At 57.2% G+C, this 57,671-nt stretch carries 48 protein-coding genes, 1 tRNA gene and 4 pseudogenes (2 of these 53 only partly in view); 31 read left to right on the top strand and 22 right to left on the bottom strand.

Features of this window, described 5'->3' with window-relative positions:
- On the top strand, window positions 1-208 hold the 3' portion of the coding sequence (locus CMN55_RS14810; protein WP_293950669.1) for a patatin-like phospholipase family protein. The gene continues 857 nt to the left of window position 1, outside the view; the window shows 208 of its 1,065 coding nt (coding positions 858-1,065); its start codon lies off the left edge, out of view; the stop codon is at window positions 206-208.
- Window positions 205-1,665: a GntP family permease gene (locus tag CMN55_RS14805; protein ID WP_293950667.1), complete on the top strand. Its 1,461-nt coding sequence runs from the start codon at window positions 205-207 to the stop codon at window positions 1,663-1,665. The genes CMN55_RS14810 and CMN55_RS14805 overlap by 4 nt, the downstream gene beginning before the upstream one ends.
- Before the next feature lie 259 nt (window positions 1,666-1,924).
- On the opposite strand, the pseudogene CMN55_RS17335 reads toward CMN55_RS14805, so the two are convergent.
- Window positions 1,925-2,421 (bottom strand): annotated as a pseudogene (locus CMN55_RS17335) (IS6 family transposase).
- A 37-nt stretch (window positions 2,422-2,458) separates the two neighbouring features.
- Window positions 2,459-3,597: pseudogene (locus tag CMN55_RS14795) on the bottom strand (IS3 family transposase).
- 179 nt (window positions 3,598-3,776) lie between these two features.
- On the opposite strand from CMN55_RS14795, the gene CMN55_RS17330 reads away from it, so the two are divergent.
- Both CMN55_RS17330 and CMN55_RS14790 read left to right on the top strand, forming a co-directional pair.
- Window positions 3,777-3,917 carry an integrase core domain-containing protein gene (locus CMN55_RS17330; RefSeq protein WP_366932081.1) on the top strand — a complete coding sequence of 47 codons (141 nt, stop codon included), beginning with the start codon at window positions 3,777-3,779 and terminating at the stop codon, window positions 3,915-3,917.
- Window positions 3,918-4,275: 358 nt separating this feature from the next.
- A complete protein-coding gene (locus CMN55_RS14790; RefSeq protein WP_293950663.1) occupies window positions 4,276-5,175 on the top strand; it encodes a bacteriophage abortive infection AbiH family protein in 900 nt (299 codons plus the stop codon).
- A 176-nt stretch (window positions 5,176-5,351) separates the two neighbouring features.
- On the opposite strand, the gene CMN55_RS14785 is transcribed toward CMN55_RS14790, so the two are convergent.
- Both CMN55_RS14785 and CMN55_RS14780 read right to left on the bottom strand, forming a co-directional pair.
- A complete protein-coding gene (locus tag CMN55_RS14785) occupies window positions 5,352-6,239 on the bottom strand; it encodes a hypothetical protein (RefSeq protein ID WP_293950661.1) in 888 nt (295 codons plus the stop codon).
- Window positions 6,240-6,295: 56 nt separating this feature from the next.
- Window positions 6,296-6,520: a DUF2188 domain-containing protein gene (locus tag CMN55_RS14780; protein ID WP_293950659.1), complete on the bottom strand. Its 225-nt coding sequence runs from the start codon at window positions 6,518-6,520 to the stop codon at window positions 6,296-6,298.
- Between the two features lie 108 nt (window positions 6,521-6,628).
- Between CMN55_RS14780 and CMN55_RS14775 the strand changes: the two genes are divergently transcribed.
- The 3 genes from CMN55_RS14775 (at window position 6,629) to CMN55_RS14765 (ending at window position 8,217) form a co-directional block, all read left to right on the top strand.
- Window positions 6,629-6,982: a helix-turn-helix domain-containing protein gene (locus tag CMN55_RS14775; protein ID WP_293950657.1), complete on the top strand. Its 354-nt coding sequence runs from the start codon at window positions 6,629-6,631 to the stop codon at window positions 6,980-6,982.
- A complete protein-coding gene (locus CMN55_RS14770) occupies window positions 6,983-7,561 on the top strand; it encodes an ImmA/IrrE family metallo-endopeptidase (RefSeq protein WP_293950655.1) in 579 nt (192 codons plus the stop codon).
- Between the two features lie 149 nt (window positions 7,562-7,710).
- Window positions 7,711-8,217: a DDE-type integrase/transposase/recombinase gene (locus CMN55_RS14765; RefSeq protein ID WP_293950698.1), complete on the top strand. Its 507-nt coding sequence runs from the start codon at window positions 7,711-7,713 to the stop codon at window positions 8,215-8,217.
- Window positions 8,218-8,531: 314 nt separating this feature from the next.
- Here the strand turns inward: CMN55_RS14765 and CMN55_RS14760 are convergent, their stop codons facing one another.
- Window positions 8,532-10,598, bottom strand: a complete 2,067-nt coding sequence (locus CMN55_RS14760) for a UvrD-helicase domain-containing protein (RefSeq protein WP_293950653.1) — start codon at window positions 10,596-10,598, stop codon at window positions 8,532-8,534.
- Window positions 10,580-12,610: an ATP-dependent nuclease gene (locus CMN55_RS14755; protein WP_293950651.1), complete on the bottom strand. Its 2,031-nt coding sequence runs from the start codon at window positions 12,608-12,610 to the stop codon at window positions 10,580-10,582. Before CMN55_RS14755 ends, CMN55_RS14760 begins: the two co-directional genes overlap by 19 nt.
- A 1,101-nt stretch (window positions 12,611-13,711) precedes the next feature.
- Here CMN55_RS14755 and CMN55_RS14750 point away from each other — a divergent pair.
- The 7 genes from CMN55_RS14750 (at window position 13,712) to CMN55_RS14720 (ending at window position 19,809) form a co-directional block, all read left to right on the top strand.
- Window positions 13,712-15,073, top strand: coding sequence for a site-specific DNA-methyltransferase (locus tag CMN55_RS14750; RefSeq protein ID WP_293950649.1), 1,362 nt, complete (start codon window positions 13,712-13,714; stop codon window positions 15,071-15,073).
- Complete coding sequence (locus tag CMN55_RS14745; protein WP_293950647.1) at window positions 15,070-15,474, top strand: DUF5681 domain-containing protein; 405 nt, start codon at window positions 15,070-15,072, stop codon at window positions 15,472-15,474. The genes CMN55_RS14750 and CMN55_RS14745 overlap by 4 nt, the downstream gene beginning before the upstream one ends.
- Before the next feature lie 137 nt (window positions 15,475-15,611).
- Window positions 15,612-15,911, top strand: a complete 300-nt coding sequence (locus CMN55_RS14740; RefSeq protein ID WP_293950645.1) for a hypothetical protein — start codon at window positions 15,612-15,614, stop codon at window positions 15,909-15,911.
- 319 nt (window positions 15,912-16,230) lie between these two features.
- Window positions 16,231-17,169, top strand: a complete 939-nt coding sequence (locus tag CMN55_RS14735; protein WP_293950643.1) for a PDDEXK family nuclease — start codon at window positions 16,231-16,233, stop codon at window positions 17,167-17,169.
- Window positions 17,170-17,357: 188 nt separating this feature from the next.
- Entirely contained in the window at window positions 17,358-17,702 is a 345-nt protein-coding gene (locus CMN55_RS14730) for a DUF3489 domain-containing protein (RefSeq protein WP_293950641.1), read from the top strand.
- Window positions 17,703-17,706: 4 nt separating this feature from the next.
- On the top strand, window positions 17,707-18,120 hold the full coding sequence (locus CMN55_RS14725) for a DUF2924 domain-containing protein (protein WP_293950639.1): 414 nt from the start codon (window positions 17,707-17,709) through the stop codon (window positions 18,118-18,120).
- A gap of 6 nt (window positions 18,121-18,126) precedes the next feature.
- Window positions 18,127-19,809 (top strand): recombinase family protein, encoded by a 1,683-nt coding sequence (locus tag CMN55_RS14720; protein ID WP_293950637.1) that lies wholly within the window; start codon window positions 18,127-18,129, stop codon window positions 19,807-19,809.
- Window positions 19,810-20,211: 402 nt separating this feature from the next.
- Here the strand turns inward: CMN55_RS14720 and CMN55_RS14715 are convergent.
- The 4 genes from CMN55_RS14715 to CMN55_RS14700 all read right to left on the bottom strand — a co-directional run bounded on the left by CMN55_RS14715 (window position 20,212) and on the right by CMN55_RS14700 (window position 24,954).
- Window positions 20,212-20,288 (bottom strand) — tRNA-Ile (locus CMN55_RS14715).
- 126 nt (window positions 20,289-20,414) lie between these two features.
- The gene (gene rpoD, locus CMN55_RS14710; protein ID WP_293950635.1) at window positions 20,415-22,475 is read right to left on the bottom strand and encodes an RNA polymerase sigma factor RpoD; all 2,061 of its coding nucleotides are present in this window, start codon (window positions 22,473-22,475) and stop codon (window positions 20,415-20,417) included.
- A 68-nt stretch (window positions 22,476-22,543) separates the two neighbouring features.
- Window positions 22,544-24,436: a DNA primase gene (gene dnaG, locus CMN55_RS14705; protein ID WP_293950633.1), complete on the bottom strand. Its 1,893-nt coding sequence runs from the start codon at window positions 24,434-24,436 to the stop codon at window positions 22,544-22,546.
- A 59-nt stretch (window positions 24,437-24,495) separates the two neighbouring features.
- On the bottom strand, window positions 24,496-24,954 hold the full coding sequence (locus CMN55_RS14700) for a GatB/YqeY domain-containing protein (RefSeq protein WP_293950631.1): 459 nt from the start codon (window positions 24,952-24,954) through the stop codon (window positions 24,496-24,498).
- A gap of 231 nt (window positions 24,955-25,185) precedes the next feature.
- Between CMN55_RS14700 and carA the strand changes: the two genes are divergently transcribed.
- The 3 genes from carA to greA all read left to right on the top strand — a co-directional run bounded on the left by carA (window position 25,186) and on the right by greA (window position 30,174).
- The gene (gene carA, locus CMN55_RS14695; protein WP_293950629.1) at window positions 25,186-26,370 is read left to right on the top strand and encodes a glutamine-hydrolyzing carbamoyl-phosphate synthase small subunit; all 1,185 of its coding nucleotides are present in this window, start codon (window positions 25,186-25,188) and stop codon (window positions 26,368-26,370) included.
- Window positions 26,363-29,605, top strand: coding sequence for a carbamoyl-phosphate synthase large subunit (carB, locus tag CMN55_RS14690; protein WP_293950628.1), 3,243 nt, complete (start codon window positions 26,363-26,365; stop codon window positions 29,603-29,605). The genes carA and carB overlap by 8 nt, the downstream gene beginning before the upstream one ends.
- Window positions 29,606-29,697: 92 nt before the next feature.
- Window positions 29,698-30,174 (top strand): transcription elongation factor GreA, encoded by a 477-nt coding sequence (gene greA / locus CMN55_RS14685; RefSeq protein WP_293950627.1) that lies wholly within the window; start codon window positions 29,698-29,700, stop codon window positions 30,172-30,174.
- A 76-nt stretch (window positions 30,175-30,250) separates the two neighbouring features.
- Here the strand turns inward: greA and CMN55_RS14680 are convergent, their stop codons facing one another.
- The 4 genes from CMN55_RS14680 to CMN55_RS14665 all read right to left on the bottom strand — a co-directional run bounded on the left by CMN55_RS14680 (window position 30,251) and on the right by CMN55_RS14665 (window position 36,243).
- Window positions 30,251-32,224 (bottom strand): AMP-binding protein, encoded by a 1,974-nt coding sequence (locus tag CMN55_RS14680; protein WP_293950625.1) that lies wholly within the window; start codon window positions 32,222-32,224, stop codon window positions 30,251-30,253.
- 659 nt (window positions 32,225-32,883) lie between these two features.
- Entirely contained in the window at window positions 32,884-33,693 is an 810-nt protein-coding gene (locus CMN55_RS14675; RefSeq protein WP_293950623.1) for an enoyl-CoA hydratase/isomerase family protein, read from the bottom strand.
- Window positions 33,694-34,002: 309 nt separating this feature from the next.
- Window positions 34,003-34,788: an SDR family oxidoreductase gene (locus CMN55_RS14670; protein WP_293950621.1), complete on the bottom strand. Its 786-nt coding sequence runs from the start codon at window positions 34,786-34,788 to the stop codon at window positions 34,003-34,005.
- A gap of 42 nt (window positions 34,789-34,830) precedes the next feature.
- Window positions 34,831-36,243 (bottom strand): phenylacetate--CoA ligase family protein, encoded by a 1,413-nt coding sequence (locus CMN55_RS14665; protein ID WP_293950619.1) that lies wholly within the window; start codon window positions 36,241-36,243, stop codon window positions 34,831-34,833.
- 885 nt (window positions 36,244-37,128) lie between these two features.
- Between CMN55_RS14665 and CMN55_RS14660 the strand changes: the two genes are divergently transcribed.
- The 8 genes from CMN55_RS14660 (at window position 37,129) to CMN55_RS14625 (ending at window position 45,788) form a co-directional block, all read left to right on the top strand.
- Complete coding sequence (locus CMN55_RS14660) at window positions 37,129-38,445, top strand: TetR/AcrR family transcriptional regulator (RefSeq protein ID WP_293950617.1); 1,317 nt, start codon at window positions 37,129-37,131, stop codon at window positions 38,443-38,445.
- Window positions 38,446-38,797: 352 nt separating this feature from the next.
- Window positions 38,798-40,348 (top strand): class I adenylate-forming enzyme family protein, encoded by a 1,551-nt coding sequence (locus tag CMN55_RS14655; protein ID WP_293950615.1) that lies wholly within the window; start codon window positions 38,798-38,800, stop codon window positions 40,346-40,348.
- Window positions 40,348-41,139, top strand: coding sequence for an SDR family NAD(P)-dependent oxidoreductase (locus CMN55_RS14650; RefSeq protein ID WP_293950613.1), 792 nt, complete (start codon window positions 40,348-40,350; stop codon window positions 41,137-41,139). Before CMN55_RS14655 ends, CMN55_RS14650 begins: the two co-directional genes overlap by 1 nt.
- Window positions 41,140-41,214: 75 nt before the next feature.
- Window positions 41,215-42,408 (top strand): ABC transporter substrate-binding protein, encoded by a 1,194-nt coding sequence (locus CMN55_RS14645; RefSeq protein WP_293950611.1) that lies wholly within the window; start codon window positions 41,215-41,217, stop codon window positions 42,406-42,408.
- A gap of 84 nt (window positions 42,409-42,492) precedes the next feature.
- Window positions 42,493-43,377, top strand: a complete 885-nt coding sequence (locus CMN55_RS14640) for a branched-chain amino acid ABC transporter permease (protein ID WP_293950609.1) — start codon at window positions 42,493-42,495, stop codon at window positions 43,375-43,377.
- Window positions 43,364-44,299 carry a branched-chain amino acid ABC transporter permease gene (locus CMN55_RS14635; protein WP_293950607.1) on the top strand — a complete coding sequence of 312 codons (936 nt, stop codon included), beginning with the start codon at window positions 43,364-43,366 and terminating at the stop codon, window positions 44,297-44,299. The genes CMN55_RS14640 and CMN55_RS14635 overlap by 14 nt, the downstream gene beginning before the upstream one ends.
- A gap of 17 nt (window positions 44,300-44,316) precedes the next feature.
- Window positions 44,317-45,069, top strand: a complete 753-nt coding sequence (locus CMN55_RS14630; protein ID WP_366932087.1) for an ABC transporter ATP-binding protein — start codon at window positions 44,317-44,319, stop codon at window positions 45,067-45,069.
- Window positions 45,066-45,788, top strand: a complete 723-nt coding sequence (locus CMN55_RS14625; protein WP_293950603.1) for an ABC transporter ATP-binding protein — start codon at window positions 45,066-45,068, stop codon at window positions 45,786-45,788. Before CMN55_RS14630 ends, CMN55_RS14625 begins: the two co-directional genes overlap by 4 nt.
- Before the next feature lie 15 nt (window positions 45,789-45,803).
- Here the strand turns inward: CMN55_RS14625 and CMN55_RS14620 are convergent, their stop codons facing one another.
- Complete coding sequence (locus tag CMN55_RS14620) at window positions 45,804-46,193, bottom strand: cupin domain-containing protein (protein ID WP_293950601.1); 390 nt, start codon at window positions 46,191-46,193, stop codon at window positions 45,804-45,806.
- Between the two features lie 151 nt (window positions 46,194-46,344).
- Between CMN55_RS14620 and CMN55_RS14615 the strand changes: the two genes are divergently transcribed.
- Window positions 46,345-46,830 (top strand): response regulator, encoded by a 486-nt coding sequence (locus tag CMN55_RS14615; RefSeq protein WP_293950599.1) that lies wholly within the window; start codon window positions 46,345-46,347, stop codon window positions 46,828-46,830.
- A 48-nt stretch (window positions 46,831-46,878) separates the two neighbouring features.
- On the top strand, window positions 46,879-47,367 hold the full coding sequence (locus tag CMN55_RS14610; protein ID WP_293950597.1) for a hypothetical protein: 489 nt from the start codon (window positions 46,879-46,881) through the stop codon (window positions 47,365-47,367).
- 30 nt (window positions 47,368-47,397) lie between these two features.
- Here CMN55_RS14610 and CMN55_RS14605 read toward each other — a convergent pair whose 3' ends face one another.
- The 4 genes and pseudogenes from CMN55_RS14605 to CMN55_RS14590 all read right to left on the bottom strand — a co-directional run bounded on the left by CMN55_RS14605 (window position 47,398) and on the right by CMN55_RS14590 (window position 51,288).
- Window positions 47,398-49,302: a propionyl-CoA synthetase gene (locus CMN55_RS14605; RefSeq protein ID WP_293950595.1), complete on the bottom strand. Its 1,905-nt coding sequence runs from the start codon at window positions 49,300-49,302 to the stop codon at window positions 47,398-47,400.
- 125 nt (window positions 49,303-49,427) lie between these two features.
- Entirely contained in the window at window positions 49,428-49,700 is a 273-nt protein-coding gene (locus tag CMN55_RS14600) for a hypothetical protein (protein WP_293950593.1), read from the bottom strand.
- Between the two features lie 21 nt (window positions 49,701-49,721).
- Window positions 49,722-50,198: pseudogene (locus CMN55_RS14595) on the bottom strand (DUF1013 domain-containing protein); the annotation flags it as partial.
- A gap of 91 nt (window positions 50,199-50,289) precedes the next feature.
- Window positions 50,290-51,288: an NAD(P)H-quinone oxidoreductase gene (locus CMN55_RS14590; protein WP_293950589.1), complete on the bottom strand. Its 999-nt coding sequence runs from the start codon at window positions 51,286-51,288 to the stop codon at window positions 50,290-50,292.
- Window positions 51,289-51,402: 114 nt separating this feature from the next.
- On the opposite strand from CMN55_RS14590, the gene CMN55_RS14585 reads away from it, so the two are divergent.
- Window positions 51,403-51,585 (top strand): DUF1192 domain-containing protein, encoded by a 183-nt coding sequence (locus tag CMN55_RS14585; RefSeq protein ID WP_293950587.1) that lies wholly within the window; start codon window positions 51,403-51,405, stop codon window positions 51,583-51,585.
- 461 nt (window positions 51,586-52,046) lie between these two features.
- Here the strand turns inward: CMN55_RS14585 and CMN55_RS14580 are convergent, their stop codons facing one another.
- From CMN55_RS14580 to CMN55_RS14570, 3 genes and pseudogenes are all read right to left on the bottom strand, one after another.
- Window positions 52,047-52,319, bottom strand: coding sequence for a histidine kinase (locus tag CMN55_RS14580; RefSeq protein ID WP_366932080.1), 273 nt, complete (start codon window positions 52,317-52,319; stop codon window positions 52,047-52,049).
- Between the two features lie 81 nt (window positions 52,320-52,400).
- Window positions 52,401-54,027: pseudogene (locus tag CMN55_RS14575) on the bottom strand (acyl-CoA synthetase).
- Between the two features lie 59 nt (window positions 54,028-54,086).
- Window positions 54,087-54,584 carry an Lrp/AsnC family transcriptional regulator gene (locus CMN55_RS14570; protein ID WP_293950581.1) on the bottom strand — a complete coding sequence of 166 codons (498 nt, stop codon included), beginning with the start codon at window positions 54,582-54,584 and terminating at the stop codon, window positions 54,087-54,089.
- Window positions 54,585-54,660: 76 nt separating this feature from the next.
- On the opposite strand from CMN55_RS14570, the gene CMN55_RS14565 reads away from it, so the two are divergent.
- From CMN55_RS14565 to CMN55_RS14555, 3 genes are all read left to right on the top strand, one after another.
- The gene (locus CMN55_RS14565) at window positions 54,661-55,725 is read left to right on the top strand and encodes a mitochondrial fission ELM1 family protein (protein ID WP_293950579.1); all 1,065 of its coding nucleotides are present in this window, start codon (window positions 54,661-54,663) and stop codon (window positions 55,723-55,725) included.
- Window positions 55,726-55,838: 113 nt separating this feature from the next.
- Window positions 55,839-56,807: a thioredoxin-disulfide reductase gene (trxB, locus tag CMN55_RS14560; RefSeq protein ID WP_293950577.1), complete on the top strand. Its 969-nt coding sequence runs from the start codon at window positions 55,839-55,841 to the stop codon at window positions 56,805-56,807.
- 50 nt (window positions 56,808-56,857) lie between these two features.
- Window positions 56,858-57,671: the 5' portion of a LysR family transcriptional regulator gene (locus tag CMN55_RS14555; protein ID WP_293950575.1), read on the top strand. It continues 77 nt past the right edge of the window; 814 of the gene's 891 nt are visible here — the first part of the coding sequence; its start codon is at window positions 56,858-56,860; its stop codon lies beyond the right edge, outside the window.

Below are 57,671 nucleotides of genomic sequence, written 5' to 3'. Positions count from 1 at the left end.
TGAGCATTTATCGTCTTCTTCCAAGATGAACTCCCGGTTGGATTTCCTGCTGCAATTGCGTGATTTGGGACGTAATTCTGCTGAAACTTGGATCAAGACCAACTTCGCGGCGTTGGGAGAGCGGTCAACCTTCGATCCTGAAACGCTCTTCGAGGGATCTCTTCGCCTTCCTGAAGCCTCCGAATGTAAAGACAAAGGTACCTCATGACCGGGTTTGCTGGTATTCTTCTGGCTCTGGGATTGTTGATTTTTCTGGCCTATCGCGGCGTTTCGGTATTGCTCCTGGCGCCGTTGCTGGCGATGGTCGCCGCCAGCTTTGCCGCCGCTCCCCTGCTGGGGCTGTACACCCAGGTCTTTATGACTTCGGCAGGCGGCTTTGTCATCTCGTTCTTTCCGCTGTTCTTGCTGGGCGCGATCTTTGGCCGGTTGATGGACGATAGCGGCGCAGCAAAGTCCATCGCTGCGGGTTTGGTCGCGCGGTTTGGGGACAGGCAGGCGATCCTGGCCGTGGTGTTGGCCTGCGCGATCCTGACGTATGGCGGTGTATCCTTGTTTGTCGTGGCCTTTGCGATCTACCCGATCGCCGCCTCGTTGTTTCGCGAGGCCGACATCCCCAAGCGGTTGATCCCGGCAGCGATTGCGCTGGGAGCATTCACATTTACCATGACCGCATTACCAGGAACACCGGCTATCCAAAACGCGATCCCGATGCCCTATTTCGGTACGACTCCCTTTGCCGCCCCAGGCATCGGAATTCTGGCCGCTCTGGTCATGTTCGGAGCGGGTCAGTGGTGGCTGATGCACCGCGCGGCGCGGGCGCGGGTACGCGGCGAAGGTTATGGGGCGCATGACGAAGCGACCTCGGAACCGGATGACGCGATGCGGCAACGCTCGGCTGGCGAAGGCTATGATCTTGGGGAAATCAACACCACTAACACGACGGCTGTACCGGTCACTGCTCTGCCGGGATTTTCGCTTGCAGTGCTGCCTGTCTTCGTCGTGATCACCGCCAACTATGTGTTCTCAGGCATCGTGATCCCGTCCTGGCACGTCGAATATCTGTCCGAGCCGCTTTACGGCGCCGTCGGCCTGCCGGATGTACTCGGGCTGTGGTCGATCATTCTGGCGCTTTGTACGGCCATACTGGTACTGATTGTCCTGAACTGGAAGCGTCTAGCATCCTTACGAAAATCGCTGGATGCCGGGGCCAACGCCTCGGTTCTCCCGATCTTCAACACCGCGTCGCTGGTCGGCTTCGGAGCCGTCGTGGCCGCTTTGCCCGCCTTTGCGACGCTGCGCGAGGTTGTTTTGGGCATGGGCGGCGATAATCCTTTGATCTCACTGGCGGTCGCGGTCAACATTCTTGCCGGGGTCACCGGGTCGGCTTCGGGCGGCATGAGCATCGCGCTGTCCACCCTGGGCGATACCTACCTTGAGATGGGGCAAGTGGCGGGCATTGCGCCCGAAGCCCTGCACCGGATAACTGCGATTGCCACAGGTGGGCTGGATGCCTTGCCGCATAATGGCGCGGTGGTGACGCTACTGGCAATATGCGGGCTAGCCCACCGCGACTCTTACGGCGATCTTGCGATGGTCGCGGTCATATTCCCGCTGGTCTCGTTGGTCGTGGCCATCGCCGCAGCGACTATATTCGGCGCCTTCTGAAAAAAGGGCGGGCTCTTCGGTTTCCCATCCGGCCGAAGGCCAAGCATCTGAATGTCTGCCCGGACTCGTATCATTCGCCCACTAGGCCGGGTACTTACGAGCGCTGGGCGGCAGCATAGAGCCGAGCACGTTTTCTATCTCACTGAGGGTCATTTTCAGCGGGGTTTTCCCCGATGTAATCAAAAACTCTGCCCGCGGTGCTGTCAGACAAATGCGGCCTCGTCTCTGTTTGGCGCAAAATGGCATGAAAGCTCTTCTGTTATGCCGCGCTAAGTTGCTGCCACTCGGCTAGTGCGGCATTTTGTTGAAGCTTGAATGTTTCTCGGTTGTTTAGGTGACGTTCATGGTTGAAGTAGTTATGGACTGATGCGTAAATAGAAACAAATTTCTGCAAACTTCACAAGCGTCTAAACTTTAGCATTGCGTATTCTCGTCGCCGGAATGGCAGGTGAGAATTTTCACAGCGATTGTTCTTCCAACAGCCAGTTTCTTGCGATGCCTCATTTCCAATCATCGTCATTGCGGCACGATATGAACGTAATCTGTCCGTTACTATTTCTTGCGGTTTTCCATACCGTTTCATAAGTTTCTTAAGAAAAATCAGCGGACTGTTTCATGGCTGATATCAATGCCGCGCTCATGAAGAAAATCTTCGATGTTGCGAAGCGAAAGGGGAAATCTGACATACATCATCACCGCCAGGCGGATGATCTCAGGCAATGTATTGAAATAGCGGAATGGATTATAATTTTTCATTCCAGGATTCTATGGAATTTGAGATGCCCCTAGTTTGTTAGACACCACTGTTCATCAAATTGTACTGTTCTTCGTAGTTTACAGGTGACAGCATCCCGTTGTTAGTATGTTTGCATGTTGGATTGCAGAACATCTCAATGTAATCGAACACATCTGATCGTGCCTCAGCACGTGTTGCATAGGTTTTCCGCCGTATCCTTTCTCTTTTGAGTAGTTGGAAGAAGCTCTCAGCTACAGCATTGTCATGGCAATTGCCGCGCCGGCTCATGCTGGCCTCAAGGTTATGTGTTTGCAGGAAAGTTTGCCATTCCTGACTGGTGAATTGGCTGCCTTGATCAGAATGAATGATTACTTTCTGCGTTGGCTTGCGCCGCCAGACCGCCATCAACAGGGCCTGCAAGGCAAGATCTGTCGTCATCCCTGATTGCATTGACCAGCCGATAACACGGCGGGAAAACAGATCTATCACAACCGCTAGATAGCTCTACCCTTCATGGGTCCGAATAGTAGGTAATATCTGTGACCCGCACCTGGTCCGGAGTGTTTGTCTCAAACTTCTGTGCAACCTTGTTGTCTGCAATAATGGCAGGCCTGCCACTGTATCTTCCTGGCCGCCGCTTATAGCCAAGTTGTGCTTTGATCCCTGCAAGGCTTGCCAGACGCGCCACACGATTTGCTGAACATTCTTCGCCCTGATCTCGCAAGTCATGATGCAGTTTGCGATACCCATAGACTTTGCCACTGGCAAGCCAAGCCTTCTTGATAAGCTCCGTCTGCCGTGCGTCCTCACGGGCACGACTGCTGATCGGGCGCCTGAGCCAGGCGTAAAAACCACTGGGGTGAATATGGAGTAGTTTACAAATCGTGCGAACCGGAAAACTGTAACGATGCCTGGCAATAAACGCGTACTTCATTTTGCATCCCGAGCGAAGTACGCCGTGGCCTTTTTTAGGATATCGCGCGCCTCTGTGACACGCTCCAATTCGCGCTTCAGACGCCTGATCTCTGTGTCTTTATCATCCCCTCTGGGGCATCAGAAAACTTCTTCTTCCACGCATATAACGAATGCGAACTGACCCCCAAACGCTTCGACACCTCGGAAACAGGATACCCGCGCTCCGTTATCTGACGCACAGCATCACGCTTGAATTCATCACTGAAATTAACTTTGACCATAACAATCTCCTTGTCTCATAATTAGCCAAAAAGATGTCTACAAATCTAGGGGCATCTCAATTGCCAAGATACGGTCAAAGCCCGATTTTCCTCTGATGGTGTGGACGGCTCCCCCCTTCGGCATCATTTGTGCCATGCTGGAGTTGTTTTGAGCCAACAATGAGAACGAGCCATCTATTATGCATGTTACAACAATCGGGATTGATCAGGCCAAAACTGTCATCAACAAATGGCGCAGGCAGTATAATCACATCAGACCTCATCAGGCCCTCAATATGAGACCACCCGTTCCCGAAATTTTATCAAATAATGGTACATAACAAGGGGGCTTTACAGCTTAAGTCCATACCGCACTACGTCCTCTCGCTTTAGAATAAAAAAATCATTTGCGGCCGTGACAATGCCTGCTGAGCTGTCGCAGTAATCCAAAACCGATTTCAATTTGGTGTGAAGCTAATGGAGAAGCTCGGTCGTTTCCGCGTCGATAAGAAATGACTTGAGGTCGATAGAGAGATCTTCTGTTTTTGAAATATCAACAGCTTTAAAAGACACCGGTTCCAAATCACTGAGGCTCTTAACTAGATCAGCATTAATTTCCTTGCCATAAAGGTAATGTAGCAACGCTAGCGGACGCCTCCCTAAATATTCACTATTATTCATAGATTAAAGGGAAAAATATTGACAAATAAGCTGTACATCATTGGCAATGGATTTGATCGCCATCACGGGATTCCTTCCGACTACAAGGACTTTGGGGCATATCTGGAAAAAACAGATTATGAGACCTATCAAATTATCGAACGGTATTTCCCGGTCAACGACCAGTCTTGGTGGCAGTTTGAAGAAATGCTGGCCTTTTTCGATACGGACACGCTAATTGATGATGCCAGTAATTTTTTGGTCTCATACGGAGCAGATGATTGGAGCGATTCCTATCACCACGATTATCAATTTGAATTAGATAGTACGGTTGACGCTATTTCATCAACGATGCGACGACATTTCGCGTCATGGATCAGGCAACTCCCGATACCTAAGACCCAACAGCTAACAAATGCAATTCGGGTTAGGATCGACCCGGCAGCGCAATTCCTCAATTTCAATTACACTCATACGCTTCAAAAAACCTACTGTATTGACGACGCCCATATTCTGCATATTCATGGGAAAGCCGATCAGCCAGATAGTGACATCATAATTGGTCATGGCTGGGAACGAGAGCCAGAGGAATCATTAAATCACCACATCAACCAAGAAGAAGCAGACACACGAGTGATTGAAGGCAATCGGATTGTTGACGATTATTTTTCACAGACATTTAAACCCTGTGAGAAAATCATAGCAAAAAACAGCCTCTTTTTTGCAGGTTTGAACACAGTTCAGGAGATCCTCATCATGGGGCATTCTTTGGCAGATGTTGACGCGCCATATTTCCAAGAAATTATCAATAATATTAACCATGCGACCGTCAAATGGACGGTTAGCTATCATAAAGATTCCACGGAAGCTGAGGAGCGGATCTGCGCACTTGGCATTGACCAAAAGCACGTTGAATATAAAAGACTGTTACAGTTCTAATTTTGACAGGTCCGTACCTTTTGTAACTGGACCGCAGCGCCAGCAGATTCCAGTGCATAATCAGCGACCTGTAGGCAAGCCTGATCACTTAGCAAAAATCGGCGATCCTTCGGAGTTTGACCTTCGAATTTTACGTGAAGCCGACATTTCCCCAATGGTTAGGTCAGGACCGGATTTTAGAAAGATGGGTAACAAATTACGGGCAACGGACCACTTCCCTCAACAAAATTCTTGATGACTTTTGGAACGACCTTCGAATGACCATATTTGGCCTCGAAATCGTGCCTTAGGCTTTCATGGCCTAGCGCCAAATCGTCTTGCTTGCAGCAGTCCGCATATCGCCGCCCTGCGTTGTCACAACCACAATATTCATTATCTTGCACTTCCATCAGACGTTCATAAGGATGTGGAACGGCCTGATAACCCGGCCAGCGACCTATCTTTTCAAGATGCAAATGACGGACAGCCCAAACACAAAATATGTCAAGCAGCCTGACTATTTTGTCACCCTGCTGCCACGAATGATCCCCCGGTTCGAACGCACAAATACTCCCATCTGGGGCATTGGTATGCCGTGGTCCAATCCATGTATACCCCATAATGCTTGACCAGAACGCCCATGCTTTTAACGGCAAACCTTCTGGATAGGGAAGGAATATCAAAAAGGTGACCTCACGGTTTGAATGCTGAACAGGCATAGCCGGTGCTCGCAACCACAAGCCGGTTGGCGTATCCCACACTTTTATAGCGGGATACGCCTTAGTTACACGCTTCAAGTCTCGCAAATAGTTTTTACGAACTTTTGCGTTGATGAGCGGTGAGGCGTCACGGGCCTCCCGACATCGTCTGGACGCCCCTTGCCTGCGGGCGGTCCGTTTCCGTGATCCGGCTGTGGATCGTGTCTTGGCTTGTCTTTCGGCATCACTTTTCTCCTTGCCCAGTGCGTTATAGGAAATGGCAGCCTTGCTGGGCATTACAATTCCGCCATTGTGCACACAAGGAAACTGACCGTTATCAAGCTGGATACCTATTTCTTCAAGGATTTGTAAGGCGTTGGTATTCACTTCAATGCGCTTCTATTCCGTTGTGTCATTAAAAAAAGGACTCAATGAGTCCTTTTTTACCCCTTGGGCGGATAAGGGTCATTTCCATAGGAATCGCGCTCCCGAATGCGGCCATCCCGCCCATGTATCAAAAGTTCCGTCTCCTGATTGCGCGCGATCTCACGTGCGCGATTGATTGCTTCCGCTTGTGTTGAATGAACACTGGTCGCCCTCTGCGATCCAGCTCCTTGGACAGCCCAGCCTTCCGGATGAGGCGTCACATGTTGATTGCGCTTGGACATATGCCCGATCTCCTATTGCTACAGTGATTTTAAATTGCTATATTGCAATCGTCACCACAAGCAATGCCACATTTTAAAAAAAATTGCAATAATGAAATTGGAGCTCATATGTCGAACGAAAAATTTGATGCGGAAGGGTTCTACGCGGCTTTAGACGGCCATAGACAATCAAAGGGGATAACCTGGAAGAAAGTCGCCTCGGAGGCACATGTCTCAGCGTCAACTCTCACCAGAATGGGTCAAGGTAAGCGACCCGACGTTGATACACTCGCGGGGCTGGCCTCTTGGTCCGGCATTGATGTCAAGAAATTCTACAGGTCTAATACAGCCACGCTGGCCAAATCCGAACCATTATCGGAGATTTCGGCACTACTGCGTGCTGACAAAAACCTTGAAGGTGATAGTGCGGTCGCCTTGGAAACCATGTTGAAATCAGCATACGAGCATATGAGGAAAAAATAATTGGCTTTTCGACACCGCAGGGGTTTCATCAAAGAATCAGAAGAATACGCAAAGGAGTTCAGACAAGAACTAGGACTGACCGATTGCAGCCCATTGACTGCTCTGGAACTGGCGGATCACCTTTCGATTCCTGTTTGGGAACTAACCAAACACCCGAATATACAAGCCGATGTTGTCGAGCATTTTACAAACGGCGGACAAAATGATTTCTCAGCTGTAACACTAAATAACGGGACCTATAAAGAGATAATCCATAACGACAGCCACCACCCTTATCGTCAAAATTCGAATATCGCACATGAACTCGCCCACATTATTTTAGGCCATCCTCCCAAACCTCCAATGCTGAAAGATGGTTGCCGAAATTTCGATAAACGCATGGAGCGAGAAGCGCACGATTTGGGGTTTACATTGCTTGTTCCTAAACCCGCAGCACTGGTTGCTGTGGAGGATTTTCTGTCACTTGACGAAGCATGCCAATACTTTCATGTTAGCGAGCAGTTACTAGAGTTTAGGATACGAAAATCCGATGCAAAACGGTGGGCATTGAATCGCGCTCAGAAAAGATCTGGTTGGTAAGATTCTTACGCCTCATCAACCCGCCAATTATTGTCTCGCTAACGCACCACGGTGTTGTCACATTTACTTTGTCGCGAGAAAATGCATGACAATCTAATCTTGGTTGATGCAAAAAGCTCTCCTATCAGCGCCATCGTTTCTCGCCTCAAATCATTCAGCATGCTGTCTGGCTGTATGCTCGATACTTGCTATCGTGCGCCATTGATAACGAAGGTGAAGTGTTAGATTTTCTCGTACAATTAAAGAAACATGCCAAAGCTGCCTTGAAACTAATAAAAAAATTATTGAAGAAACAAGGTTTTGCGCCAACGCTAATAACAGATAAACTGAAATCCTATCATAAAGCTTTTCGAATTCTAGGCTTGAACACCGAGCATATTGATAACAAAAGAGCGAATAATAGAGCTGAAAATTCACATCTTCCTATCCGAAAGCAGGAACGAAAGATGCAGAAATTTAAATCGCCGGGATCTGCTCAGAAGTTTCTCAATATCCACTCAGCCACATACAATATTTTTTATACCCAACGTCACCTAATTACACGAACATACTTCAAGGAATGCCGCTCTGAAGCATTTGGCATTTGGAAATCTGCGACTACCGCTGCCTGTGTATTGTTACTTCGGTTCCTTCGCGCCTACCGTAAGTTAATGTGACAACACCCTAAATCCCTACGTAACGATACGATACGCCCCGTTCCGCTGTTCCGGCCCCTAGGCCCCGGAACGGCGGAACGGATACAATTATTACTACATTTGTTCGTAAAAACGGGTTAAAAACACTTTTTGCAGCAAAGAAGCATCTACTTCGCATTGTCACTTTCGACCCGTTCCGGACCTTCGTCGACATGATCGATTTCGCAATTGTGAGGAATCTAGCCTGGGGACTGAACCCGCGTGAGCGTTTGACGAGGCTCCCTAATGCTTATGTATGCCATCCAAAAGTTTTTGCGGCAATCTCTGGTCAACCGCTAGAGCTTCACGGCTTCAGGAAAAAATGATGCAATCTGATCGGCCTCTTCTTGACTTTTCATTAGGCGAACGCACACGAGATTCTTCTTCGTTCGCGAACTTGCAACATAAAGAAGCTTTCTTGACGAAATTTCTCGTTTTGACTCTGGGATGTCTTTTGCAAAACAACTCACAAAATCATACGCTGTCGTCCAGCCATACTCGTCGATAACGAGAAGCACATTCTCAATACCCGTTCCTTTCGTTTTGTGCATCGTAGAATACTCGCCTTCACTGTCCTCATACTCATAAAACGCCAATATCTCGCTAAGGGCCAAATCCGGCGAAAACATAGATTCAAGGAAACTCTTCTGCTTCAGGTCTTTTAATCTGTCATCGTACTCCTGCTCAAGCATTTCAGCGCTGATGTGCTTCATACTCGTGGCAGCCACCTCTTTTAACATTTGGAGTTTGGTACGATGGCTGTTCCGGTATAGTCCTTCAAACTCGGCAAAGACAGGATCATCTGCAAGCTTCGCCAAAAGCTCATTGCGCCGATCAACAAATGCCTTGTGGCTGTCCGAAAATTTCATCAAGCCACATTCGGCGGCATACTCTATGGCCTCATAGGCGGCGCGATCCTTCGACCCGAACGAGCGAAGCATCTCATCCAGCTTTGCCTTATCTGCCACTGATGAAATAGAGAACCCGCGCTTCCGCAATTTCGCGATCAATCGATTATACGAACGTCTATCACCTGGCAAACTCCTGTGCAGAGCAACCAGTTCAATCAATTCGCCAAACTGCAACCTGTCGAGCGTCTTACGTATGCGGTCCCGTGGCTCGGAGTACCGATCATCGAAGATCTGATATAACCTTCCGAAACCGACATCGTTCGCAATAGACTTATTCGTAAGTTTCAATTGAACGTAGCCCGGATATTCAGAGGCGGCTTTTTCAACCAGTTCGTTAAGTGCGCTTCTGAACAATGCTTTTGCCTTCCGATCTTCCGCTTTATCTCCCGTATCGACCTCCACAGGAGCCAAACCGTACAGTAACTTCACGCTGCCTTGGCGACTTTCAAGGGTTTCAAGAGTTCCGATATCAAGCGACTTCAGCGCTACATCCTGCTTTAGACCGTCTGTCCGAAACTGATTGGAAAAATCAATTACTTGGGGGGAGCACCGATAATTGTCCTCCTTCTCGACAAGAATGAGTTCTTTAGCATCGATATGTGACTGAGCGCTTCCAATGCCATCTGAATAGATGGCCTGTTCAGAGTCGCCGAACAATCCAATGATGGTTTTCGATTCTTCGGGCAAACAGCGCAGGAGGACACAAACGACAACTGCACTTGTGTCCTGATACTCATCAATAAGGATGCAGTCATACTGATCTGATACGATCCTGCCTAGCAACGGGAAGCCTTCAAACATATGGCAGGCCAAAGCGATCAGGCCATCATGGCCGTATGAAGGATCGTTGAAATTATCAAAGGCAGTATCGTTGTAGAAGAACTCGTTCGGTTGTCTCGCCGCCAGCTTCTCGCAGATTTCTTTGTTGATCTCGCCTATCAACCCATTGAGCTGCGCATTGTATTTGTCGGGATCCTTGTCGTAATCCCGTTTTCCGGTGACTTTCGGCGTCTCTTCACTTAATACCGTCCTGCGGCGGTTTTCGAGCTGGCCGTGCGCCTTCTTAAACCGGTCATGCTCACCCTTTTTCCTCACCTTTTCGTCGCCGTCGTAGTGCTCATCTCCAAGGGCAACAAAGTCAGGTAGCTCGAAGAGCTTCGGGAAAACCTGTTGGATGTTCTTCTTGAACGGTGAAATGATCTCTCCCAAGAACGAATGAATCGTTGAAACCTTGATGTCGCCGGATACACGGTCAGCAATTTCGTCTGCCGCTTTGTTCGTATGAGTGATGCACGCAATAAGAAGGCTCGGATTGGCCTTCAGAACCTTTTGCACGACCCTCTTCAGGCTCTCGGTCTTTCCGCTGCCGGCCCCGCCTTGAAGTACGAAATTCTCGCCGCCGGAAACAAGCTCTGCGATCCGATCTACCGGATTCAATTTTTGTGAATCCATTTCAGACCATCCATGATATATTTGGGCGCACGCCAGCTTTCGCGCTCCACAAGCGCCAGGTACAAAACCGACCCAGCAAAATCGGATTTCTTTCCGAGTATCTGACTTGTGAGAGAATAAAAGTCATTGCCACTAAATGCATCCAATGTGCCCCTGTTTTTCAAACCCGCCAACATATCCTTGCGGGCCTTGACTTTTTCTAGGTTGATCGAAACGAAGGCGTCTTCAAAACTTCTTGCATGGTAACCATCCTCCGCAAGCTGGTAGGCAATCTTAATCTGCCCTTCGTCCGAAGAAGCAGTTCCATCTATCAGGCGCTTATGCCAGTCCGAGAACTCGCTCACTTCCTTTGGATCAGGGGCTGAAAGAAAGTGCTTCAGGGATTCATTTGAGGTGTTGCTCGACTCTGCAACAGGACAGGCAGGATAGCTGGTTTTTCCTGTCCCCTCACTGACAACAGCTTTGGTTGTGTCGATATCGGTGATGACCAATGTGCGAACGCCAATGAACTCAAGGAACGGAGCAAACGCACGCGCATTAGCTCCGACTTCAAGAACGGATATGTTTTGCGAAGACAGCCCGCCCGCCGCCGTCTCATCGACGTTCTCCCTGTCATGCATCTCGATGAATAAAGGAAGCAGGATGCGTTCCGTGGTTCCCTCGATGAAAATCGCTTTGCTTGCGAAGAACAGTTCCGCAGAGTTTATTGTGAGGTATTGCTTGAGAAACTGAAAGAGCGCTACTCCGTCCGCCCCAAGCTCTTTGTACTTGGCGCTCAGATCAGTGTGAAAGTTCTTGATCGTGACAGGTTCCGCGGGAGACTGTCGTGAAAGATACCTAATGTCCTCAAAGTTCGATTTCGAAACGATGTGGGAGGAATGGGTCGTCAACAAAGCCTGCAAATTTGGAATTTTCGAGATCAATCCATGGATTTTATCAGCGAAAACGTACTGCATCTGCGGATGAGTGTGTGCTTCAGGCTCTTCGATAAGCAGGAGGTTCAGCGGGGCGTTTCGTCTGGCAAAGTCGTCTCGGCACAACTCAATCTGCAACAGTAGATAAAGGATGTTCAGATATCCGAGTCCGCTGTAGTGCTCAGGAAGAAAGTTGTCGGTTTCGCCGTATATGACTTGCGACGAGGTTTCGATGAGTGACTGCGATTGAATGTTGGAGACGACCTTCAAGTCACCCAATTCCAGAAAGTCGTGGGAGCTCTTTAAAAAGTCCCCGAAAACCTGCGCATATTGCTCTCCGAGTTGGTCATCAATGCCGGCAAGCATCGACCTGAGCTTTTCAAGGCTTTCACCATCTGACCCCGCTGTCTCGTCATCGTCATCAACCTCGATGTCGCGCTTTCGAAAAAACTTGGTAGATATTGCCGACAGAGGTTTTGCGCCACGTCCGGCATTTTCCGAGCTCGCAACATCTCTGCGGGCATGAATAACCTGAAAATTCAAAAGCTCCCGCACTTCGGATCGCTCTTTCTCTTCCAGTTGATCGCGATGTGCCATGTAGTACGGCGTTTCCTCGGTGTGACCAAAATCATCAAACGCATAAACTTTAATATTCAGAAACTTTCCACTGAGGTTGTTTTCAATGAATTTCTTTCGCTCTTTCGGATCGTCCGGTAGCGCGCGAAGCAGCTTACTTTTGTCAATGCAACATTCGAAAAGGATGCTGGTATGTCGGCGCGTCGGATCGAGGTCCAGCATGAACTCGGAGAGAATGGAAAGGTTGTCGGTCTCGTCATAAGCTATGCGCAGTACCAGCCTGATCGCGAACTCCTCGGCATTCGTGTCATCGTCAATACCGAGTATTTTCTGTCGTATCTGGATCGGAAAGTCCGTGTAAGTAAAATGATCGGGTCTCTCCAAAAATCTTTCCAGCAAAACGGCAAAAGAGGTTTTTCCAGTGTTGTTTTTCCCGACAAGAAGAGTTGTTTTCTCTCGCATGTCGAGGCAACAATTTTGCAGTAGCCGAAAGTTCTCAATTTTAATCTGTTCAATGTGCATGTCGAGAATACGCCTGATTTGGCAGCTCGTTTCTGGAACCGCCGGTTTGTTTGTGAGACTATCACGCTGCCTGCCTGCGCGCAAAGTGTAGTCGGCCCCCACATAGTGGTGAGCATTCAGCTTCCAACTAGCTGAAGGTTGGTCGGAGATTCAAATGGGAAGACATTCCCTGTGGTCGATGGGTGCAGAAGAGCGCAGAAAGCTCCCCTTAGCGATCGGAGGTTCATGGAGGGAGAGCTGGTCTCCTTCCTGGTTATGCGTGCATCGGGGGTGGCAGGAGCGTCCCCCTGATTGGGGATGAGCGGCCAAACGTTCATCTTGAACACCACCAATGTCTAGTTTTTCAAGGTAACTAGATCACGATGCGCCTGCGGCGAATGACAACTCTCCGCTCAGAGCAACTAAGAAGCGTAGTCGTGCGAAAGTGTCAAAAGTCGGAATAGCGGAACATTGAGCCATTCAAACAAATGTCTTCGTTAGGCCAAATACTGACTAAAATGAGAATTTCAATCACTAATCTGCTCTACTTCAAGCTATAGATTACATTACACAGAGTAGCCCACTGGTAGCCCATAATGCAAAAACGGCTTAGCGTTTTATTGCTAAGCCGTTGTAATGATTGGTTGCGATGGCAGGATTTGAACCTACGACCTTCAGGTTATGAGTCTGAGTATCCCGTGAAACTCGAATGGCATTCAAAGTTTCAACTCTTTCTCGATCCAAAAGTATCTCAATACCATCACAAACTGGTGCGGAAGACTACAAGGTTTGAAGCCGCTATCTATCAACATTGTTCCGGTTAATCAGCCCCTCTTCTGGCACACCTGTACCAAGTTGTCATTTGTTGCGCAAGGACTTAGCCGATATTTCCCCTTGCAATCCCCGCGAGTTTATCCTATGTTTGATATGCCTTAGGAGAAGGCGAACGTCAGGCATGGCCCTGCCGGGACCCTTCTTTCGGTGGAGAGAAAAGCGGGGCATGGTCCGGCGCATTCTCCTGAAGGGTCCATAGCTTTCCATGGTGTGAGCGTGGTTTTCGGAAACTTCCGGGACTGCGCTTTTTTTATGGCCGGTTCCGGTAATTACGGAGCTTTTAGCACCATGGAAAAGATTACCCTAAAGCAGCAGCGCCTTGACGCACTCACTCCCGCCGCGCGCAACCCGCGCACCCATTCAAAAAAGCAGATCCGGCAAATCGCCGACAGCATCGAAGAGTTCGGTTTTACCAATCCGGTCCTCGTGGATAAAGCGGGCGGTGTCATCGCCGGCCACGGCCGGATCGAGGCGGCACGGCTCCTTAAGATGGAGAGCGTGCCGACCCTCTGCCTTGCGGATCTGACGGAAGAACAGATCCGCGCCTATATCATTGCCGACAACCGCCTTGCTGAACTTGCCGGCTGGGACCGCGAGATCCTCGCTATCGAGCTGCAGGAACTGCTGGCGGTCAATCTCGACTTCGATATTACCCTCACCGGCTTCGATGCCCCCGAGATTGATATCCTGATCGGCGAGCTCAATGAGGATACGCTAGGGGATCCGGAAGACGATATCCTGCTCCCGGATACCGGACCGGCGGTCACGCAGGTTGGAGATATCTGGCAGATCGGAAAACACCGGCTGATCTGTGGCGATGCCACCGATGCGGATGTCTATGCCGCCCTTCTGGACGATGACAGGGCACAGCTGGTCTTTATCGACCCGCCCTATAATGTCCCCGTCGACGGTCATGTCTGCGGCCTCGGCAGGGTTCGCCATCGCGAATTCGCCATGGCGGCGGGAGAAATGGACGAGGACGCCTTTACCGCCTTTCTTGGTACTGTCTTCCTGAACCTTGCCCGCTTCAGCCAGGATGGTGCGGTCCAGTTCATCTGCATGGACTGGCGCCATACCGGCGAGATGACCGCGGCCGGCAAGATGGCTTACCCTTCCCTTCTCAATATCTGCGTCTGGGCAAAGACCAACGGCGGCATGGGATCGCTTTACCGATCGCAGCACGAGCTAGTCTTCGTCTTCAAGGCGGGGGCGGGCCAGCATATCAACAATGTCGAACTCGGCAAACACGGGCGAAACCGGACCAATCTCTGGACCTACGCCGGGATCAACAGTTTCGGTAAAACCCGTGATGCCGATCTCGCCCTGCATCCGACGGTAAAGCCCGTGGCTCTTGTTGCCGATGCCCTTCTCGACTGCTCAAAGCGGAACGGCATTGTGCTGGATGCCTTTGCCGGCAGCGGCACGACCCTGATCGCGGCGGAGAAAACGGGACGCCGCGGCTATGGCATCGAGCTTGATCCGCGCTACTGCGACGTCATTATCAAACGGCTCGCAGAGGCGGCAAATACCCCGGCGATCCATAAGCAAACCGGCCGGACATTTGATGAGATCGCTGCCGACCGGGCGCAGGAGGCCGGCGAGAGTTCTCTCCCCACCCCGGACAGCAATCACGACGGGAGGGCATCATGACGGATAGGAAAACGCCTGGCGACGACTATGAGGTCGGTCATGGCCGTCCGCCGAAGGCAACCCGCTGGAAGAAAGGACAGTCGGGCAACCCGAAGGGCCGACCGAAGAGCAGGAAGACCGGCCCGGTCGATATCTCGGCTTTTCTCGACGAACCGGTAGCGATGAAAATTAACGGCAAGGCCAGAAAGATACATCCCTTTGAAGCCATGGTCTGGCGAATGGTTCAGCAGATGATGAAAGGAGAAATCACCCCCCTGATCCGGCTTGTCGAGCTCTGCGAGGATCATGGCCTTATTGATACCCCGCCCCCGGAATACGGCGGCGGCGTCATGATCGCTCCGAAAGGAATAACGCCTGAACAATATGTGAAGCAATATGGAGAGATCATCGATGACGAATAACGGCCAGACAGGAGGAAAAGATTATGCCGAATAAAGATACAAAACCGGCGTCAGAGCGACGGCGCCAGAAAAACACTGCTAACCGCGGCGGACGGCCAATGGGGTCGAAAAACCTCAAAACGATGCTGCGGGATATCATGCTGCAGGAATATGTCGTGATGGAGGATGGCAGGAAAAAGCGGCGGACGCTGCTGCACATCACCTTGCTCAATCTTCGCAAGGCGGCTGTGGAAGACTCCAGCCCCCGGGCAATGAAGAAATTTGGGCAAGTGATGGAAAGATACCGCCCCGGCATCATCAACGAGGGAGCCGGGGTTCTGCTTGCCCCCGCCGAGATGACTCCGGAAGAATGGGCGGCGGACCAAATAGAGAAAAACAAGACCCGCAAGCCGCCGCCGGGCACCTTTGACGACGATGAAGACTGGAAAAATCGCTAACATCTTTGCCACAGTTCGCCCCGGCTCTACACAAGCCGGGCGTATCATGGCCTGATCCGCTTGAACTCCGCGGGCAGGCAAGCTAACGTCCGGATCGCAGGTAGCAATATGCCTGCCGGGGCTTAAGAACCCTGCAACGAGCGGCTGGCATCAGCCGGAATGATGCCGCCTTTCGGTCCCTATGGCCGGGAGGCGGCGATGTATGTCCAGGCTTCACGGCTAAAGATCGTCGCGGTTGTCTCGTTGCAACTTCTTAACTCCCGGTCACCAGGGCGGCAACGCTCCGGTGACCTTTCTGTTTTAGAAGGAGTTCGAAGCAATGACACGGAAGACTTTTACAAAGGCACGTTATATAAAGCTCGGTGCGCGGGGCGGATGGGAACAGCACTGTCTGGAAGAGGGGATTGCCCCCGTCGCCTATTATGATGTCCCTCACGGGATGGCCCTCTCCGGGAGCAGGGAAGCGATCAGAAAAATCTATCTCGATCAGGGGAAGACGGCCGGCACCGCCACCGGACACGCGAACCAGGTCCTCGACTTTTACGATCCCGCCCCTGATGTTCTCTGGATTACCATCTCCGGCGGATCGCTCTGGTGGGCCGAGCTTGCCCCCGACGTCGAGTATCTGGGCGCGGATCCGGAAGAGTTTCCGCAAGGGAGCCGCTTCCGCCGCACGGTATCCGGCTGGCACAAGGCTTCGTTCTCGGGCACACCGCTGCTGATCGGGGAACTGAGCGGCAATCTCACAAAGGTTGCCGCTTACCAAGGAACCATCTGTACTCTCAAGGCCGATCAGTTCGACTATCTTCTCCGCAAGCTGCGGGATGAGGACCTGCCGGAAATCACGGCGGCGCAGGAAGCCCGCAAACAGTTGCTGGCGGCGACAGTGGAGGTCATAAAGCTTCTCACCTGGCAGGACTTCGAGCTGTTTATCGAGCTCCTGTTCAGCCGGAGCGGCTGGCAGCGCATCAGCTCGCTTGGCGGCACGCAGAAGACCCTTGATCTCGAGTTACTCCTACCGACCTCCGGGGAGCGGGCGATCGTCCAGGTCAAGTCCGCGACCAGCCAGGCGCAGCTTGATGACTATATCGATAGGTTCGGGGCAATGGCGGCCGAAAAATACTTCTATGTCTATCATTCCAGCAAACAGAAGCTTGATGCTGGGGACAGCGGTATCCTGTTGATGGACGCTCCGGCGCTCGCCGATCAGGCGCTTAAAAGCGGGCTTGTTAACTGGTTGATCACCAAGGCGGCGTGAGGACGCCGACTGATGTTCACCCGGGGCAGAAAGGACTGGACTTCCGCCGGCAACAGAGCGGTACTGTGACGGCGATTTAGGGGTGCCTGAAAGCCCCATAACGCCAGCCCGGCTCTCCTCCCTCAGGCGCCGGGCTCGCCTCAGTGCAAGCCCCGGCGCACCGCCGGGGTAAAACTACGGAGGTCAGTATGGCAGCAACAGAGAAAGAACGACAGGCAGAGACAGTCGAGGTAATCACCGACAACACCGCAGTAACTTCACAAACAATGACAAGGCCCGCCAAAGCGGCCGACAAACAGGCATCCTCTTCCCGAATACGGAAGCCAATAAAGGCCCCACCTAAAAAGCCAGAGATCATCCTGAAGCTTATTAAACGTTCAAAAGGCGCTCGCTTGCAGGACCTACAGAAAGCCACCGGCTGGCAGGCCCACAGTATCCGGGCTGCGCTGACGGGGCTGCGCAAACAGGGCGTGCGAATTGATCATTCTCGAACCCCTTCTGGAAAGACGATATATAAAGCCGTTGAGGGTTGAGGCAATGGCAAACTTAACTATGGATGCCCAACTATCTCGACCTGATCTTGTCGACGCCTGGATCAAGGCTTATGGCGGACCGCCACCCAAAAGATTAAGCACCCGGCTTCTTCTCTACGCCTGTCACTACAATCTTCAGGCAAAGGACGGCGGTGGGCTTAAGAAATCGACCCTGCGCCAGCTTAAGCGATATGTACCGGCTTCGCCCGGGACGACGACCGTCAATACAGGAACGCCAGTCGCTCACAAGCCTGGGGTTGGCAGTCGGCTGGTTCGGGAATGGCGGGGAAAGACCCATATGGTCGACATCGAGGAAAATGGCTTCGTCTATCAGGGAAAACCTTATAGGTCATTGTCAGCCATCGCCAGAGCCATTACCGGCGCCCGCTGGTCCGGTCCGCGCTTCTTCGGACTGTAATCTGTCATGCAGCGTTGTGCCATCTATACCCGCAAGTCGACCGAGGATGGTTTGGAGCAGGATTTTAACTCCCTGCATGCCCAGCGGGAAGCCTGTGAAGCCTATATCAAGAGCCAGCAGCATGAGGGCTGGAAGCTGATGCGAACCGCCTTTGATGATGGCGGTTACTCCGGTGGCACAATGGACCGCCCTGCCCTTCAGGAGCTGTTAGCAGCCATTGACAGGCGAGAGATCGATATCATCGTTGTCTATAAGGTAGATCGCCTCACACGGTCGCTTGCAGACTTCTCGAAGATCATTGACAAACTGGATCAACGGGACGTGTCTTTTGTCTCGGTAACGCAAGCGTTCAATACCACTTCCTCCATGGGTCGGCTGACATTGAATGTGCTTCTCTCCTTTGCCCAGTTTGAACGGGAGGTCACCGCCGAGCGGATCCGAGACAAGATCGCGGCCTCCAAGAAGAAAGGCATATGGATGGGCGGCAATCTGCCCCTAGGTTACGATGTTGAGGATCGCAAGCTGGTGATCAATAAGGAGGAAGCCGCAACAGTAAGATTATTGTTCGATCTCTATATCGAACTCGGAACAGTGCGGCTTTTAAAAGCAGAGGCAGATCGCCTTGGCATTGTTACCAAGAAAATTATCCGAAAGGATGGATCTGTTACAGGGGGCAAGCCCTTCTTGCGGGGTAACCTGTATCGGCTGCTCTCCAATCCGCTTTACATAGGATTGATCCCACATAAAGGAGAGACCTACTCTGGTCAGCATGAGGCTATCATCAATCAGGAGACCTGGAACCAGGTTCAGCAGATGATGAGCAGCAATCGCCGGGAGCGGTCTTCGCCGACAAATGTGAAAGCACCGTTTCTGCTGACGGGGCTGGTCTTTGACGAAGCGGGAGAACCGCTCTATCAAGCTCAGGCCAGCAAAAACGGCAAGCGCTATCGCTACTATATCTCGAAGAAACTTGCACTGAGTTCAGAGCCAGCTGATGATGGGTGGCGGTTGTCTGCCCGAACACTGGAGGCGACGGTTATCCGTCCGGTGAAGGATCTGCTGCACGACCAGCAAAGGCTGATGGATTTGCTCGAATTTGCCAACCCAGCCCCATCCCTGTTGCAGACACTGAAACTCAAGGCAGATGAATTGGCAGGCAAGTTGGTTGATGACGATACCGGGCATCAACAGGCCATCTTGCAGGCACTCATACACAGAGTTGGCTTGTCCGCCGACGCCATCACGATTGATCTAAGCCGTAAGGCCCTGGCCAAATTGTTGACGATGGAGGAGAACATCGCCAGTAATAAGCATGATGATATTATTCCTCTGAACCTTGCCATCACCTTGCAGCGCAAGGGCGTTGAGGCGAAGCTGGTGATTGCCGGACAATCGAGTGGTCGGCGTCCCGACCCGGACCTCTGCCGTTTGATCGCGCAGGCGAGACACTGGTTTGATCAGTTGGCATCAGGGAAAGCCGGATCAGTGAAGGAAATTGCCGAACGGGAAAAGGTCTTTGATACGGAGATAACCCGGGTCCTTCCACTCGCCTTTCTGGCGCCCTCCATCATTGAGGATATTCTTAACGGTCGTCAGCCGGAGACGTTGAATGTTAAATCTCTCAAAAGAATAAGTCCGCTCCCAACCGACTGGAATGAGCAACAAAAGCGGCTCGGTTTCCATCAATAGTCCATCGTAATATCCCATGAACTGGACCCTGATACAGGGCGACAGAGACGAATGGGAAAATCTACGGAATATGCCTTCAACAGAGAGTCTCCGCCATCACCGGATAACCCCGAAGCGCCCGGAACTGCGGGGTTTAGGGGCGAACCTGGACTGGGTCCAGGTTCGCCTCAGTGTTAGTGGTGGGCAGTACGACACACAAAACCGCAACCAGACCGTTTTTAACCCATTGAATTCATTAAATGAATCGCAGAGGCCTTGATCAGTCTCTGCCAGTTCGTCAAATCTATCGAATATTCAGGGAAAATTGCTATCACAGGGTTTTTAGAGACACAAACTGGTCGCCAGTTCGCAGCAATCCAACTGCATCGTATTTTAAAAAACCCTGTGATAACAATGTGTTAATGGTGGGCCCGGTAGGACTTGAACCTACGACCAGTCCGTTATGAGCGGACGGCTCTAACCAGCTGAGCTACAGGCCCTTGTTCACCTCATCCTCCTGAGAGGACGTATATGGCAGATGACTGTGCCTATTTAGCCTGATCGGGACCGGGACGCAATTGGCGAAATGCGCGTTTCGCCAATTTTACGCCCCGGATCGGGAATAATCAGGTATCGAGGAAGCTGCGCAGCTTGCGCGACCGGCTCGGATGCTTCAGCTTGCGCAGGGCCTTCGCTTCGATCTGGCGGATACGCTCGCGTGTGACCGAGAACTGCTGCCCCACTTCTTCCAGCGTATGATCCGTATTCATGCCGATACCGAAGCGCATGCGCAGCACCCGCTCCTCCCGCGGTGTGAGGGAAGCGAGCACCCGCGTCGTCGTTTCGCGCAGGTTGGACTGGATCGCCGCATCCAGCGGCTGCACCGCGTTTTCGTCCTGGATAAAATCACCGAGGTGGCTGTCCTCCTCATCCCCGATCGGGGTTTCGAGGCTGATCGGCTCCTTGGCGATCTTCATCACCTTGCGGACTTTTTCAAGCGGCATGCCGAGCTTCACCGCCAGCTCCTCCGGCGTCGGCTCGCGGCCGATTTCATGGAGCATCTGGCGCGAGGTGCGGACCAGCTTGTTGATCGTCTCGATCATATGCACCGGAATGCGGATGGTGCGGGCCTGATCCGCGATCGACCGGGTGATCGCCTGCCGGATCCACCAGGTGGCGTAGGTCGAGAATTTATAGCCGCGGCGGTATTCGAACTTGTCCACCGCCTTCATCAGGCCGATGTTGCCTTCCTGGATCAGGTCGAGGAACTGCAGGCCGCGGTTGGTGTATTTCTTGGCGATGGAAATCACAAGGCGGAGGTTGGCCTCCACCATTTCCTTCTTCGCGCGGCTGGCTTCCCGCTCGCCCTGCTGCACCGTGCTGACGATGCGGCGGAACTCATTCATCGGCAGCCCGAATTCGGAGCTGATCTTGATAATCTCGCCCCGGATTTCAGCAATCATATCCGCTTCACCGGCGATGAAATCCTTCCAGCCCTTGGCCTTCAGCACCGCCATCTTGTCAACCCAGCCGGGATCGAGCTCATTGCCGAAATACTGTTCAAGAAAGCTCGCGCGCGACACCTTATGCCGCTCCGCAAGGCGCAGCAGACGCCCCTCCAGGCTCATCAGCCGCCGGTTGATGCCGTAAAGCTGATCGACCAGTGCCTCGATCCGGTTATTGGTCAGATGGACATCATCCATCAGCTTGACCATTTCCAGCTTCAGCTTCTCATATTTCTTTTCCTGCGCGCTGGAGACAATTTCATTTTCCAGCGCCGCCGTCAGGCGGGATTCCTGCAACTTGTACAGCTTCTTGTAGGTTTTGGCGATTTCATCGAAGCGTTCGAAAACCTCGGGCTTCAGCGTTTCCTCAAGGGCGGCAAGAGACATGGTGTTGCCTTCGGCATCATCCTCATCCTCTTCCTCTTCCTCCTCGCGGCTGGCTTCGCCTTCTTCCTCGTCGCGTTCGTCATCCTCGTCATCCGTTTCGGAATCGGACTCCTCGTCATCGGCGAGGCCTGCGGCGGGCAGCTCGTCATCCTCGCTGTCCTCGCTGAAGCCTTCCTGCAACGCCTTTTCCGCTGCCGCGCCCGCGCCATAGGTGGCATCCAGGTCAATGACATCGCGCAGCAGCAGCTTTTCCTGCAGCATCAGCTCGCGCCAGTTCAGGATGGCGCGGATGGTCAGCGGACTTTCGCAGATGGCGCCGATCAGCTTGCCCCGGCCCGCCTCGATCCGTTTGGCGATGGCAATTTCGCCTTCGCGCGAGAGCAGCTCCACCGTGCCCATTTCGCGCAGATACATGCGCACGGGATCGTCGGTGCGGTCCCCGGCGCCGACCGCCGGTTTCTCGGCAACCTCGCGGCCGGGCCGCTCCTCCGTCTCATCGTCGCTGTCATCGTCGTTGCTGTTATCGGGAGAGGAATCATCGCCCCCCTCTTCGTCATTCTCGACAACATTGATGCCCATTTCCGAGAGCAGCGACATGGTATCCTCGATCTGTTCAGACGACATCTGATCCTGCGGCAGAACCGCGTTCAGCTCGTCGAACGTCACATAGCCCTTGTCTTTCGCTTTCGCGAGCATCTTCTTGACGGCTGCCTGGGAGGCATCAATAAGGGGGCTGTCCGGGCTTTCATCGCTCTGGTCTGACGTATCAACAGCTTCCGCACTCTTTGTCGCCATAAAGTCTAATCTCCTGAAATATTCCGCTGATGGGCCGCGCCTTGCGGGCTGCCGGGGGTCCTTGATGTCTACACAATATTACTTCGCCCGGAGGCCATTCCAAATCCGTCCAGACTGGCCGATGTGCCGGATGCCTCTTCCAGCGCTTTCTTTGCCAGTTTCAACCGGTCGAGATTTTCCGTCGTCGTATTTTCCCTGAGCTGTCGCTCCGCCGTTTCCAGATCTTTTCTGAGTGCCTCCAGCTTGTGGCGGTCAATGATATGCAGCCAGGCATTCAGCGCATCTTCATAGGCCGTATCCGGATTGGTGAACCAGTCCAGGGATCTGGTTGCCGGCCGCTGCAAACCCTTTACCTGCTCAGACAATCCACGTTTTGCTAAATGGTGTGCCATGCCCGCGTAGTCAAGAGGAGATTCGACCGTGGCAATATCTATTATTGCGCGTCGCAATCTGTCAAGTCGGGGGCTGCTGAGCGTCAGGCCGCCCAGCGTCTCGAAGTGATTTTCCATTATGGCCGGGTGGTTTATGACCGTCAGCAGGATCAATTCCTCGCGGCGGCTGCCCGATTGCATCTGTCCCGGCTGCAGGGTTGAACTACCTGTAAGATGCGAATCACGCGATTGATTCGCGAATCGGCCGAATCGTTCTTTGCCGCGCGGCCCGGAACCCGTCCGCCCCCCGGTCTGCTGCCGCGGCGGGCGGAAGGCCTGCCACAGCCGGTCCTTGAAAAAGCTGCGGTAATAGCCCTGCACCGCCGCATCCTGCATGGCGTTGCACAGATCATTGAGGGATTTTTCAAGCGCCGCCTTGCGCTCCGGCGTATCCACCGGGCGGTCCTCCGTCTCCTTGCGCCAGAGAATTTCCGAGAGCGGCAAAGCACTTTCCAGCACCGCCTGCATCGCCGCCGCACCCTGTTTCCGGATCAGGTCGTCCGGGTCCATCCCCTCGGGCAGCAGGGCGAAGCGCAGGGAATGGCCAGGGCGTAATAATGGCAGAGCGCGCTCCGCCACCTTCAGCGCCGCGCGCCAGCCCGCCGCATCGCCATCGAGGCAAATCACCGGCTCCGACGCCATCTGCCAGAGGATACGGAGCTGATCTTCCGTCACGGCGGTGCCGAGCGGGGCCACCGCCTCGGCAAAGCCCGCATCGCTGAAGGCGATCACATCCATATACCCCTCGGCGACGATCAGGCGGCCGCTGTCGAACGCTGCTTTTCGCGCCGTCGCCATATTGTAAAGGACATGCCCCTTGTGGAAGAGCGGCGTTTCGGGGGAGTTGAGATATTTCGCATTCGCCTCCCCGAGCGCGCGGCCGCCAAAGGCGATCACCCGGCCGCGCCGGTCCGTAATGGGGAACATCAGCCGGTCACGGAAGCGGTCATATGTCTCCCGCCCGTCGTCCGGCTTGATGATCAGCCCGCCCTCGATCAGCGTCGCCTCCGTCACCCCGCGGGCGATCAGCGCCTCTTTCAGGGCCGTGCGGCTGTTCGGCGCATAACCGAGACGGAAAGACGCGACCGCCCGTTCCGACAGTTGCCGCCGCGCGAGATAGCCCCGCGCGCCGCCGCCCGCCTGACCGGCAAGCTGGCCGATGAACCATTCCGCGGCCAATTCCATCGCATCATGCAGCGTCGCGGATCGTTGTTGCCGCTCCCTCTCCTCCGGCCGCTGCACGGGCACGGCAATTCCGGCGAGGGCGGCGAGGCGCTCGACGGCCTCCGGAAACTCGACGCCTTCCGTCTGCTTGACAAATTCGATCAGGTCGCCATTGGCGCCGCAACCGAAGCAGTGATAGAAGCCCTTCTCCTCATTGACCGTGAAGGACGGCGTTTTTTCATTATGAAACGGGCAGAGGCCGGAATATTCCCGCCCCTTTTTCACCAGCTTCGTGCGCCGCCCGATCACATCGACAAGACTGACGCGCGCCTTGAGCTCTTCCATGAATTGCGGCGGAAAGGCCATGCCGTGCTATTCCGTATTTAACCGGTTAATGAAAAAAACCTCAAACCATCGCCGCCCGGTCAGGCGCCAAGGGTTTCCTTGACAATAGCGCTCGCTTTCGAAAAATCCATCTGCCCGGCGAAACGGCTTTTCAGTTCCGCCATGGTGCGGCCCATGTCTTTCAGGCCCGACGCGCCGATATCGCCGATCACCTCTTCCACAGCCGCGCGGGTTTCCCCTGCGTCAAACTGCTTGGGAAGATACTCCGCGATGATATCGATTTCCTCCTGCTCCGACGTGGCGAGATCGACCCGGCCGCCCTTTTCATAGGCGTCGATGGACTCCTTGCGCTGGCGCACCATCGTCGTCAGCATCTGAAGAATCTCATCATCGGTGATTCCATCCTCCGCCCCCTTGTCGCGTGCCGCCAGATCGCGGTCCTGCAACGTGGCAATGATCAGGCGCAGCGTCGAAATGCGACGCTTATCCTTTGATTTCATTGCCTCTTTCAGCGACTCTTTTATCCTGCTTCGTAACATAAATATCCGAATCTATCGTGGAGAAAGGCGACATACTAACGGAAAGCCAGACCGATAGCAATCCAAATCTTCTTTGTAAGTCATTGAAATTAAACAAGAATTTTTACGCGGAAAAGTTTTTGAAAAACTTGACGCGGCGCAGCAAACTGCTTATGTTCCAGCGCAATATTCAGCTACCAGGCCAGAGAAATTTCGGCTCGGCGGAACTACCGCAAGAGGGTCCCTATTATCATGTCTTATGAAAACAATGGTGACGCGGTCGATCTGAACAGTGAACGGACAGCGACAGCGGTCCTTGTGCTGGGCGATGGCACCGTCTTCCACGGCTTCGGCATCGGCGTCGAGGGGGAAACGATCGGCGAAGTCTGCTTCAACACCTCGATGACCGGCTATCAGGAAAGCCTGACCGATCCGTCCTTCGCCGGTCAGTTGATCACCTTCACCTTTCCCCATATCGGCAATGTCGGCTTCAATGATGAGGATATCGAGACGGCGGGCATCGCCGCCGCGGGTCTCATCATCCGGGCCAGCATTTCCGATCCGGCCAACTGGCGGGCGGTCGGCCCGCTGGATGACTGGCTGAAATCAAGAAACCTGATCGGCATTTCCGGGGTCGATACCCGCCGCCTCACCCATTATATCCGCAAGTCCGGCGCCCCCAACGGCATCATCGCCCACCGCAAGGACGGCAAGTTCGACATTCCCGCTTTGCAGAAAAAGGCGGCCGCCTGGGCCGGGCTGGAGGGCATGGACCTCGCCAAGGTCGTCTCCTGCAAGGCGCCTTACGAATGGACGGAAACCACCTGGGACATCAAGGCCGGATATGGCGAGCAGCAGGCGCCGAAGCGCCATATTGTCGCCGTCGATTACGGGGTGAAACGCAATATCCTGCGCTGCCTCGCCGATCTCGGCTGCCGCATCACGGTGGTGCCCGCAACGGCCAGCCTGGATGAGATCATGGCGCTCAAGCCCGACGGGATTTTCCTTGCCAACGGCCCCGGCGATCCGGCGGCGACCGGCACATATGCCGTGCCGGTCATTCAGGGCTGCATCGACAGCGGCGTGCCCACTTTCGGCATCTGCCTTGGGCATCAGATGCTGGCCATTGCGGTCGGCGCCAAAACCATGAAGATGCACCAGGGCCATCGCGGCGCCAACCAGCCGGTCAAGGATCTGACAACCGGCAAGGTCGAGATCACCTCGCAGAACCACGGCTTCGTCGTGGTGCGCGAAAGCCTGCCGGACGGCGTGACCGAAACCCATAAATCCCTGTTCGACGGCGTGGTCGAGGGGATCGAGATTGACGGCAAGCCGGTCTTTTCCGTGCAGTATCATCCCGAAGCGAGCCCCGGCCCGCAGGACAGCCAGTATCTTTTCCAACGCTTCATAGATATGGTCGATAGAAAAAATGCCTAAACGTACCGATATCCAGTCCATCATGATCATCGGCGCCGGGCCCATCATCATTGGCCAGGCGTGCGAATTCGACTATTCCGGCACCCAGGCCTGCAAGGCGCTGAAGGAAGAGGGTTACCGCGTTATTCTGGTCAACTCCAACCCGGCCACCATCATGACCGACCCGGGCCTTGCCGACGCCACCTATGTGGAGCCGATCACCCCCGAGATTGTCGAGAAGATCATCGCCAAGGAACGCCCCGATGCGATCCTGCCGACCATGGGCGGGCAGACGGCGCTGAATACCGCGCTGGCGCTCGCCGAAAGTGGCGCGCTCGACCGTTACGGCGTGCAGCTCATCGGCGCCAACCGCGAAGCCATTGCGAAAGCCGAAGACCGCGACCAGTTCCGCACCGCCATGCTGAAAATCGGCCTCGACATGCCGAAAAGCGCCGTCGCGCACACGCTTGACGAAGCCTGGAAAGTGCTGGAGGACGTCAAGCTCCCCTGCATCATCCGCCCGTCCTACACCTTGGGCGGCACCGGCGGCGGCATCGCCTATAACCGCGAGGAGTTCGAGGAAATCGTCACCGGCGGGCTCGATGCCTCCCCCACCACCGAAGTGCTGGTAGAGGAAAGCATCGTCGGCTGGAAGGAATATGAGATGGAGGTTGTGCGCGACAAGGCGGACAACTGCATCATTATCTGTTCCATCGAAAATGTCGATCCCATGGGCGTGCATACGGGCGATTCCATCACGGTTGCCCCGGCGCTGACCCTCACCGACAAGGAATATCAGGTGATGCGCAACGCCTCCCTCGCGGTGTTGCGCGAAATCGGGGTGGAGACCGGCGGCTCCAACGTGCAGTTCGCCGTCAATCCGGAGAACGGCCGCCTGATCATTATCGAGATGAACCCGCGCGTTTCCCGCTCCAGCGCGCTCGCCTCCAAGGCGACCGGTTTTCCCATCGCCAAGGTGGCGGCGAAGCTCGCCGTCGGCTATACGCTGGACGAGCTGGATAACGACATCACCGGCGTCACCCCGGCGTCGTTCGAACCGACCATCGACTATGTGGTCACGAAAATCCCGCGCTTCACCTTCGAGAAGTTTCCGGGCGCGGAAGCCAAGCTCGGCACCGCCATGAAATCCGTGGGCGAGGCCATGGCCATCGGCCGGACCTTCGCCGAAAGCCTGCAAAAGGCGCTGCGGTCGCTGGAGACCGGCCTCACCGGCCTCAATGAGCAGAATTTCACCCGCCATGGCGACCAGAAGGCGGACAAGCAGCAGATTCAGGCAATCCTCGCCCATCCGACGCCGGAGCGGCTGCTCAATATCGCGCAGGCCTTCCGCGAGGGTCTCACCCTCGATGAAATTCACGCCGCCAGCAAATATGAACCCTGGTTCCTGGCGCAGATTGAGGCCATCGTCGAGATGGAGAACGCGGTCCGCGCGAACGGTCTGCCACGGACGAAAGGCGGGCTTCTCGCCCTCAAATCCATGGGTTTCAGCGACAAGCGCCTCGCCGAGCTGGCTGACACCCGCGAGGAGCATGTGCTGGCCGCGCGGCAGAAATTCGGGATCGAGCCTGTCTACAAGCGCATTGATACCTGCGCCGGGGAATTCCCGTCGCAGACGCCGTATATGTATTCCACCTATGAAGGCAATGAATGGGACGAGGCGGTGTGCGAGGCCGAGCCGACGGACGCCAAAAAGGTCATCATTCTCGGCGGCGGCCCCAACCGCATCGGCCAGGGGATCGAGTTTGACTATTGCTGCGTCCATGCGGCCTATGCCCTGTCGGACGCGGGTTATGAGACCATCATGGTCAACTGCAACCCCGAAACCGTCTCCACCGACTATGACACCTCCGACCGGCTGTATTTCGAGCCGCTGACGGTGGAAGACACCCTCGCCATCATCCGCAAGGAACAGTCGAACGGCACGCTGCATGGCGTGATCGTCCAGTTCGGCGGACAGACGCCGCTCAAGCTCGCGGCCGGGCTGGAGGCGGCGGGCGTGCCCATTCTCGGCACCACGCCGGACGCCATCGACCTTGCCGAGGACCGGGAGCGGTTCCAGCAGCTTCTGCACAAGCTCGGCCTCAAGCAGCCGGAAAACGGCATCGCCCGCTCGGTGGAGGAGGCCTTCGCGGTCGCGGAACGGATCGGCTATCCGGTCGTCGTCCGCCCCTCCTATGTGCTGGGCGGCCGCGGGATGGAAATCGTCCGCGACGGCGACAGCCTCGATCGCTACATGCGCGAGGCGGTGATCGTTTCCGGTGACAATCCCGTGCTGGTGGACGGCTATCTGCAGAACGCCATCGAGGTGGATGTGGATTGTCTTTCCGACGGCAAGACCGTGTTCGTCGCGGGCGTGATGGAGCATATCGAGGAAGCCGGCATTCATTCCGGGGACAGCGCCTGTTCCCTGCCGCCGCATACGCTAGAAGCCGATGTCATCGCGGAGATCAAGCGCCAGACGGAGGCGATGGCCCTTGCGCTCAATGTCGTCGGGCTGATGAATGTGCAGTTCGCCGTCAAGGACGGGACGATCTATATCCTGGAAGTCAACCCGCGGGCGAGCCGCACGGTGCCGTTTGTGGCCAAAAGCATCAACTACCCCATCGCCAAGATCGCCGCGCGCGTCATGGCGGGGGAAAGCCTCGCCTCCTTCGATCTTGTCGACCGGCCGCTCAAGCATGTCACCGTCAAGGAAGCCGTCTTCCCCTTCTCGCGCTTCCCCGGCGTCGATGTGGTGCTGGGCCCGGAAATGCGCTCCACCGGGGAGGTGATGGGCATTGATACGGATTTCGGCGCCGCCTTCCTGAAATCGCAGATCGCGGCAGGCGTGCGCCTGCCCACATCGGGCACGGTGTTCGTCTCCGTCAAGGATCTCGACAAGGCGCCGATCACGGCGGCGGTGGCCAAGCTGATTACGCTCGGCTTCACCGTTGTCTCCACCGGCGGCACGGCGAAATATTTCACCGATCAGGGCCTGCCCGTTGCGCGCATCAACAAGGTCATGGAAGGGCGGCCGAACATCGTCGATGCCATGAAAAACGGCGATATCGCGCTGGTCTTCAACACCACCGAAGGGGCGCAGGCACTGCGCGACAGCTATGACATCCGCCACACGGCGCTGGTCATGAAAACCCCCTACTCGACCACCGTTGCCGGAGCCTTTGCAACCGTCGAAGCCATCGAGAAAATTATTACGGGAACACTTGAAGTCAACTCGCTTCAATCCTATTCTTAATTCCTTGACAAGCTCTGACTAAGTCTATAGTCAGAGCGGCTTTGTGACGAGTGCAAGCGATCATTCACGTAACGACGTAATCGAGATTTCAAATGGAACGACTACCGATGACGGCTGCGGGCTATGCGCGGCTTGAAAAAGAATTGAAAGAGTTGAAATCAACGGCTCGCCCGGCGGTTATCCAGGCAATTGCGACCGCGCGCGAGCATGGGGACCTGTCTGAAAATGCGGAGTATCATGCCGCCAAAGAGCAGCAATCCCTCATCGAGGGCCGCATCGCCGAGCTGCAGGACAAGCTGAGCCGTGCCGAGGTCATCGATGTCGCGTCCATTTCCGGCCGCCAGATCAAATTTGGCGCCACCATTCTGCTCGCCGATGAAGACACCGACGAAGAGACCAGCTATCAGATCGTCGGCGAGGATGAAAGCAATATCGAGGAGGGTCGCCTCTCCATCACCGCGCCGCTGGCCCGCGCGCTGATCGGCAAGGAACAGGGCGACAGCGTCGAGGTGATGACCCCCGGCGGCTCCAAAGCCTATGAGGTGATCGAGGTCAGCTACTCAAGCTGATTTCCCGCCCGCAAGTAATGAAAAAACCCGCCGTTTGGGCGGGTTTTTTTATGTCTTCATCTTCCCTTTTCCGCGCTTACCCTTTCGCGGCGGGGGTGAGATGGCCGCGATTGATGGCGGCTTCCGAGATCGCCTCCAGCGCCTCCGGATTGACCAGCGATGACGTATCGCCGAGCGGCTTGCCGAGGCAGACGGCGCGCACCAGCCGCCGCATCACCTTCATATTGCGCGTCTTTGGCAGGTCCGGCACGGTCAGGATGAATTTCGGCTTATAGGGATAGCCGAGCCCGGCAATGACCGCGTCCGCAAGCTCCTTCTCCACGGTCGCCCCCGCCGCCGCGTCCTTGTCCAGCACCACGACGCAGGCGACGCTTTCGCCCTTGATCTCGTCCGGGATGCCGATGGCCGCCACTTCCCGCACCTTGCCGGTGGCGGTGAGCAGCGCCTCAATCTCTGACGGGCCGGTGCGCTTTCCGGCGATTTTCAGCGTGTCATCGGACCGGCCGAGGACGAACCAGAAGCCGTCCTCATCCCGCACGGCCCAGTCGCCCTGACGCCAGCAGCCGGGAATATCCCGCCAATAGCTGGCAAGGTAGCGTTCGTTATCTTTCCACAATCCCCGGCTGAGCCCGATGGAGGGTTTGCGCAAAACCAGCTCCCCCACAGTGCCGGGGCCGAGCGGTTTCCCGTCCATATCGACGATATCGGCCCCCATGCCCGGCACCGGGCCGGAAAAGGAACAGGGCTTCATCGGCCGCAGGACGGACCCGGCGAGAATGCCGCCGCCAATTTCCGTACCGCCCGTATAGTTGATGATCGGCGCGTTGCTTTTCAGGACATTTTCAAAGGTCCACCACCAGGCATCCGGTGTCCAGGCCTCCCCCGTGGAGGCGACAAGGCGGATGGAGGAAATATCATGATCGCCCACCCCGGCGCCATGCATGAAGCCACGGATCAGCGTCGGCGACACACCGAGGAACGTCACATGGTGCTTCTCGATCAGCCGCCACATGCGCGTTGCATCCGGATAGTCCGGCGCGCCATCGGCCAGCACGAAAGACGCGCCCATCAGGGTCGCGCCGAACGCCAGCAGCGGCCCGACCAGCCAGCCCATATCGGAAAACCAGACGATCCGGTCGCTGCTTTTCATATCCATCATCAGGCCGAGATCAAGCGTCAGCTTGGCCGGAAAACCGCCATGGGTATGCACGGTTCCCTTCGGCATCCCCGAGGTGCCGGAGGTATAGACCAGCAGCGCGGGCGCCTCCGCCGGCATTTCGGCGTTTGGCATGTCCGTGGGTTGCCCCTCGCACAGCTCCTCCCAGTCGATATCCGTCTCCCCCATGGTGACGGGGTGGCCCGTCCGCCGGAGGCAGATCACATTCCGCACGCTCGGCGCCCGGGCGGCGGCGGCATCGGCGAATTCCTTCATCGGGGCCACCTGCCCGCGCCGCGTTGCGCCATCAACGGTGAGGATGGCCACTGCCTCCGATGCGTTAAGCCGGGCGAGGATGGCATCCACCCCGAAACCGGAGAACAGCGGCATCACCACCGCGCCAATCTTCGGCACCGCCAGCAAGGCGACGACGGCCTCATTCACATTGGGCATATAGACGGCGACCACTTCACCCGGTTTCACGCCAAGCGATTTGAGACCCGACGCGAGGCGGGAGACTTCCGCACTGAGTTCCTCATAGGTCCAGATGCGGCTTTCGCCATTTTCGCTATCGCCGATCACGGCGGGCGATGTCCAGACGGGGGTGCCGCGATGACGGTCCAGAGAATTTTCCACGATGTTGGTCGTGCCGCCGATGAACCATTCGGCAAATTCGATGCCCTTCGAGAGATCCATGATCTTGTCATAGGGTTTCATGAAGCGAAGCCGCCCGGCGATGGCGTTCCACCACCACTCCGGCTCCTCCTCGGCGCGGCGCATCAGCGCCTCGTAATCTTCAATCCCGTGCTCGGCCATGAAGGCGACCAGATTGCTCTGCCGGATCAGATCCTCAGCGGGTTCCCAGACGATGCTTTGACGTGCCAGTTCATTCATTGAGTATCTCTCCCGTCTGATGGCGTTATCAGGAAAGCGGCCCCATCGGCCCCATTGGCCCGCTTCCCCTTGCCGCCGGTTTTTTCTTGTTAGGTGGCGTCGCCGCCTTTTCTCATCATAATTGAGGCCCTGACCCTAGACCAGAAAATGCCGGAATGCAGCATGATTCAGCGGTTTCGCGGATGCCCCTCCGTGCAGCCTGAAATTGCTTTTCTACCCGCCAGATCCGCCGATCATTCCCCAAGTCTCAACCCGCTGGTGTGACTTTAAAATCAAAGGTTGCATTTTTCGCCCGGCAATGTTATACTATTCGCATATACGGGATATTTGGGGCGTGACGCCCCTGAAACCCGAACGGTGCCCGGCCCAGCTTCTTGCCCCCGGTCCCGACGTTTTTTTTCATGAGATAAATTATCAACCCGGCGGGACCAGTCCCCTTGAAGGGGTCTCTGTCCTTTATAACCCTATGGCCTTTGGCAGGTCCGGCCACCGCCCGCATCTGCCTGACAACAAACAGCGGTTTATTTTTAACCCGTCAACCCGACCGATCCGCATCTCACACGGCAGAAATGGAGTCTGCCTCTCGCGGGAACCAGCAGAGGAGTGAACCCCATAAAAAAACGCCCCTCCCCGAAGGGAGAGGCGATCAATTCAGTCAATTACAACGGACAGTCTTTGCGGAAATTTGGCGCCCGTTTCTCGCGGTGCGAGGCGACGCCTTCCTTGACGTCTTCGCCCATGAAGCCGAGCATTTCGAGCGCCGTGGAGGCATCGAAAATCGGCCCGGCCTGACGCAGCCAGTTGTTCAGCGAGTATTTCGTCCAGCGCAGCGCGCTTTGCGCCCCGTTGGCCATTTCCGTCGCGATGGTGAGAGCGGTTTCCTGCAACTCGTCATCCTCGACGCAGAGCGATACCAGACCGATGCGTTCCGCTTCCTCGCCGGAGACGGGCTTGCAGGTCAGCAGGTAATATTTCGCCTTCGCCATGCCGCACAGCAGCGGCCAGATGATGGCGGCGACATCGCCCGCGGCCACGCCGAGCCGGGGGTGGCCGTCAACGATTTTCGCGCGCTTTCCGGCGATGGAAATATCGGCGAGAATACCGACCACCAGCCCCGCGCCGGCGGCCGGGCCATTGATCGCCGAGATGATCGGCTTGTTGCAGTTGATGATGTTGTAGACGAGATCCTTGGCTTCCTTCCAGGTTTTCATGATCTCTTCGAAATTGCCGGTCATTTTCTCGATCAGCCCGAAGTCGCCGCCTGCGGAAAAGGCCTTGCCCTCCCCGGTGACGATAACGGCATTGATGTCGGGATCACGGTCGATATCGCGCCAGATATCGGTCATCTGGGTATGGGTTTCCGCATCGACGGAGTTGAAGGATTTCGGATTGCTGAAGGTGATACGCAGAACGCGATCCGCCGGATAGTCGAATTTCAGTTTGGTATAAGCCGCATAACGATCAGTCATTTCATGTTTCTTTCTTTTCTATCGGGCCACCATTACCGATGACACAGGTGAACAGGGATGATTTGGAGGGAGTGTCCGGAACCCGGCAGCGCGGCGGGTTTCCCCGGGGCGCGCCTTCCCTTCATGGCAAGCTTTTCGTCAAGTTGAATACTCCCGGCGTCAGGTCCTGTTATTGCTTCAGACGATTTCCTAACAATTGTTAGATTACTGCGCCCCCGCCCCGGCTGTCAATCCGGAACATACGGCGGCAGCGCACGAACCGCGCCCGGATTGCCCCGCGCCCGGCCCGTGAATGGCGTGGCCGCGGCCTTATCCGCCGATGGACATATCCGAGGTGATGCCGCCATCGACGGTGAAGATCACGCCCGAGGTATAGCTGGACCGGTCGGACGCGAGGAAGGCGAACAGATCGGCAATCTCGCGCACTTTCGCCGCCCGCCCGAGCGGATAATTGGCGAGCAGTTCGCCATAGCGGCTTTCATCGCCCCAGCGTTCTTTGGCGCGGGCTTTCATGATCTTGTCGATGCGGGTGGTGGCGACCGGCCCCGGATTGACGCCGACCACGCGGATATTATCCTTCAGACTGTGCCCGCCCATGGCCTTCGTAAAGGCCATCAGCGCCGCATTGCCCGTGGTGCCCGCAATATAGCGGAAATCGAAATTCTCCCCGCCATTGCCGATATTGTTGAGGATCACGCCATGGCCGCGTTTTTTCATGCTGGCATAGAACAGCCGCGTCATGTCGATATAGCCCATCACCTTGACATCCCAGCCCGGCCGCCAGTCATCGGCCCCGACCGTCCAGATATCGCCGCCCGGAATGGCGCCCGCGTTATTGACGAGAATGTCGATATCGCCCGCCGCCGCATGCACCTTGTCGATATCGCCTTTTTTCGTGAAATCGGCGGGGAAATAGTCCGCCGTGACGCCATGCGTCTCGCTCATGCGTTTGGCGATTTCCTTCAGCCGGTCTTCCTGCCGGGCGACGAGGAAGAGGTTCGCGCCCTCTTCGGCGAACACCTCCGCCAGCCCTTCGCCAATGCCCTGCGATGCGCCGGTGATCAGCACCCGCTTTCCCTTAAGTCCCAGATCCATTTTCCTACCCTCTGTTTTGTAAATTCTGCGGGATGATGGCGATCATTTCGGCGCATCCGGCAGGTCCGGATATTCCCGCAGGGTAAGCGCGACCTTGACCGCGCCCGGCTTCTCGAACGTATCGGCATCGACGATGCGCACATCGGCCCTGAAGGCGAGGGAGTTGTGCAAATGCGTCTCGATCGACTTTTTGAGCGCCGCGTCCTGATCCGCGGGCCGGTCCCGCCCCCGCTCGACAATCACTTTCAGCGCCCCCTGCGAGGTATGGCCTTCAAAATCCGCCAGCACGCGCATGACGCCGTTGGTCTCCGGCACCATATTGGTGATGACGCTTTGAATGGCGGAGGGGAACACATTCGCGCCGCGAATGATCAGCATGTCATCCGTGCGGCCGATGCAGCGGACTTTCGGGCCCGTCCGGCCGCAGGCGCAAGTTGTGCCCAGCACCTCCACATGATCGCCGGAGCGGAAGCGGACCAGCGGGTTCGCCTCCCGCCCGATGGCGGTATAGACAAGCTCCCCTTCCGCGCCATCGGTGAAGGGAATGACCTTCTCCGTCGCCGGGTCCAGCAGCTCGGTGATGATGTAATCCATGCCGACCATATGCATGCCGGACTGTTCCTGGCATTCGCCCCAATAGGCGACGGCGATATCGGTGCCGCCGAGCATTTCACAGCATTTCGCGCCCCACAGCTTTTCGATTTTCTGGCGGATGGCCGGAATGCCGCCGCCCGGCTCCCCGCCGACAAGGACCACCTCGACGCCAAGGCTGCTGGCCTCAACGCCGACGATTTCCGGGGCCTTTTCCGCAAGATACATGGTAAAATTCGGCGCGCCAGCAAGGACGCGGGGCCGCAAATCCGCCGCCGCGCGCAGCAGCCGGTCCGCCCCGCCATCCGCGCCGATGGGGATATCGATAACGCCCATATACTGCATCGACTGGGCAATCGGCAGGCCGCCGACGAAGCCCTTGGCCATCGCGAAGGCATGCAGCGACATATCGCCCGGCCGGATGCCGGCGGCGAAGAAACTGCGCGCATTCATCTCATGCCACATTTCCGCGTCATTCTCCGTCAGGGCGACATAGGACGGGCTGCCCGTGGTGCCCGAGGAGGCCTGCATCTGCACAATATCCTTGCGGTCGGCGGCCAGATGCAATCCGAAAGGCGGCTTTGCGCCGAGACTTTCGCGGATTTCCGTCTTATAGGTGAAGGGCAGCTTCTGCAAATCCTCAACCGTGCGAATATCGTCGAACGAGACCCCCGCGTCGGCAAATTTCTTCTGGTAAAAGGGGGAGCGTTCCTTGAGATAGGCCATCTGCCGGACCAGCTTCTCTTCCTGCAGCTTTTTAATCTCGTCCAGCGGCATCACCTCGACGGGGTGCCAGCAGGCGGCGTCTTTTTTGTTGGCGGCGTCGGCGCGCCGGTATTGCATATTATATTCCCTGGAAGACATTATTTTTCCTTTTTTTGCATCGCTGGAGTTGCTGAGTGTCCCCGACGCCCTGACGGAGCGGGCCATGCCCTGTCTCGATCATGCGGCGGGATTGAAGTGTCTGTGTCGTTTCTGCCTGAAAATCCGATGCGCCGGACCGTCACCTCCCTGATTGCGGCCGTGCCGCAGATAATTTCCCGTTACAGGCCACGGACGCCGCGTCCCCTCCCGGACAAGTGCGCCCCTCTGGCGGATGCCCGCTGCGCCCCGGACGCCGGACCGCAGAACCCCGTCTTACCCGGTGTTCCGTGTCGCCAGATCCCTGATATAAATAAATTCTAACTTACGTTAGAAAGCATGACAAGGCAAATAGCCGCCCCGCGAAGCAGGGGCGGATCCCTGCCGTCGCCGCGCCCCTCCGGGCGGGAAAACAGGGGGTAAATACAACGCAGCCTAGAGATTCAGGCGCCGCCGTCGCGGCCGCGCCGCCGCATCCGAATCACGGGCACTTTCCGCATGCCCCGGTTCGTTCCCCGGCCAGAAGACCGGCGGCGGCGGGGTCCGTCTCCCCCAGTCAGGGGCCGCCCGCCGGGAAGCCCCGCGATCTGCGGCATAAATACGCCGTCTCCTGCGACTTTTTCGCATATATATAAGGGGCTTAGGGGATCGTCTCACAGGGACGCCGCGCCAAGCGCCCGCGCCCCGCGAGGGCGCAAAAGATCAGCTTTTGCCACGCCCGATGCGGTGATGGCGGCCGGTTTCGCCTCACTTTCCTATCGTCTGCCACGTCTTTTCGCGGTTTTTCATACCCGTCATTATTGAATTCCGCCTGATTACCTGTTAAATTCAAACAAATGTTCGAATTACCTCGCTTGACAATCCACCGTCGAGAAGGAATTAAAAGCCATGAATGTAAATCCGGACATACGGCTGCCCACGGCGGCGGCGGCGAAGAAATCGGACAGGACCCACTTTACGATTTTGTCGGCGGCGGCGAAACAATTCCGGATGTCCGGCTATGGCCCGTCCACCCTGCGCCGGATTGCCGACGCCGCCGGGGTCGAAGCGGGCAGCATCTACTATCATTTCGCCTCGAAAGAAGAGATTTTCGACGAGGTTCTCACCCTCGGCCTGCGTCAGCTCCATGACGCCGTGCAGGCGGCGGGGGAGGAATGCGCGGCGCGGGGCTGCGGCTTTCGCGAGACTTTTGGCGCGATGGTCGGCTGCCATCTCGCCTATCTGCTGCGCAAGAATGACTTCACCTCCGCCAATATCCGCAACTTCTCCATGCTGCCCCTGCATATGCGCGAGCGGCACCGCCCCTTGCGCATGCGCTATGCGCGGCTGTGGGAGGACCTGCTCGCCAAGGCGCTTAGAGAGGGGGATATCCGCACCGATATCCGCGTTGTGCCGCTGCGGCATTTCCTGCTCGGCGCGCTCAACTGGATGGGGGAATGGTTCAACGCCTCGCATTATCCGGTCAGCGTGCTGTCCGAAAGCGCGGCCAAGCTGATCCTCGACGGCATGCTGGTGAAGACCAGCCAGCATCCCTTCCCGGCGGAGGATCTGGACTTTCCCGAGGCGGCGCTGCTGCTGGAGGAGGACAGCAAGGTGGCGAAGACGCGGCTGCATATCCTCTCTTCCGCCGCGCGGGTGATGCGCGCCCATGGCTACAGCGCCTCGACATTGCGCCGCATCGCGGCCGAGGCAGAGATGGAGGCGGGCAGCATCTATTATCATTTCACCTCCAAGGAAAACCTGCTCGATGAGGTCCTTGACCGGGGATTGCGCGAAATGGCCGACGGGGTGTCGCAGATCCTCTATGATCAGGCGCGCTATGGCGACACCGGGGCGCAGCTCGCCGCCGCCATCAATGCGCATATGCGGGTGCTGTTCGCGCGCAGCGAATTCACCTCCGCCAATATCCGCATGTATGGGCAACTGCCGCAGGAGATCCGCGAGCGGCATCGGCCGGTTCGGCAGAAATACGCCGCCGCCTGGGACCACTGCCTGAAAAATGCGCAAGGCAAGCACGTCATCCGCAGCGATTTCAAGGTCGTCCCCCTGCGGCTGTTCCTGATCGGCGCGCTGAACTGGACCGTCGAATGGTTCGATCCGGAAAAGGGCGGCGCGGAGGGCTTCTACACCCTTCCGGAAATGATCGCCCTGCAACAGACCCTGCTGCTGAACGGCATCGCGCGGGACGAAACGGCGGACGCGTAAGCCGCCCCCTCTCATCCGCCGCCGGTTCCACCGCCGCCCTTGCGCCCTCGCCGTCGCCGCCAATACCCGCCGCCCGTCCTCACCCGGGCGCGGGAAATCGAAGCGCCGCCCAAGAGAACAAACGGAATACGCGTAATGCCGTCATTCCCATTATCGCGCGGGGGTCAGAGACCAGGCCAAATCCCCAAAACGCCTTGTCAAACGGGAAGATAGGTCACCCTTTGCGACCTTCCGGCAAAAAAACTAACAAATGTTCAAAAGCATTGACTGACCTTTGCCCTTGTGCATAGACTAACCAAAAAATAAGCGCTTCCTGATGCGTCAATATCGGGATAAACGGGAGGATTGTTAAGTGACAGTTACGTCGTTGGCGCAATGTCTGGAAAATACGTCGCGCCTTGTTGGGAACCAGATTTTCATCCGCTTCGAAGGGCGGACGCTGACCTTTGCGGAGTTTGACGCGAAAGTCGCGCAGCTTGCCAATGTGTTCAAGGCGAAGGGCGCCAGGGCCGGCGACGTGATCGGGCTGTATCTGCCAAGCTGCCCGGAAATGGCCGTCGGCTACTGGGCGTGCCAGAAAATCGGCGCCATCGCCAATCCCATCAGCGGCATGAACCGCGTGCATGAGGTGAAAGCCACCGTGACGCGCACGGACATGAAAATGATCCTGACCAATGCCGAGACCCTGCCCTACGCCCGTGAGGTGCGGGAGATCACCGGCAAGCTGGAAACGATCTTTGTCACCGGCGGCGCGGCGGACGGCGCCATTGATGTGGACGCCCTGATTGCCGCCGCCGACACGAGCTGCCCGACCCCGGATTTCAAGGCCGACGATATCGTCGCGCTGTTTTTCACCTCCGGCACCACGGGGGAGCCCAAGGGCGCAACGCAGACGCAGCTCAGCCAGTATACGACGCTGCGCGACATGGCGGTGCATGGCGGGCTGCTGTGGGGCAAGGAAGTCTTCCTCTGCGCGCTGCCGCTGTTCAACAATTTCGGCGCCACCTGCATGATGAACGGGGCGATCTTTTCCGGCGCGAAAATGATCCAGATGGAACGCTGGGATACCGAGGCCGTGCTGGAGACGATCACCCGCGAGAAGGTGACCTATCTCGCCGGATCGCCGACCATGTTCCTGTATCTGCTGCGCGATTTCGATCCCGAAAAGCATGATCTTTCCTCGCTGAAAACCTGCGTGACGGGCGGATCGCCGGTCGCGCCGAATGTCATGCAGCAGTTCGAGGAGAAGATGGGCGTGCCGCTCTTGCAAATCTATGGCGCGACGGAAAGCACCGGCTATGTGACGGGCGAACCCCAGTTTGGCGTGCGCAAGCGCGGCTCCGCCGGGGTGCCGATTGGCGGCTCCCGCATCAGCATTGTCAATGACGACGGCGTGGAACTGCCGCGCGGCGAGATTGGCGAAGTGCGCATTTCCGGCGACACCATCGGCGCGGGCTACTGGGGCGATGCGGAGACCACGGCCGCCAGCTTCACCCCTGACGGCTGGCTCAGCGGCGATCTTGGCTATCTCGATGACGACGGCTATCTGTTTATTGTCGACCGGAAAAAGGATGTCATCATCTCCGGCGGCTACAATATTTATCCGCTGGAGGTCGAGGATCTGCTGTATCAGCATCCCGATATCCGCATCTGCGCCGTCATCGGCCTGCCGGACAAGGACAAGAGCGAAATTCCCGTGGCCGTCGTCATTCCGCACGCCGGGCACACGCTGGATGCGGCGGAAATCATTGCCTATTGCCGCAAGAATCTTTCCGCCTACAAATCGCCGCGCCGCGTCTACACCGTTGACGAAATGCCGCTCGGCCCGTCCAACAAGATTTTGAAGCGCACCCTTCGGGACTGGCACACAGAAGGCCAGGGAAAATTGAAAGAGGTTCAATAATGACACAAGAAAAATCCGCCGCAAATCGCGCCCATCCGCTGGCGGGTGCCGTCGCGCTGGTCAGCGGCGCGGGCGGCCCGATGGGCGCCGCGATTGCCGAACGGCTGGCGGCGGACGGCGCGTCTGTCGGCCTGATTGACATTTCGGGACGGCGCGTCACTGCCGTTGCCGACGATATCCAGGCCCGCCATCCGGACGCCAAAATCTACACCGCGCGGGCCAACGCCACGGATGAGCAGGAAACCAACGCCGCCATCGCCGAGATTGTGAGGGCCCTCGGACCGGTCTCCATTCTGGTCAATGTCGTGGGCGGCATCCGCGGCGGCGAGCTGGTGACCCCCATTCTGGGGATGAGCGAGGAACGCTTCGACACCACGTTCGAGCTTAACCTGAAACCGCTGTTCTGGATGGTGCAGGCGACGGCGCCGGGCATGATCGCGCAAAAGAAAGGCGCGATTGTCAATATTTCCTCCGTCACCTTCGCGGGCGACGGCGATCAGCCGGAATATGCGGCGGCGAAGGCCGCGGTCTCGTCCCTCAGCCGTTCGCTGGCAATCGAACTCGCCCCCTCTGTGCGGGTCAACTGCATCGTGCCGGGGCTGATTCAGACCTCCGTCATCAACAATGCCGCCCCGAATCTGGTCGCGGACTATACCGAGCGGTCGCTGCTGAAACGGCTGGGCCGCCCGGAAGATATTGCCGCCGCCGTCAGTTTTCTTGTCGGCCCGGATTCAGATTTCATTACAGGCGTGTCGCTGCCTGTTTCGGGGGGGATACCGGCGAACCTGTAATATCAGGGGCGCATTACATCAGTAAAAAACAATAAAAAAACCAGAGCACCAGAAACCAAAACAAGGGAGAATATCATGTCTATGAAGAAGATTATCGGCATTACGGGCGGGGCGTTGCTGGCCCTGTTCAGTGCACAGACGGCTCTCGCCGACGAGACCCTCAAGGTCGGCCTGTCGGCGCCGATGTCGGGCGCGGCGGCGGCCTGGGGTCTCGGCTTTGAATATGCCGCGAAGCAGGCCGTTGAAAAGGTCAATTCCGAAGGCGGCATCAAGGCGGGTGGCAAGACCTATATGCTGGAGCTGCATGCCTATGACAATAAATACAACGCGGCCGAAGGCGCCAAGACCGCGCAGACCATGCTGAACCGCGAAAATATCAAATTCATCGTCGGCAGCATCGGCACGGCCCCCGTGCGCGCAACACAGGCCCTTTCCGAGCGTCAGGGCGTGCTGCTGTTCAACACGGGCTGGGGCAAGAGCATCAAGGGACCGGACTATCCGCTGACCTTCACGCAGATGAACACCCCGTTTGAAATCCTCGGCCCGTTCTTCGGCTACATCAAGGGTCAGCATCCCGATCTCAAAACGGTCGCGATGATCACCCCCAATGATGCGACCGGTCAGGAAGTCGAGCCGGTGGCGATTGAAACCTGGAACAGCCTGGATGTGGAAGTGGTTTCCACGGACCGCTATGAACGTGGTACGACCGAATTCCAGTCCATCGCGACGAAAATCGCCAACAGCAACCCCGATGCCGTTGACTTTGGCGCCTCTCCCCCTGCGGATGTCGGCTCCATCATGAAGGCGCTGGACGTGCTCGGCTGGGACGGTATCAAGGTTGTCGCCCCCGGAACCTCGGCCGGAACGCTGAGCCAGATGGCGGGCCAGGCTGCGGAAGGCACCTATCTCGGCGCGTCGGCTGACTTCCAGGGCGATTCCGCCAGCGAAGCCCAGCGCACGCTGAATGAAGGCGCCGTAAAAGAAGTCGGCGAATCCCTGAACGCCATCACCATTTCAAGCTATGATGCGGTGATGGCGCTGAAGAAGGCGATTGAAACGGCGGACAGCATCGACCCGAAAAAGGTCGCGGAAACCCTGCCGACAATCATCTTTGAATCTTCCTATGGCCCGGCGGCCTTTGGCGGCAAGGATGTCTATGGCTCGCCGCAGCAGATCCTGATCCCGGTCATGATCACGCAGGTCAAGGACGGCAAAGCCGTGGAAGTCGGGCGCGTTGCCCCGGAAGAGCTTAAGGAACGCCTTAAGTAATTCCGACTGGAAAACGGAGACGCCAGCCAGATTTCAAAAGCTGGCGTCTCCTCACTCTGGCCCCGTAACGACCGGACCAAAGCGATGGAACTACAAGTACAGCTACTTATGAATACGCTGCAGATCGGCTCTGTTTATGTGCTGTTTGCGCTCGGGCTGACGCTGATTTTCGGCGTCATGAAAATCGTCAATTTTGCCCATGGGACCTTTTTCACCGCGGCGGCGCTGATTGTCTCCTCGGTGATGATCTGGGGCGTCGGCACGATGGGCCTGTCCATCTGGCTGTCCTACATCCTGGCGTTTTTCCTGGCGCTTGCGGTGGTCTGCCTGATCGGTTTCATCGTCTATATCTTCGGCTTTCAGCATTTCCTGAAGGATCTCAACGGCTCCTTCATCCTGTCGATCGGGCTGCTGCTGCTGCTGAACGGCACCTATCTGATCCTCTATGGCGGCGTGCCGCGCTCCATTCCCACCGTTGTTCCGGGCGTGGTCACCTTTCTCGGCGCCAGCCTGACGTTGCAGCGGCTTTTGCTGATGATCGTCGCGGCCGTTATTACGCTGGGTCTTTATATTCTCGTCCACCGCACGAAGCTCGGCCTCAGCCTGCGCGCCGTCGCTGAGGATCAGGAGGCGGCGATGCTGCAGGGCATTCCGTTCCGCCGGGTGGCGCTCTACGGCTTTCTCATTGGCGCGACGCTGGCCGCCTGCGCCGGCGCCCTGATGGCGACGGTGACACCGGTGACCACCGTGATCGGCGATGACTTTCTCGTCAAGGCCTTCATCATCATCATTATCGGCGGGCTCGGCAGTGTGGTCGGCGCCATTATCGGCGGGCTGCTGATTGCCCTGATTGAAAGCTTCGGCGGTTATTATTTCGACCCGTCCACGGCCACGCTCGCCATGTTTGTGCTGGTCATTGTTCTGCTTATTGTCCGTCCACAGGGGATTTTGGGTCATGCTGAAAAGTAATCCGGGGCTCGCCCTTTGCATTCTCATCGCCCTTGCCGCAATCGGTTTTGCCCTGTTTAGCGGCGATCCTTACTATGTGCAGGTGGTCATCTGGGTGTTTGCCAATGCGGTGCTGGCGGTCACGCTGCGTTTCGTGCTGCTGATCGGCGAGCTGAATATCGCGACCGCCGCCTTCTTCGGCATCGGCGCCTATACGACGGCGGTCGCCGCCACTATATTCGAGTGGCCCTTTGTCATTTCGCTGCTGGCCGCGCCGGTCATGGCGGGGCTTATCAGCGCGCTGTTCGGCTGGGTCACCCTCCGGACCAAGGGGCCCTACTTCCTGCTGATCTCCTTTGCCTTTACCGAGATTGTCCGGCTGTTCTATACGAAGTCGGAATTTCTCGGCGGCAACTCCGGCATGATCGGCATGTATCCGCCGATGGCGCTGAATGATTACTATCCGGCCATCGCCGTAACCATTCTGGCGGCGATCCTGTTCGCCCTCTATGCGGCGGAACGCTCCAATCTCGGGCGGATATTCAAGGCCATCCAGAATAATGAGGATATTCCCCGCTCCGTCGGGCTGAATGTGATCGGCCTCAAAATTCTCTGTTTCGTCATCGCCTCCACGGCGGTGGGTCTTGCGGGCGGCGTCCATTCCTATACCAACAGCGTCATCGCGCCCGCCGACTTCACCTTCTTTGTCGCGGTTCTCGCCCTCGCCTATGTCAAGATCGGCGGCGAAGGCCATATTGCCGGGCCCATCATCGGCGCGACAATCCTGACGCTGGTCGGACAATGGCTGCACAGCTTCGGACCGTATGAGAATATCTTCTATGGCGCCATCATCATCGGCGTGCTGCTCCTCATGCCCGGCGGGATCATCGGACTTGGCGACCGTTTCAGAGGCCGCTCAACCACGAGGAGGGACCCGCATTGACCAGTAGCGAAACAATCATGCCGTCTTCAACAGCCGGGGAAAACGTGGGAAAAATTCTGTTAAAAGCCGAGCAGCTTGAACGCCGCTTCGGCGGCCTGACGGCCGTTGCGGATTTCAGCTTCGACCTTAAGGAGGGCGAAATACTCGGCCTCATCGGCCCCAATGGCGCCGGGAAAAGCACCACCTTCAACCTGATCAGCGGCTTCATGCCGCCGACCTCGGGGAAGCTTTTCTATCTGGATGAAAATATTACCGGCAAAAGCGCCACCTATATCAGCCGCAAAGGGCTGATCCGGACCTTCCAGCATGACAGCTTGCTCAGCGAAATGTCGGTCGCGGACAATATCATCATCGCGACGACGCACCGTTTGAAAAATGCCGCGGCGCGCCGGGAAAAAATGCGCGAAATGGCGAAGCTGACGGGCCTTGAGAATTATCTGGAGGTGACGGCGGGTAGCCTGCCGCACGGCTTGCAGCGGATGCTGAGCATCGCCATCGCCCTGGCCGCCGAACCGAAGGTGCTGTGCCTGGACGAGCCCCTCACCGGGCTTCAGGGGGTGGAGGTTGCCGCCGCCCTCGATCTGTTTGAAATGATCCGCAGCAAGCTCGGCATCACCATCCTGCTGGTGGAGCATAACATGCGGGCCGTCATGCGCATTTGCGACCGGATTCTGGTGCTCAATCACGGGCGGCTGCTGGCCGAGGGGACCCCGGAAGAAGTCAGCCGGAACGAGCTTGTCATTGAAGCCTATCTTGGACATAAAAAATGACCCAATCGAATGACATTTTATCCATCAACGACCTCTATGTCAGCTATGGCGGAGTGCCTGCCCTTGAAGGGGTGAGCCTGTCGGTCAAACAGGGCCAGATCACGACGATTATCGGCGCGAACGGCGCCGGTAAAACGACGCTGATGAAGGCGGTTGCGGGCCTGCTGACCCCGGCGAAGGGAAAGATCACCTTTCAGGGCGATGATATCACCGGCCTCAGCCCGGCCGAGACCGTCGCCAAGGGCCTTACCCTCGTCCCGGAGGGACGGCGGTTGTTTCCGACGATGAGCATTCGCGATAACCTGATGTCCGGCGCCTATGTGCGGACGGACAAGGCGGCCATCGAGAAGGATCTGGAAACCGTTCTCAGCTATTTCCCGGTCCTGACGAACCGCCTGAACATGCCCGCGAATTCCTTAAGCGGCGGGCAGCAGCAGATGCTCGCGGTCGGGCGCGCGCTGATGGCATCGCCGAGGCTTCTCATGCTCGATGAACCCTCCATCGGACTGGCGCCGACCATTGTGGAGACGATCGGCAATATCATCCAGACCATTTCCCGCAATGGCGTGGATATCCTGCTGGTGGAACAGAATGCGCATATGGCCCTTGAACTCGCCGATCAGGCCTATGTTCTCGAAAACGGCCAGATCACCCTGACCGGCAAGGGCCAGGAACTCATCGAAAACGACAAGGTGCGGGAGGCGTATCTCGGCCTCTGACAGCGTGCCGCCGCGTCAGCGCGGATCCTCCGCCGTGGAATGATCCGTCGGCTGCGGCGTCACCGTCAGCACCGTCACGCCCGAGGGCGCGTTGAAGCGGTGCCAGCAGCCTTGCGGCACCACGGTCAGCATCCCGCCTTTCAGAGTCAGCACTTCCCGGCTGTGCGCATCCGTCAGGATGGTCAGTTCCGTCTCCCCCTCCAGGATATGCACCAGCTCGTCGCCGCCCTGATGCCGCTCCCACTCGCTCATGCCATCGAAGCTGCCGGTGAACACCGCTCCGTTGCCGAATGTTTCAAGGGTCGCGAAGGCGGCCGCGGCCTCCGCTTCCGTGGTCTCTCCCCCCCGCCCCCGGAGCGGCGTCAGCCCCTCCAGCACGGATTTGATATCAATGGCTTTCGGCATCGTCCCTCCCCTTGCCGGAACCGCCCGGCAGTCGCTGTTTTTGCCAGTCTAGCGCGACGGTCTTTATGGTTTAAGGAAAATTAGGATTTAGTCGTTAGTTTTACCGAAACAGCGGATCAAACAACCCTAAAGGCCAGATCAAACCTGTCAGATGTCGGAATTTTATAACTTCAAAAATCTTGGCGTCCTGTTTGTTGACGACAACAAAAGCATGCAGATGTTTATGCGCAGCCTGCTGCTGTCGATGAATATCGTCAACATTCGCGCCTGTAATGACACGGAGACCTGCCTTGAGATGATGGCGGAAGAACCGCCGGATATTGTGATCACCGATCTGCTGTTCCGTCAGTGCGACGGGCTGGACCTGATCCGCCGCATCCGTCAGGCGGAAGATGGCGTGGATCGCTACACCCCTGTTCTGGTGATCACCGGGCAGACCAACATGTCGGACGTGCTCGCCGCCCGTGACGCCGGGGCGACGGAATTCCTCGCCAAGCCCGTCTCCGTCGGCTCCCTGCATGACCGGCTGGTGTGGATGGTGGAAAACCCCCGTCCTTTCATCAAGGCATCCGGTTTCGTCGGACCGGACAGGCGCCGGGCCATGCGCGGCTATGAAGGCATGGAACGGCGGAAGTAAGATGCAGAAACCCACCCTCATCTCCATATTCAGGAATGGCCAGAACAGATGACCCGAATTGACAAAATGGATGGATATGAAATCCATCATCCCTTTTCAAAGTTACAGGCCAAGGTGAAGCGCGAGGGCGGGCTGTCGCTCGCCGAGATCGAGAAACGCATGTCGGTGCGCATGGCGCATCTGACGGAGGAATTTCTGGCCGAGATCCCGCCGATGATCAACACCATCGAGCGGATGATCGGCAAGCTGGAAAAAGGTGACGGCGGCGCGGAGGCGCAGGCCGAGATTTTCAAGCAGGGGCATGACCTGAAGGGCATGGGCGGCTCGTTTGACTATCCCATCATGGGCACCATCGGCGCGAGCTTCTGCGAACTGACGCACAAGACGAAGGATGTCTCGGCACTCAACCTGCCGCTGATCCGGGTCAACCTCGATCTGCTGAGCTATGTTCTGAAATTCCGCATCAAGAATGAGAGCGACCCGAAGGCCGCCCCGATCATAGCCGCCCTGGCCTCGGCCACGACCGCTAAACGCTGAAATCCCCGCGCGGGCGGGCGCAGGCGGGGCTCATTTCCCCGACGGATAGCCCGCCGCCGCCAGAATTTCGGTGATTTCCGTCAGGACGGCCGGATCATCAATGGTGGCCGGAGCGTTATACGTCTCCCCATCGGCGATTTTCCGCATCACGGCGCGTAAAATCTTGCCCGAGCGGGTCTTCGGCAGCCGTTTCACGACCAGCGCGACCTTGAAGGCGGCAACCGGGCCGATCTTCTCACGAACCAGCGCAACCAGCTCTTTCTCGATTTCCGTCGGCGGGCGATTAACCCCGGCGTTCAGCACGACGAAGCCGACCGGCACCTGCCCTTTCAGCGCATCATGAATGCCGATAACGGCGCATTCCGCCACATCCGGATGCCCGGCCAGCACTTCCTCCATCCCGCCGGTGGACAGCCGGTGCCCCGCGACATTGATGATATCGTCCGTGCGCGCCATGATGAAGAGATACCCCTCCTCGTCGATATAGCCCGCGTCACCGGTTTTGTAGTAGCCCGGAATATCGGCCATATAGGATTTGATATAACCGGCATCATTCTCCCACAGCGTCGGCAGCGAGCCGGGCGGCAGCGGCAGCTTCACCGCAATGGCGCCAATCTCGCCGCGCGCCACCTCGCGCCGTCCGTCGGCCTCATTAATGACGCGGATATCATAGCCCGGCACCGCGAAGGTGGGACTGCCGAGCTTGACCGGCTTCATGCCGTAGCCCATGCAGTTGGCACCGATCGACCAGCCGGTTTCCGTCTGCCACCAGTGATCAATGACCGGGACTTTTAGCTGATCCTGCGCCCAGATGATGGTGTCGGGATCGGCCCGCTCACCAGCGAGGAACAGGGTGTCGAAGTTGCGGAAATCATATTTGCCGATGAACTTGCCGTCCGGATCCTGCTGGCGGATGGCGCGGAACGCCGTCGGCGCCGTGAACAGGGCTTTTACCTTGTGATCCTGGATCACCCGCCAGAAAGCACCCGCATCCGGCGTTCCAACCGGCTTGCCCTCATAAAGGATGGTCGTGCAGCCCTGCAGCAGCGGCGCATAGACGATATAGGAATGGCCAACCACCCAGCCGACATCGGACGCGGCCCAGAAGACATCGCCGGGATCAACGTTATAGACATATTTCATGGACCAGCGCAGCGCCACCGCATGGCCGCCATTGTCGCGCACCACGCCCTTCGGCACCCCGGTCGTGCCGGAGGTGTAAAGGATATAAAGTGGATCGGTCGCCGCCACGGGCACGCAGGGCACCGGGTCGGCCGCCGCTGCAATCTCCTGCCAGTCGAAGTCCCGCCCGGCCGTCATTTGCGCCTGGCATTCAGGACGCTGAAGGATGACCACCGTCTCCGGCTTGTGCGTCGACATCCTGATCGCTTCATCAATCAGCGGCTTGTAGGCGATGGTGCGGCCTGGCTCCAGCCCGCAGGAGGCGGCGAGGATGGCGACCGGCTTCGCATCGTCGATTCGCGTCGCCAGCTCTTTCGGAGCGAAACCGCCGAAGACAACGCTGTGTATCGCGCCAATCCGCGCGCAGGCCAGCATGGCCACCGCCGCCTCCGGCACCATCGGCATATAGATAAGCACCCGGTCGCCCTTCTTGATGCCGCGCGCCGTCAGCGCCCCGGCGAAGCGGGCCACGATATCGGTAAATTCCCGATAGGTGAAGCTTTTGACCTGCCCCGTCATCGGGCTGTCGTAAATCAGCGCCGCCTGATCGCCCCGCCCGTCTTCCACGTGACGGTCCAGACAGTTGTAGCAGGTGTTGAGTTCCGCCCCTTCAAACCAGCGATAGAAAGGCGGGTTGTCGGCATTGAGCACCCGGTCCCAGGGTTTGGACCAGCTTATCCCCTTCGCCGCGCGGGCCCAGAAGACCTCCGGCTGTTCCAGTGATAGCTGATAATCCTCTTCATAGCTCGGCATGAGACCGTCTCCCGGGTGGTTATTCTTATGGTCTAAATGAACAATCCGGACCAGAGGATGTCAACAGAAACCGCCGCAAAAAAACCCGCGAATCTGCATTCGCGGGTTCTGGTCCCGTTTTCGGCTCAGTCTTTCGAAGACTGCTTGAAAAGTTCTTCAAACCGTTTGGCGGCGGCTTCTTTTTCAATCTCTTCTTCCGACTTGCGCGCGCCCGGCTTGCCGAACACGGCCTCCGCCTCGGCGCGGTGATCAAAGGCGTCGTCTTTCTGCGCCTGCTGCTTTTTCAGCTCATAGGGCGTGAGCGGAACGGCCGCCGCTTCGGCCGCCACGGCTGCCGCCACTTCCTCCATCAGCTTCTCATGATCCTCGTCCTTGCGGCGATGCGCGGATTTCTGCACGGCTTCGTCCAGTTCAAGCTAGGTGCAGATGCCAAGGCTGACCGGATCGCGCGGGCGGATATTCTGCGCATTCCAGTGGCTGCGCTCGCGGACCGAGTTGATCGTCGTCTTGGTGGTGCCGACCAGCTTGGAAATCTGCGCATCCGTCAGCTCGGGATGGAATTTCAGCAGCCATGAAATGGCGTCCGGCCGATCCCCCCGGCGGGACACCGGCGTATAGCGGCCACCCCGGCGGCGCGGCTGCGGCACATCGGCGGTCGGCTTGCTGATTTTCAGACGCCCGGACGGGTCTGCCTGACAGCGGTCAATTTCTTCCTGCGTCAGCTGGCCATTGGCGAGCGGGTCCAGCCCGACGATCCCGACCGCAACCTCGCCATCCGCGATACCCTGCACCTCAAGCGTATGCAACCCGCAAAACGCAGCGATCTGTTCAAATGACAAAGACGTGTTGTCAATCAGCCAAACGGCCGTCGCCTTTGGCAATAATGGCGTAACCATATAATCTCCTTTAACGACCCGATCCGCGCGGATCAGGGCCTGGAACTGCTTCTCGTATGTATATGGCGAAAAAAGGGCCCGAAGTCTACACCTAAACCTGCAAAACAATTTTCCCGATATGGCCGGAATCATCAATACGGCGGTGCGCATCGGCCGCTTTTTCGAGCGGGAAAACGCTGTCGATGACCGGCTTCACCGTTCCGGCGGACAAGAGCGGCCAGACCTTCGCCTTCAACCGCTCGCCAATCTCTGCTTTTGCCTGCACCGATTGCGGGCGCAGGGTCGATCCGGTGATGGTCAGCCGCTTCAGCATCATGGCGCTGAAATTGACCGTCGCCTTGGGGCCGCCGAGAAAGGCGATATAGACAAGCCGCCCTTCCACCGCCAGGGCGGAGATGTTGCGCTGGATATAATCACCACCCACCATGTCGAGGATGAGATTAACCCCCTTGCCGCCGGTCAGCTCCTTCGCCACCTCGACAAAATCCTCGGTCTTGTAATTGATGCCCCGCTCGGCGCCGAGTTTCTCGATGGCGCGGCATTTCTCATCGGTGGAGGCCGTAGCGAAAACGCGCGCGCCGAACGCCTTGCCAAGCTGGATGGCCGTTGTGCCGATGCCGCTCGCCCCGCCATGGACGAGGAAACTCTCCCCGCCCTCCAGGCGACCGCGGTCGAACACATTGGTCCAGACGGTAAAGAAAGTCTCCGGCAGCGCCGCCGCCTGGACAAGATCGAACCCGGCCGGGATATCCAGGCATTGAGCCTCCGGCGCGACGCAATATTCGGCATAGCCACCGCCCGCGACAAGGGCGCAGAGCTGATCGCCCGCCTTGTAGCGCGTGACGCCCGCCCCCGTTGCGACNACGGTGCCGGAAATTTCCAGCCCCGGAATGTCGGANGCGCCCGGCGGCGGCGCATANCCGCCCATGCGCTGCAACACATCCGGGCGATTGACCCCGGCGGCNGCGACCTTGATCAGCACCTCGTCATGGCCNGGCTCCGGCANGGGGCGCGTACCGGGGACCAGCGCCTCCGGTCCGCCAAACTCCTTGATTTCGATTGCCGTCATCGTTTTGGGCAGGCTCGTCATTGCATTCTCCAGACTTGTGCGGACTGTCACATCTTTCGCCTAAGGGCGGGACAATCCGGGCGTATTTGACTATTGTTGTACGGTTAGTGGCATAGCATATTGAGGAATACGACAATGACAAGCGATGATGACGACCGCCCCGCTCTCTCCGCCCGCGGATTGAATTTCGACAGCATGTCCATTGATGAGCTGGAAGAGCATATCACCGCCCTCACCGCCGAGATCGAGAGAGTGAAAGCCATGATCGCGAAGAAAAAAACCGCCCAGGATGCGGCGGCCGGTTTCTTCAAAAGCTGAATTCCCGCGCACTTGCCGCCAAACTGTGTTCCGCGAATCACAGTATGAGAAAAAATCGGAAAAATCGAAAAATATTTATATGCGTTAATTGTAATTTAAGAAATTATGGTTAATCTGGTNATCGCAGTCCTGATCGGGCTGNNTGAGACCGGAAGCTTTATTCCAGTCTTTATGACGCCTCCCTGTTGACTTGAGCCGCCTTTTACAGGCGGCTCTTTTTTTTACGCGCCCGCACCGATAGATGCAATATCCATAAAATTGTCACAAACCCCCTTGACTAAATTTTGAAATCAGCGTTTTAATTTGCTCCATCAGAAGCAAGTCTGACAGGTTGAGGCAAAAAAAGAGGGGGCGCCGTCATGGCAGCCCCCTCAATCAATTGTAGCTGATATCAATTACTTGCGATGCACATGGCGGCTCTCGCCTGCGCTTTCCTCCAGCACCGTGATCCGTTTGGGACGTCAGAGATGGCCGATGCGCGGCGGGCCGCCCTTGCCCGCCTGGCTGGGGCCGAACGCCTTGTCGAGAATACTCGTGCTGTCCTCCGCCAGCAGAATGGCGTCCGTCAGCAGATTGAGAATACGCATGTTGTTGGCAAGGACTGAACGCGCCTCGGGCCGCGGATCATCGGTGATCAGCGTGCAGCGCTCCAGAATATCCTTGCGCACCATGGACAGAACTTCTTCCAGCTTTTTCCCGGCCGGATTTTCTTCGGTTACCAAATAATGGGTCACAGTCTTGCCCTCCTGAGACGGAATTGGCGGACACTATCCCATATTCCTGGTTAATTTTCCGATAACCCGCGCCGGGCCGCTTCAAAGTGACTTCGCCCGCTCCCGCAGGACGAATTTCTGCACCTTGCCCGTGGAGGTTTTCGGCAATTCCGCAAAGACAACGGTTTTCGGGCATTTGAAATGCGCCATATTGTCCCGGCAGAAAGCGATAATCTCCGCCTCGCTCGCCTCGCCGCCNCTCGCGCAGGGTGACNAAGGCGCAGGGTGTCTCGCCCCATTTGTCATCGGGACGCGCCACCACCGCCGCCTCCAGCACGGCCGGATGNTTATAAAGNACGCCTTCCACNTCGATGGTCGAGATATTNTCCCCGCCCGAGATGATGATATCCTTGGANCGGTCGCGCAGNTCCAGATAGCCATCCTCATGCACAACACCGAGATCGCCGGAATGGAACCAGCCGTCCTGGAAGGACGCGCCGGTGGTTTTCGAATTCTTCAGATAGCCCTTCATCACCAGATTGCCGCGCAGCATCACCTCCCCCATCGTCGTGCCGTCACGGGGGACGGGAGTCATGCTTTTGGGGTCCATCACATCGAGACCGGCCAGCGCGTGATAGCGTACGCCCTGCCGCGCCTTGAGCGCCGCCCGGTCTTCAATCGGCTGGTCGTCCCAATCCGCATTCCAGTCACACAGCACCGCCGGACCATAAGTCTCCGTCAGGCCATAGACATGGGTCACCTCGAAGCCCATGGCNTCCATCTCCGCCAGCACGGCGGCGGGCGGNGGCGCGGCGGCGACCATGAATTTGATGCCTTTNGGCGCNTTNGCCTTNTCCNCNGCNGNNGCGTTGATCAGCATGGANAGGATGATCGGCGCGCCGCACATNTGATCGACCTGACAGCGTTCCATCTCACGGTAGATGGCGCCCGCCTCCACCTTNCGCAGGCAGACATGCGTCCCGCCGACCGCCGTCAGGGTCCAGGGAAAGCACCAGCCGTTGCAGTGAAACATCGGCAGGGTCCAGAGATAGACCGGATGCTTCGGCAGGCTCCAGGACACCGCGTTGCCCATGGCCGCCAGATAGGCGCCCCGGTGATGATAGACCACCCCCTTCGGATCACCCGTCGTGCCGGAGGTATAGTTGAGCGATATCGCCTGCCACTCATCGGCGGGGCCGGACCAGTCATAATCCGGATCGCCGCCCTCCAGAAAGGCTTCATACTCCATCTCGCCGATTAACTCGCCGCTTTCGGCAAGGGCGTCGTCAATGTCGATGACGATCGGTTTGACCTTCGCAAGGGCCAGCGCCTCCCGGATCAGAGGAGAAAACTCCCGGTCCGTCAGCAGCAGTTTGCACTCCCCGTGATCGAGGATGAAGGCAAGCGCCGGGGCATCCAGCCGGGTGTTCAGCGCATTCAGAACCGCGCCGGTCATGGGCACACCGAAATGCGCCTCCAGCACCGCCGGGATGTTGGGGGCCATCATGGCGACCGTATCGCCCTTCCCGATCCCCCGCCGGACAAGCGCACTCGCCAGACGGCGGGCACGGGCGTAAAATTCCCCGTAAGTGTAGCGGAGGTCGCCATGGATAATGGCCGTCTTGTCCGGATATACTGCCGCCGAGCGCGACAGAAAGGTCAGCGGCGAGAGCGGTTCATAATTGGCCGGGTTTTTGTCAAGGCCGGTATCATATGGATGTGATGCCAAGTGAGTCTCTCCCAATACTCATTGTCGGTTCCGTGATAAGATAAGAGGACGCGGAGCGATCAGCCCCCGCCCTGCGGCCGGTCCCCTAGATCGACCGGCACGCCCGGCAGAAACTTCGAGACACGAATGCCGAGCGAGGTTTTAACATGCGCCACATTCGGCGCCGCCGTGAGCTTGTGCGTCAGAAAATGCTGATAGGTGTCCCAGTCCTTCGCCACCACCTTGAGGATGAAGTCATTCTCCCCCGCCAGCATGTAGCATTCCCGCACCAGCGGCCAGGTGTTCACCAGATTTTCAAAGGCCGACAGGTCAATCTCCGCCTGGCTTTGCAGCCCGACAAGGGCGAAGATGGTGACGCCGAAGCCCAGATGCTCGGGGTTAAGGCGGGCGTGATATCCTTCGATATAGCCCGCCTCCTCAAGGGCGCGCACCCGCCGCAGACAGGGAGGCGCCGAAATACCGGCGTTTTTCGCCAGCTCAACATTGGTGATGCGCCCGTCTTCCTGCAAGTCATGCAGGATTCGGCGATCGATTTCATCAAGCTTTACGCGTTGCATTATGTCCTCCAACTATCATTTGCGCGCAATATTATTACAAAGATTGCCCCACGCCAAGATCATAGACGCAGAAACCATGCCAGAGCTTCATGAAAATTACGTGCGCCCGACAAATCGCTTGACCGGCGGCGGACCCGCGGCCTATGCCAGCATCATGGATGGGACAAGCGGACATAACCGGCAATCCTGCTGGATCGTCACCGATGGCAGCGCGGGCATGGAAAACCAGTGTATCGGCCTCGCGGAGGCGCTGGATCTTGATTTTACCGTCAAGCGCATCGTCACAACGCGCCCCTGGCGCTGGCTGCCGCCTCAGCTCTGGCTCAATCCGCTGCACCGGCTCGATGCGAGTGGCGACCTGCTGACCCCGCCCTGGCCGGACGTGCTGATCACCTGCGGCCGGCAGGCGATCCCCATGAGTCTGGCCATAAAAAAGGCAAATGGCGAGAAAACAGTCACCATCCACATCCAGACGCCTAACTGCAAGGCATCCGAATTCGACATTGTGATCGTGCCGGAGCATGACCGGCTGCGCGGCCCCAATGTGCTGGTCAGTCTCGGCTCTCTCGGCCGCGTCACGCCCGAACGGCTGCAAGTCGAGGGGGAGAAATTCGCCGACGCCGTGGCCGATCTGCCCCGTCCGCTGGTCGCGGTCCTGGTTGGCGGCAGCAATCGCTGCTACGACATGAATGCCGATGTCATCCGCGACCTCGCGGCCCGCCTCAAATCCCTGCATGAAGAGGCCGGATGCAGCTTTCTCGTCACCACCTCGCGGCGGACGGGGGCAGAAAATGAAGCAATCCTTGAGGCCTATCTTGCCGGGCTTCCCCATCAACTCTGGACCGGCGACGGGGCGAATCCCTACTTCGGCTATCTCGCCCTTGCCGATGCGCTGATCGTAACGGCAGATTCGGTCAATATGGTGTGCGAGGCCTGTACTCTCGGCAAGCCAGTCCATATATTTGAGCTTCCCGGCGGCAACAGAAAATTCAATTATTTCCATAAAAGTATGCAGGATAAGGGCTATACCCGCCCGTTCCGCGGCAAACTGGAGACATGGTCCTACCCGCCATTGCAGGAAACCCGCCGGATTGCCGCCGAAGTCGCGGACATTATTGCCGCCCGCACAAGGGGCGGCTGACCCTGCCCGCCCTCGCAACCGCGGCAAAGCGTCACCCGCCCCTTGCATGGCCGCGCTGCACGTTATAAATAACCCTATACTGCGATTAATCGGCCTTCTACCCGGAGTTTCCCATGGCGGACGTGCATCATACAGAAGTTCTCATCATCGGCTCCGGTCCCGCAGGGGCGACAGCGGCCATCTATGCGGCGCGCGCTTCCCTTGATCCGATCATGGTGCATGGCCTGCAACCGGGCGGACAGCTCACCATCACGACGGATGTGGAGAATTACCCCGGTTTTGCCGACCCGATCCAGGGCCCGTGGCTGATGGAGCAGATGGAAGCCCAGGCCCGCAATGTCGGCACGCAGATTATCAATGACTATATCGTTGATCTGGATGTCAGCCAGCGCCCCTTTGTGGCGACGGGCGATTCCGGCGCGAAATACATTGCCGCGTCGATCATCATCGCCACCGGCGCGGCCGCCCGCTGGCTCGGCCTGCCATCGGAGCAGAAATTCATGGGCTTCGGCGTCTCGGCCTGCGCCACCTGCGACGGGTTTTTCTATCGCGGCAAGGATGTCATGGTCATCGGCGGCGGCAACACCGCCGTGGAAGAGGCGCTTTATCTCACCAACCACGCGGACAAGGTCACCCTCGTCCATCGCCGGGATGAACTGCGCGCCGAGAAGATCCTCGTCAACCGGCTGATGAAAAACCCGAAGATCGAGATTATCTGGGACAGCGTGCTGGACGAAATCCTGGGGGAGCAAGACCCCTTCGGCGTCACCGCCGCGCGGCTGCGCAATGTCAAGACGGGCACCGTCAGCGACATTCCCGTGCATGGCGTCTTCGTCGCCATCGGCCATACCCCGAATACCGGGCTGTTCAAGGATAAGCTGGACATGGACGCGGAAGGCTATCTGATCACCGCGCCCGATTCCACGGCGACGAATATTCCGGGCATCTTCGCCTGCGGCGATGTGCAGGACAAAATCTACCGGCAGGCGGTGACAGCCGCGGGAACCGGTTGCATGGCGGCCCTTGAAGCCGAGAAATTCATTGCAGAAAATGAAAACGCATCGGCGGAAGCCGCCGAATAGGGAGGCAGGGCGGCAAGCCGGAGTGATCCGGGGCGTCGCCGCAAATGTAAATGGATTGGGACAAGTTACGTATATTTCATGCGGTAGCTGAAGCCGGAAGCTTTACGCGGGCCGGTGAAACCCTGCATCTCAGCCAGTCGGCCATCAGCCGCCAGATCAGCGCGCTTGAGGAAAGCCTGAAAGTGTCGCTGTTTCACCGCCATGCGCGGGGCCTGTTGCTGACCGAGCAGGGGGAGCTGCTGTTCCATACCGCCCATGAGGTGTTTGCCAAGCTGGCGATGACCGAGGCGCAGTTGATGGACGCCCATGAGAAACCGTCCGGCGAGCTGCGCGTGACGGCGACGGTCGGCCTTGGCGCCAACTGGCTGACGCCGCGCATCCGGGAATTTATCGAGCTGTATCCTGAAATCACCGTCAATCTGATCCTCGCCGATCGGGAACTGGACCTTGGCATGCGCGAAGCGGATATCGCCATCCGCATGCGCGCGCCGCAACAGCCGGATTTGATCCAGCGCAAGCTGATGACGGTCAACCATCATGTCTATGCCTCGCCCGAATATCTGAAGAAGAATGGCACCCCCACCCAGGTCGAGGACGTCCTGGAAAGCAGCCTGATCACCTATGGGGACGAGGCGCCGACCAATCTTTCCAATGTCAACTGGCTGCTGCGGGAGCTGACCAAGCATGGCCGGGTGAAGGAACCGGTGTTCAAGGTTAACAACGTCTATGGCCTGCTGCTGGCGGTGCAAAGCGGCCTCGGGATCGCCAGCCTGCCCGATTATATCGTGCATGGCCATACCAATGTGATCCGCATCCTGCCGGAACTCGGCGGGCCGACGTTCGATTCCTACTTTGTCTATCCGG

Origin of the sequence: Sneathiella sp. (genome assembly GCF_002694385.1) — a bacterium.
Lineage (GTDB): Bacteria > Pseudomonadota > Alphaproteobacteria > Sneathiellales > Sneathiellaceae > Sneathiella.
The sequence above is the reverse complement of the archived record's forward strand: the minus strand, read 5'-3'. Positions and strand labels throughout refer to the sequence as shown.

Bases quoted from the DNA above. Each gene is read 5' to 3' on its own strand.
- CMN55_RS14805 (WP_293950667.1), top strand. From the start codon at position 205: ATGACCGGGTTTGCTGGTATTCTTCTGGCTCTGGGATTGTTGATTTTT.
- CMN55_RS17330 (WP_366932081.1), top strand. From the start codon at position 3,777: ATGCATGTTACAACAATCGGGATTGATCAGGCCAAAACTGTCATCAAC.
- CMN55_RS14780 (WP_293950659.1), bottom strand. From the start codon at position 6,520: ATGTCCAAGCGCAATCAACATGTGACGCCTCATCCGGAAGGCTGGGCT.
- CMN55_RS14775 (WP_293950657.1), top strand. From the start codon at position 6,629: ATGTCGAACGAAAAATTTGATGCGGAAGGGTTCTACGCGGCTTTAGAC.
- CMN55_RS14760 (WP_293950653.1), bottom strand. From the start codon at position 10,598: ATGGATTCACAAAAATTGAATCCGGTAGATCGGATCGCAGAGCTTGTT.
- CMN55_RS14755 (WP_293950651.1), bottom strand. From the start codon at position 12,610: ATGCACATTGAACAGATTAAAATTGAGAACTTTCGGCTACTGCAAAAT.
- CMN55_RS14750 (WP_293950649.1), top strand. From the start codon at position 13,712: ATGGAAAAGATTACCCTAAAGCAGCAGCGCCTTGACGCACTCACTCCC.
- CMN55_RS14745 (WP_293950647.1), top strand. From the start codon at position 15,070: ATGACGGATAGGAAAACGCCTGGCGACGACTATGAGGTCGGTCATGGC.
- CMN55_RS14740 (WP_293950645.1), top strand. From the start codon at position 15,612: ATGCTGCAGGAATATGTCGTGATGGAGGATGGCAGGAAAAAGCGGCGG.
- CMN55_RS14735 (WP_293950643.1), top strand. From the start codon at position 16,231: ATGACACGGAAGACTTTTACAAAGGCACGTTATATAAAGCTCGGTGCG.
- CMN55_RS14730 (WP_293950641.1), top strand. From the start codon at position 17,358: ATGGCAGCAACAGAGAAAGAACGACAGGCAGAGACAGTCGAGGTAATC.
- CMN55_RS14725 (WP_293950639.1), top strand. From the start codon at position 17,707: ATGGCAAACTTAACTATGGATGCCCAACTATCTCGACCTGATCTTGTC.
- CMN55_RS14720 (WP_293950637.1), top strand. From the start codon at position 18,127: ATGCAGCGTTGTGCCATCTATACCCGCAAGTCGACCGAGGATGGTTTG.
- rpoD (WP_293950635.1), bottom strand. From the start codon at position 22,475: ATGGCGACAAAGAGTGCGGAAGCTGTTGATACGTCAGACCAGAGCGAT.
- dnaG (WP_293950633.1), bottom strand. From the start codon at position 24,436: ATGGCCTTTCCGCCGCAATTCATGGAAGAGCTCAAGGCGCGCGTCAGT.
- CMN55_RS14700 (WP_293950631.1), bottom strand. From the start codon at position 24,954: ATGTTACGAAGCAGGATAAAAGAGTCGCTGAAAGAGGCAATGAAATCA.
- carA (WP_293950629.1), top strand. From the start codon at position 25,186: ATGTCTTATGAAAACAATGGTGACGCGGTCGATCTGAACAGTGAACGG.
- carB (WP_293950628.1), top strand. From the start codon at position 26,363: ATGCCTAAACGTACCGATATCCAGTCCATCATGATCATCGGCGCCGGG.
- greA (WP_293950627.1), top strand. From the start codon at position 29,698: ATGGAACGACTACCGATGACGGCTGCGGGCTATGCGCGGCTTGAAAAA.
- CMN55_RS14680 (WP_293950625.1), bottom strand. From the start codon at position 32,224: ATGAATGAACTGGCACGTCAAAGCATCGTCTGGGAACCCGCTGAGGAT.
- CMN55_RS14675 (WP_293950623.1), bottom strand. From the start codon at position 33,693: ATGACTGATCGTTATGCGGCTTATACCAAACTGAAATTCGACTATCCG.
- CMN55_RS14670 (WP_293950621.1), bottom strand. From the start codon at position 34,788: ATGGATCTGGGACTTAAGGGAAAGCGGGTGCTGATCACCGGCGCATCG.
- CMN55_RS14665 (WP_293950619.1), bottom strand. From the start codon at position 36,243: ATGTCTTCCAGGGAATATAATATGCAATACCGGCGCGCCGACGCCGCC.
- CMN55_RS14660 (WP_293950617.1), top strand. From the start codon at position 37,129: ATGAATGTAAATCCGGACATACGGCTGCCCACGGCGGCGGCGGCGAAG.
- CMN55_RS14650 (WP_293950613.1), top strand. From the start codon at position 40,348: ATGACACAAGAAAAATCCGCCGCAAATCGCGCCCATCCGCTGGCGGGT.
- CMN55_RS14645 (WP_293950611.1), top strand. From the start codon at position 41,215: ATGTCTATGAAGAAGATTATCGGCATTACGGGCGGGGCGTTGCTGGCC.
- CMN55_RS14640 (WP_293950609.1), top strand. From the start codon at position 42,493: ATGGAACTACAAGTACAGCTACTTATGAATACGCTGCAGATCGGCTCT.
- CMN55_RS14635 (WP_293950607.1), top strand. From the start codon at position 43,364: ATGCTGAAAAGTAATCCGGGGCTCGCCCTTTGCATTCTCATCGCCCTT.
- CMN55_RS14630 (WP_366932087.1), top strand. From the start codon at position 44,317: ATGCCGTCTTCAACAGCCGGGGAAAACGTGGGAAAAATTCTGTTAAAA.
- CMN55_RS14625 (WP_293950603.1), top strand. From the start codon at position 45,066: ATGACCCAATCGAATGACATTTTATCCATCAACGACCTCTATGTCAGC.
- CMN55_RS14620 (WP_293950601.1), bottom strand. From the start codon at position 46,193: ATGCCGAAAGCCATTGATATCAAATCCGTGCTGGAGGGGCTGACGCCG.
- CMN55_RS14615 (WP_293950599.1), top strand. From the start codon at position 46,345: ATGTCGGAATTTTATAACTTCAAAAATCTTGGCGTCCTGTTTGTTGAC.
- CMN55_RS14610 (WP_293950597.1), top strand. From the start codon at position 46,879: ATGACCCGAATTGACAAAATGGATGGATATGAAATCCATCATCCCTTT.
- CMN55_RS14605 (WP_293950595.1), bottom strand. From the start codon at position 49,302: ATGCCGAGCTATGAAGAGGATTATCAGCTATCACTGGAACAGCCGGAG.
- CMN55_RS14585 (WP_293950587.1), top strand. From the start codon at position 51,403: ATGACAAGCGATGATGACGACCGCCCCGCTCTCTCCGCCCGCGGATTG.
- CMN55_RS14570 (WP_293950581.1), bottom strand. From the start codon at position 54,584: ATGCAACGCGTAAAGCTTGATGAAATCGATCGCCGAATCCTGCATGAC.
- CMN55_RS14565 (WP_293950579.1), top strand. From the start codon at position 54,661: ATGCCAGAGCTTCATGAAAATTACGTGCGCCCGACAAATCGCTTGACC.
- trxB (WP_293950577.1), top strand. From the start codon at position 55,839: ATGGCGGACGTGCATCATACAGAAGTTCTCATCATCGGCTCCGGTCCC.